At 70.1% G+C, this 57,671-nt stretch carries 40 protein-coding genes and 1 riboswitch (2 of these 41 only partly in view); of the genes, 21 read left to right on the top strand and 19 right to left on the bottom strand.

Annotation, left to right across the window (positions count from 1 at the left end):
* The 8 genes from Q0Z83_RS51500 to Q0Z83_RS51465 all read right to left on the bottom strand — a co-directional run.
* On the bottom strand, positions 1-2,287 hold the start of the coding sequence (locus Q0Z83_RS51500; protein ID WP_317790881.1) for a Calx-beta domain-containing protein. It extends 7,235 nt beyond the left edge of the window; the window shows 2,287 of its 9,522 coding nt (coding positions 1-2,287); its start codon is at positions 2,285-2,287; its stop codon lies beyond the left edge, outside the window.
* A gap of 145 nt (positions 2,288-2,432) precedes the next feature.
* Complete coding sequence (locus Q0Z83_RS51495) at positions 2,433-10,310, bottom strand: Calx-beta domain-containing protein (protein WP_317790880.1); 7,878 nt, start codon at positions 10,308-10,310, stop codon at positions 2,433-2,435.
* 203 nt (positions 10,311-10,513) lie between these two features.
* Positions 10,514-11,131, bottom strand: a complete 618-nt coding sequence (locus Q0Z83_RS51490) for a response regulator transcription factor (protein ID WP_317790879.1) — start codon at positions 11,129-11,131, stop codon at positions 10,514-10,516.
* Positions 11,132-11,174: 43 nt separating this feature from the next.
* Positions 11,175-12,308, bottom strand: a complete 1,134-nt coding sequence (locus Q0Z83_RS51485; protein ID WP_317790878.1) for a sensor histidine kinase — start codon at positions 12,306-12,308, stop codon at positions 11,175-11,177.
* Complete coding sequence (locus Q0Z83_RS51480) at positions 12,305-13,090, bottom strand: ABC transporter permease (RefSeq protein ID WP_317790877.1); 786 nt, start codon at positions 13,088-13,090, stop codon at positions 12,305-12,307. The genes Q0Z83_RS51485 and Q0Z83_RS51480 overlap by 4 nt, the downstream gene beginning before the upstream one ends.
* The gene (locus Q0Z83_RS51475; RefSeq protein ID WP_317790876.1) at positions 13,087-13,923 is read right to left on the bottom strand and encodes an ABC transporter ATP-binding protein; all 837 of its coding nucleotides are present in this window, start codon (positions 13,921-13,923) and stop codon (positions 13,087-13,089) included. Before Q0Z83_RS51475 ends, Q0Z83_RS51480 begins: the two co-directional genes overlap by 4 nt.
* An 85-nt stretch (positions 13,924-14,008) precedes the next feature.
* Positions 14,009-14,764: an ABC transporter permease gene (locus Q0Z83_RS51470; RefSeq protein ID WP_317790875.1), complete on the bottom strand. Its 756-nt coding sequence runs from the start codon at positions 14,762-14,764 to the stop codon at positions 14,009-14,011.
* The gene (locus Q0Z83_RS51465; RefSeq protein WP_317790874.1) at positions 14,761-15,723 is read right to left on the bottom strand and encodes an ABC transporter ATP-binding protein; all 963 of its coding nucleotides are present in this window, start codon (positions 15,721-15,723) and stop codon (positions 14,761-14,763) included. Before Q0Z83_RS51465 ends, Q0Z83_RS51470 begins: the two co-directional genes overlap by 4 nt.
* Before the next feature lie 125 nt (positions 15,724-15,848).
* Here Q0Z83_RS51465 and rnhA point away from each other — a divergent pair, with 125 nt between their 5' ends.
* A complete protein-coding gene (gene rnhA / locus Q0Z83_RS51460; RefSeq protein ID WP_317790873.1) occupies positions 15,849-16,310 on the top strand; it encodes a ribonuclease HI in 462 nt (153 codons plus the stop codon).
* Positions 16,311-16,349: 39 nt separating this feature from the next.
* On the opposite strand, the gene Q0Z83_RS51455 is transcribed toward rnhA, so the two are convergent.
* Positions 16,350-16,748 (bottom strand): hypothetical protein, encoded by a 399-nt coding sequence (locus Q0Z83_RS51455; protein ID WP_317790872.1) that lies wholly within the window; start codon positions 16,746-16,748, stop codon positions 16,350-16,352.
* 344 nt (positions 16,749-17,092) lie between these two features.
* On the opposite strand from Q0Z83_RS51455, the gene Q0Z83_RS51450 reads away from it, so the two are divergent.
* The 12 genes from Q0Z83_RS51450 (at position 17,093) to Q0Z83_RS51395 (ending at position 32,676) form a co-directional block, all read left to right on the top strand.
* Positions 17,093-18,370: an ABC transporter substrate-binding protein gene (locus tag Q0Z83_RS51450; protein ID WP_317790871.1), complete on the top strand. Its 1,278-nt coding sequence runs from the start codon at positions 17,093-17,095 to the stop codon at positions 18,368-18,370.
* A 43-nt stretch (positions 18,371-18,413) separates the two neighbouring features.
* On the top strand, positions 18,414-19,370 hold the full coding sequence (locus tag Q0Z83_RS51445) for a DNA polymerase domain-containing protein (RefSeq protein ID WP_317790870.1): 957 nt from the start codon (positions 18,414-18,416) through the stop codon (positions 19,368-19,370).
* Positions 19,371-19,472: 102 nt separating this feature from the next.
* Positions 19,473-20,546: a sensor histidine kinase gene (locus tag Q0Z83_RS51440; RefSeq protein ID WP_317790869.1), complete on the top strand. Its 1,074-nt coding sequence runs from the start codon at positions 19,473-19,475 to the stop codon at positions 20,544-20,546.
* A gap of 4 nt (positions 20,547-20,550) precedes the next feature.
* Positions 20,551-21,207, top strand: coding sequence for a response regulator transcription factor (locus tag Q0Z83_RS51435; RefSeq protein WP_317790868.1), 657 nt, complete (start codon positions 20,551-20,553; stop codon positions 21,205-21,207).
* 92 nt (positions 21,208-21,299) lie between these two features.
* Complete coding sequence (locus tag Q0Z83_RS51430; RefSeq protein WP_317790867.1) at positions 21,300-24,047, top strand: EAL domain-containing protein; 2,748 nt, start codon at positions 21,300-21,302, stop codon at positions 24,045-24,047.
* 322 nt (positions 24,048-24,369) lie between these two features.
* Positions 24,370-25,275: a TIGR03619 family F420-dependent LLM class oxidoreductase gene (locus tag Q0Z83_RS51425; RefSeq protein ID WP_317790866.1), complete on the top strand. Its 906-nt coding sequence runs from the start codon at positions 24,370-24,372 to the stop codon at positions 25,273-25,275.
* 626 nt (positions 25,276-25,901) lie between these two features.
* Complete coding sequence (locus tag Q0Z83_RS51420) at positions 25,902-26,924, top strand: ABC transporter permease (RefSeq protein ID WP_317790865.1); 1,023 nt, start codon at positions 25,902-25,904, stop codon at positions 26,922-26,924.
* Positions 26,925-27,023: 99 nt separating this feature from the next.
* Positions 27,024-28,766, top strand: coding sequence for an ABC transporter substrate-binding protein (locus tag Q0Z83_RS51415; RefSeq protein ID WP_317790864.1), 1,743 nt, complete (start codon positions 27,024-27,026; stop codon positions 28,764-28,766).
* A gap of 86 nt (positions 28,767-28,852) precedes the next feature.
* Positions 28,853-29,842: an ABC transporter permease gene (locus tag Q0Z83_RS51410; RefSeq protein WP_317790863.1), complete on the top strand. Its 990-nt coding sequence runs from the start codon at positions 28,853-28,855 to the stop codon at positions 29,840-29,842.
* A gap of 31 nt (positions 29,843-29,873) precedes the next feature.
* On the top strand, positions 29,874-30,947 hold the full coding sequence (locus Q0Z83_RS51405; RefSeq protein ID WP_317790862.1) for an ABC transporter ATP-binding protein: 1,074 nt from the start codon (positions 29,874-29,876) through the stop codon (positions 30,945-30,947).
* The gene (locus tag Q0Z83_RS51400) at positions 30,944-31,975 is read left to right on the top strand and encodes an ABC transporter ATP-binding protein (protein WP_317790861.1); all 1,032 of its coding nucleotides are present in this window, start codon (positions 30,944-30,946) and stop codon (positions 31,973-31,975) included. The genes Q0Z83_RS51405 and Q0Z83_RS51400 overlap by 4 nt, the downstream gene beginning before the upstream one ends.
* A gap of 71 nt (positions 31,976-32,046) precedes the next feature.
* Complete coding sequence (locus Q0Z83_RS51395; protein WP_317790860.1) at positions 32,047-32,676, top strand: carbohydrate-binding protein; 630 nt, start codon at positions 32,047-32,049, stop codon at positions 32,674-32,676.
* Here Q0Z83_RS51395 and Q0Z83_RS51390 read toward each other — a convergent pair.
* Entirely contained in the window at positions 32,590-33,003 is a 414-nt protein-coding gene (locus Q0Z83_RS51390; protein WP_317790859.1) for an Hsp20/alpha crystallin family protein, read from the bottom strand. The genes Q0Z83_RS51395 and Q0Z83_RS51390 overlap by 87 nt on opposite strands.
* Positions 33,004-33,143: 140 nt before the next feature.
* Here Q0Z83_RS51390 and dinB point away from each other — a divergent pair, with 140 nt between their 5' ends.
* On the top strand, positions 33,144-34,322 hold the full coding sequence (gene dinB, locus Q0Z83_RS51385) for a DNA polymerase IV (RefSeq protein ID WP_317790858.1): 1,179 nt from the start codon (positions 33,144-33,146) through the stop codon (positions 34,320-34,322).
* 333 nt (positions 34,323-34,655) lie between these two features.
* Here the strand turns inward: dinB and Q0Z83_RS51380 are convergent, their stop codons facing one another.
* On the bottom strand, positions 34,656-35,081 hold the full coding sequence (locus tag Q0Z83_RS51380) for a hypothetical protein (protein WP_317790857.1): 426 nt from the start codon (positions 35,079-35,081) through the stop codon (positions 34,656-34,658).
* A gap of 110 nt (positions 35,082-35,191) precedes the next feature.
* On the opposite strand from Q0Z83_RS51380, the gene Q0Z83_RS51375 reads away from it, so the two are divergent.
* The 3 genes from Q0Z83_RS51375 to cobF are packed head-to-tail and all read left to right on the top strand — an operon-like array spanning position 35,192 to position 37,838.
* The gene (locus Q0Z83_RS51375; RefSeq protein ID WP_317790856.1) at positions 35,192-36,262 is read left to right on the top strand and encodes a sensor histidine kinase; all 1,071 of its coding nucleotides are present in this window, start codon (positions 35,192-35,194) and stop codon (positions 36,260-36,262) included.
* Positions 36,259-37,062, top strand: coding sequence for a response regulator (locus tag Q0Z83_RS51370; RefSeq protein ID WP_317790855.1), 804 nt, complete (start codon positions 36,259-36,261; stop codon positions 37,060-37,062). Before Q0Z83_RS51375 ends, Q0Z83_RS51370 begins: the two co-directional genes overlap by 4 nt.
* Positions 37,063-37,076: 14 nt before the next feature.
* On the top strand, positions 37,077-37,838 hold the full coding sequence (gene cobF / locus Q0Z83_RS51365; protein WP_317790854.1) for a precorrin-6A synthase (deacetylating): 762 nt from the start codon (positions 37,077-37,079) through the stop codon (positions 37,836-37,838).
* Here the strand turns inward: cobF and Q0Z83_RS51360 are convergent.
* The 3 genes from Q0Z83_RS51360 to cobN form a co-directional block, all read right to left on the bottom strand.
* A complete protein-coding gene (locus tag Q0Z83_RS51360; RefSeq protein ID WP_317790853.1) occupies positions 37,792-39,075 on the bottom strand; it encodes a hypothetical protein in 1,284 nt (427 codons plus the stop codon). The genes cobF and Q0Z83_RS51360 overlap by 47 nt on opposite strands.
* 3 nt (positions 39,076-39,078) lie before the next feature.
* A complete protein-coding gene (locus Q0Z83_RS51355) occupies positions 39,079-39,996 on the bottom strand; it encodes a hypothetical protein (RefSeq protein ID WP_317790852.1) in 918 nt (305 codons plus the stop codon).
* A gap of 299 nt (positions 39,997-40,295) precedes the next feature.
* The gene (cobN, locus tag Q0Z83_RS51350) at positions 40,296-43,826 is read right to left on the bottom strand and encodes a cobaltochelatase subunit CobN (RefSeq protein WP_317790851.1); all 3,531 of its coding nucleotides are present in this window, start codon (positions 43,824-43,826) and stop codon (positions 40,296-40,298) included.
* Between the two features lie 34 nt (positions 43,827-43,860).
* A riboswitch (cobalamin riboswitch) is annotated at positions 43,861-43,986 on the bottom strand.
* A 104-nt stretch (positions 43,987-44,090) separates the two neighbouring features.
* Here cobN and Q0Z83_RS51345 point away from each other — a divergent pair.
* From Q0Z83_RS51345 to Q0Z83_RS51330, 4 genes are all read left to right on the top strand, one after another.
* Positions 44,091-45,776 (top strand): precorrin-3B synthase, encoded by a 1,686-nt coding sequence (locus tag Q0Z83_RS51345; protein ID WP_317790850.1) that lies wholly within the window; start codon positions 44,091-44,093, stop codon positions 45,774-45,776.
* 3 nt (positions 45,777-45,779) lie between these two features.
* Positions 45,780-46,397, top strand: a complete 618-nt coding sequence (locus tag Q0Z83_RS51340; RefSeq protein WP_317790849.1) for a precorrin-8X methylmutase — start codon at positions 45,780-45,782, stop codon at positions 46,395-46,397.
* A 318-nt stretch (positions 46,398-46,715) separates the two neighbouring features.
* Complete coding sequence (locus Q0Z83_RS51335) at positions 46,716-48,683, top strand: precorrin-2 C(20)-methyltransferase (RefSeq protein ID WP_317790848.1); 1,968 nt, start codon at positions 46,716-46,718, stop codon at positions 48,681-48,683.
* Between the two features lie 179 nt (positions 48,684-48,862).
* Entirely contained in the window at positions 48,863-50,623 is a 1,761-nt protein-coding gene (locus Q0Z83_RS51330) for a cellulase family glycosylhydrolase (RefSeq protein WP_317790847.1), read from the top strand.
* On the opposite strand, the gene Q0Z83_RS51325 is transcribed toward Q0Z83_RS51330, so the two are convergent.
* The 5 genes in view from Q0Z83_RS51325 to Q0Z83_RS51305 are tightly spaced (each overlapping or abutting the next) and all read right to left on the bottom strand, a layout consistent with a single transcriptional unit that may run on beyond the window.
* Positions 50,551-51,804, bottom strand: coding sequence for a glycosyltransferase (locus Q0Z83_RS51325; RefSeq protein ID WP_317790846.1), 1,254 nt, complete (start codon positions 51,802-51,804; stop codon positions 50,551-50,553). The two genes, Q0Z83_RS51330 and Q0Z83_RS51325, sit on opposite strands and share 73 nt — an antisense overlap.
* Complete coding sequence (locus Q0Z83_RS51320; protein ID WP_317790845.1) at positions 51,788-53,014, bottom strand: glycosyltransferase family 4 protein; 1,227 nt, start codon at positions 53,012-53,014, stop codon at positions 51,788-51,790. The genes Q0Z83_RS51325 and Q0Z83_RS51320 overlap by 17 nt, the downstream gene beginning before the upstream one ends.
* Positions 53,011-54,369: a lipopolysaccharide biosynthesis protein gene (locus Q0Z83_RS51315; protein ID WP_317790844.1), complete on the bottom strand. Its 1,359-nt coding sequence runs from the start codon at positions 54,367-54,369 to the stop codon at positions 53,011-53,013. Before Q0Z83_RS51315 ends, Q0Z83_RS51320 begins: the two co-directional genes overlap by 4 nt.
* Positions 54,363-55,805, bottom strand: a complete 1,443-nt coding sequence (locus Q0Z83_RS51310; RefSeq protein ID WP_317790843.1) for a hypothetical protein — start codon at positions 55,803-55,805, stop codon at positions 54,363-54,365. The genes Q0Z83_RS51315 and Q0Z83_RS51310 overlap by 7 nt, the downstream gene beginning before the upstream one ends.
* A protein-coding gene (locus Q0Z83_RS51305) for a hypothetical protein (protein ID WP_317790842.1) crosses the window boundary here: on the bottom strand, positions 55,802-57,671 show its 3' portion. It continues 41 nt past the right edge of the window; only the last 1,870 of its 1,911 coding nucleotides appear in the window; its start codon lies beyond the right edge, outside the window; the stop codon is at positions 55,802-55,804. Before Q0Z83_RS51305 ends, Q0Z83_RS51310 begins: the two co-directional genes overlap by 4 nt.

The raw sequence follows: 57,671 nt of genomic DNA, 5'->3' as shown, positions 1-57,671 counted from the left end.
CGAAGACCAGGTTGACCGGTACGAGCGCCGGGCCGGCGTTCTCCCCGATCGGGCCGACCGCGGCCGTCCCCACCACCTTCGGCTCGGTGTCGGCCGCATCGTCGGTGATCGTCACGGTGGCGGTCTTCGGTACCAGGCCGGTCGGGCTGATCGTGACGTCGACCGCGTCGACCTGGTCGTCGACGGTGTCGTCGCCCAGGGCGATCGTGCCGAGGTTCACACTGGTCGCGCCGGGTGCGATGTTGCCGGACGGCACGACGCTGCCGGCGTTGTAGTCGCCCGGTTCGGCGGTCCCGTCGGCCACGGTCACCGTGAACGGGATCGCGGCCTGTGCGGTGCCGCTGACCGTCGCCGACAGCGCCTGTGCCGGGGTGTTCTCCGGCGCGGTGACGTTGCCGAAGGTCACGACCGGGACCGCGTCGTCGTTGGTGAGGGTGAGGACCCCGGAGGCGGTGCTGCCCTGCACCGCTCCCGACTCGCTGCCATTCACCGTGGCCGTGAGGTTGGCGGTCTCGGTGCCCTCGTAGATCGCGTCGCCGTTGACCCGTACCCCGAAGCCCACGGTGGTGGCGCCGGCCGGGACGTCCACGCTGCTGTCGATGATGTCGAAGTCGTCGCTGCCCAGGCCGGTGAGCGCCTCGGCCGCGGTCACATCACCGGAGGTGATGTCGAGGGTGACGGGTTCGTTGCTCGGGTTGGAGATGGTCGCGGTGAAGGTGGCCGTGTCGGTCGTGTCCCCTTCCGCCCGGGAGACGCTGCTGACCCCGGTGACGGTGGGTTTGAGGTCGTCGTTGGGGATGGTGAACGTGTACGGGCCGAGACCACCGGTCACCTCGCCACCGCTGGTGAGGGTGATGGTGAACGTCTCGCCGGCTTCGTACGTGGTGTCGCCCCGGACCGGCACCGTGATCTTCTTGGTCAGGTCGCCCGGGGCGAAGTTCAGGGTGCCGGTCGAGGCGTCGAAGTCGGTGCCGTCCGTGGCGCTGCCCGCGGCGACGGTGTAGCCGAGCGCGATCGGCACGGCCGACGCGGTCGGGAGCGTGACGCTGAAGACCTGGTCGTGGGTGGCGCTGCCCTCGGCGATCGCGGTGTCCGGGGTGACCGTGACGATGTTGTCGACGATGGAACCGGTGTTCGTGGCGGTCCCGAGGGTGGCGCCGGCCGGATTGGTGAGGGTGACCTCCACCGTCTCCGCCACGACCTCGTCGACGCCGTCGGTTTTCGTGACCACCGGCAGGTTCGCGGTGGTCTGCCCGGCGGGCACGGTGACGGTGGCGCCGGTCACCGCGGTGAAGTCGTCGGTCGCGGTCGCCGAACCGCCGCCCGTCGTGTCGGCCGTGACCGTGACCGGCAGCCGCGACTCGGCGCTGATGGTGACCGGGAAGTTCAGCGTGTCACCTTCGCGGGCCGATCCGGCGGTGCCGATGCTCACCGTCGGCGCGGCGTCGTCGTCGGTGATGTCGATGGTCCTCGACGCGGGACCGACGGTGACGCCGGTCGGCACCCCTGTGCTCTCGACGGTGAAGCTCTCGGTGGTGTTCTCGTGTTTGGTGTCGCCGAGGATCGGCACCACGATGTCCTCGGTCGCGTCTCCGGCTGCGAACGAGAGTGTGCCCGAGGTGGCGGTGTAGTCCTCGCCGTCCTTGGCGGTCCCGTCGGTGGTCTTGTAGGGGATGGTGACCGGGAAGTCCGACCATGCCGACAGCGTCGCCGTGGTGGTGACCGAGCCGGCGCTCTCACCGACCGTTCCGGCGCTGCCGAAGGAGTAGGTCGGCGGGTCGTCGTCGTCGATGAGCCGGCCGATCGCCAGGTTGTTGGCGGTGTCCTGGACGTTCGTCAGGGCGAGTCCGAAAACCTCGTTGTTCTCGTCGTTGGTGTCGGCCTTGCCGTAGACGGTGATCCGTTTGACCGAGTCCCGGCTGCTGGGTTCGAAGGTCTGTACGCCGCCGACGATCGCGGTGAAGTCGACACCCGGGGTCGCCTGGTGCAGCGGACCGGTGAACGGCGTCTCCGGAACCGTGACCGTCTCGTAGGTGAGATCCAGCCGGGTGCTGGTCGGCCCGACCCGGCGGATCTCGAAGATGAACGCGCCGGCCTCGGCGTCGTCGATGTCGGCCTCGATGATGATGTCGCCCGGCGACGCTCCGTAGGCGGGCGAGGCCGGGAGCAGGACCGCGGCGGCCGGGGTCAGCCCGGCGGCCGCCGCGGCGACGATCGAGACCAGGGCACGAAATCGGGCGGGCGCCCACAACCGGAACGGGGGCTGCCGGTGCTTACGTTCGCGCATGACGTCCTGTCTCCTTCAGCGACTGACCGGATGACTCGAGAGGCGCGCTGAGCTGTGGAAACAGGCAACGCCGTCGGTAATCTATCCGCCCGGATAGTGGCTTATGACAGGAATTCGTGTTTCAAACGCGGCAACCGGATCGGTCCTACTTCACCTTGATCGTCTTCGACGCCGTCCGGCCCGCGAGGATGCCGGCGGCCGGGACCGCTGCGACCGTCGCGCGGTAGACGTAGTTACGCCCGGAGCGCAGTGATCCCTCGGTGGTCACGAACGTGCCGTCCTCGTCCAGCCGACCGGTGGCGACCGTCTCCCAGCCGCCGCCGTCCTGCTGCTGCACGGTGACGGCCTGCCCCTCACGGGCCGGGTCACCGGTGACCGTGATCCGCGCGGTGCGGCGGGACGGTGAGGAGACCTTGATGTCCGGGTCCTGCTTCACCTGGATGATCCGGATCGGCGAGGTCAGCTTCCCCGACCGCACCTGGACCCGGTAGCCCTGTTTGAAGGTCGGACTGAAGGAATAGGCGCCGTCGCTGTTGGTCTCCGTGGAGAGCAGGACGCGGAACGTCCCGCCGCTGGAGCCGGGTGCGCCGAGAAGTTCGACCTTCTCTCCGGCGGCCGCGGTCCCGCTGATGAAGACCTTGCCACCGCCGGTGAGGTCGGCCGGATCGGGCAGCGTCGGCGCGTTCGGCTCGTCGTCGTCCTCCAGGGTCACCTTGCCGTCGGCCTTCGCCGTGGTGATCCCGCCCGGTGCCGCCGCACCGAGCCGAACCAGGAAGAGCTGGTCGTCCTCGTCCCGGACGTCGCCGAGAAGCGGCACCGACACGGTGGCCGAGGTCTCGGACGGTCCGAACGTGATCGTGCCGTCGGCGCGCTGATAGTCCTGGCCGGACTTCGCGCTACCGTCCACCGTCGTCCACGGGACGGACACCGTCTGCTCGGTGGCCGTGGTCTCGCCGCTGAAGACCAGCGACACGGTGAGGTCGGCGGTCCCGTCGCTCTCACCGACCCGGACGTCGCCGATCGAGACGGCCGGCATCGCGTCGGCCGGGTCGTCGGAGAATCGGAAGTCCAGTGTCGCGCCACCGATGCCGAGGGTGAATCCCTCGTCGGCCTCGTCCACGGTGTCGGCCGCGATCCGGACCGAGCCGAGCCGGACATCACCGCTCACGGTTCCGGCGGGCAGCGTGGTGTTCAGGTCGGTCGTGTAGTCGCCCGCCTCGGCGGGATCACCGCTGCCACCGTCGCCGGACACCGACAGGGCACCGAGATCGAACGCACGCTGGGTGCTGCCCGCGACGGCAACGGTGACGTCCACCGCGGCGCCCTCCACCGCGGTCACCGGCTTCAGCGTGACGACCGGCTGGGCGTCGTCGTCGCCGATCGACAGCGTGATGTCCCGCGGCCCACCCGACGCGTCCTTCTCGCCCTCGGCCAGGGCCACCGTGATCTGCGCCTTCTCGTCGCCCTCGTAGACGTCGTCCGCCTTGATCGGCACCGTCACCGTCGCGGCGGTACCGCCCTGGGGGATCCTGACGACGCCGGTCGTTAGGTCGTAGTCGTCGCCGCCGATGCCGGCACCGCTGTCGGTCGCGCTGTCGTCGCGCGCCCCGACGGTGAAATCGACGGCGTCCGGAGCCGGGGAGTCGAGTTCGACCGTCAGCCGGGCGAAACCCGCATCCTCACGGACCGACAGGTCACCCGTGACGGTGAACGCCGGTGCGGGATCGTCGTCCTCGATGCCGATCAGGGCCGACTGCGCCTGAGGCGCGGCCTCCTCCGGGATGACGCCTGTGGTCTGGAGCAGGAACGACTCCTGCTGCTCGTGCCGGGTGTCGTTGACGACCGGCACCCAGACCGTGGCACTGGCCGCCCCGGCCGGAATCATCACCGGGTTCGGGCCGGGTGCTCCGAAGTCGGTCGCGTCCGCCGTCATGGGATCCGCCCGGAAGGTGACCGAGATCGGGCGTTCGGTGGCGGTGGCGCCATTGCCGGCCGCGTATGTCAGGGTCACCGGCACGCCCACACCGCCGGCCGACTCGGCCACGGTGACCGGGGAGAGGGAGACCACGGGTGGCATGTCAGCCGGGTCGTCGGTGATGGTGTACGTACTGGTGACAGGCGCTTCGGCGGGGGCTGTCAGGTTCTCCAGAACGGCCTTGATCTTCTCGCTGGCCTCGTCGATCGCGTCGCTGGTGAGCTTGATGGTGCGGAGTGTGACCGGACCGGAGCCACCACCGGGCAGGACCACCGGGTCGCCGCTGTCCGAGAAGTCGGACGGCTCCGCCGGGTCCAGCCCGGCGCCCGCGTCACCGCTCAGCTTCAACAGGTAACCGATCGGGTCCTCGGCCACCCCACTCGGGGTGGCGATGACGTCGATGTCGCCGCCCTCGGTGGCACTCGCGATGTTCAGGCTGATCGTCGGCACCGGATCGTCGTCGTGGATGAGCATGTTGCTCACCTGGGCGGTGCCACTGATCCCGGTCTCCCCCGGCGCCACCTCCACGGTGATCGTCGCGGTCTCGTCCTCCTCGAAGACGTCGTCCTCGAGGATCGGCACGGTGATCTCAGCGGACCGTTGGTCCTTGAGGATCCGCAGCACAGACGACGGCGTGGAGAAGTCGTCACCGCCCGGTACGGCGACCGCGCGCCGGGCGGTCCCGTCCGTCGCGCTGACGGCGAAGTCGAGGTCCTCGGCCGCCGGGGCGGCGAGGCTGACGGTGATCTCGGCGGTGCCCTCCCGGCCCTCGGTCACGGCCACCGTGGGTGTCACGGTGAAGCCGCGTGCGACGTCGACGGCCGGATCGTTGATCGTCACGGTGGTGACCGAGGCCTGCCCGACCGTGGCGTTCGCGGCGCCGGTCAGCCCGACCGTGAAGTCCTCGCCGCTGGACTCGACGATGTCGTCGCGGCGGGTGGGGACGGTGATGTTCCGGATCGTCGTGCCGGTGGGGAAGGACAGTGGGGCGGGCGAGTCGGTGTAGTCGGAACCGGCTGTCGCCGAACCCGGAGTGAGGGCGTAGTCGACCGTGACCGTCTTCTCGGTGGAGGTGGCGGCGTTACCCGCGACGCCCGCGAAATCGAGGGTGACCGGTACGGTCGCGGCGCCGGACTCGGTGACCGAGACGGCCGCCGGCACGGTCACGGCGGGTGGGAGGTGATTCTCGGCGTCCCGGATCGTCAGGTACCCGTCCGCTGCCGGCAGTCCTTCGGGCGCGAGAGTCACCCGTACCGTCTCGTCGAGTTCGTCGGCGGAGCCGAGCGGAAGGCTCAGGGTGCCCAGGTCGAGCCGGGTGGCGCCCGGTGCGAGTGTGCCGGTCGCCACCAGACCAGCGGCGTCGTAGTCGTCGGGCTCGGCCGGATCGGAACCGTCGTGCCCGGCGCCGTCGACCGTGGCCCGCCAGCGGATCGGCGCCTGGGCCGCACCCGTGACGGTCGCCTGGACGGCGACATCGGTGCTGCCTTCGGCTCGGATCGACTCGTCGACGGTGAATGTCGGCGGCGTGTCGTCGTCGTAGACGTAGAGCGTGGCCGATTGCCGACCGACCACCGCGGTGTCGCCCGGCCGGGCCGAGACCACCACGGTGGCCGTCTCGGTGCCCTCGTAGACGTCGTCGCCGTTGAGGGTGACCGGGATCCGCGCGAAGGCCTCGCCCCGGTTGACGGTCACCGTCTCCGGAAGGCTGAAATCGGCGCTGCCCAGCCCGCTCGCCGCCTGAACCGCGGTCCCGTCGATCGCCCGCACGTCCAGCACGGTCGACTCGGCGACGGGTCCGGTCAGCTGTACATAGAGCTCCTCGTAGCTCGTGGTGTCCTGCTCGCCCTGTTCGCCGTCCTGCATCCCCAGGTAGGCGATGGCCGGTGCGCCGTCGTCGTCGACGATGGTGAAGGTCTGCTCGTCGGGACCCGCGAATCGTGCACCCGTCACCGCGAAGAACCTGACCTTGAAGGTCTCGCCCGCGCCCTCGTCGTCGAGATCACCATGGACCGGCACGGTGATCTCCTGGTACATCTGTCCCGGCTCGAACACCAGAGACCGGCGGGAGACCGCGTCGAAGTCCTCGCCGTCGACCGCCGTGTCGCCCACGACCTCGTAGTCGAGCCGGACCTCGGCCTGGGCGGCCACATTGAGCCGCACGCCGATCCGGGCGTCGACGACACCGTCGTCACCCTCCTTGATCATCCCCTCCGGGATGACCGAGAGGATCGGGTCGGCGATCTCCCCGCCGGCCGTCATCGTCCCGGCACCGACTCCACCGGTGTCGGTGACGCGCAGGAACACGGTCTCCGGGACGTCCTCGGGGTCGTCGTCGGTGAGCGTCGCGACCTCGACGTCCTTCGTCTTCTCACCGGGGGCGAACACGACCTCCCGATCCGTGACGGACGTGTAGTCGGCGCCCGCCACGGCCGTGCCCGCCGACGTGGACACCTTCACCGTGATCGGCGCCCCGCTCGCCGCGGTCAGGGAGACCGGGAACTTGAGCACCCCACCCTCGGCGACCGTACCGGCGTCACCGACGCCGACCTTCCGTTCGACGTCCTTGATCGTCACCGTCGGCGACGGTCCCGTGTATCGGTTCTCGCCCGTATCGGTCACTTCGATAGTCAACGTCTCGTCCGGCTCGGGCACCCCGTCGGCGTTTGTGGTGATGGCGGCGTATCCGCCCTGGTCGCCATCCTCAAAGAACAACTGGCCGGATTCGCTCTGGTAGTCGGAGCCTTCGGACGCCGTTCCGGCGACGGTCCGGAAGGTGGCCTGGAGACGCTTCTCCGTCTTGGTGGCGGTGTTGCCGTCGATGCCCGACCAGTCGGCGTGGACACCGACATAGGCCACCTCTCCCTCACCGACCGTGACGTCCCCGTCCGGCACGAGGAGTGGCGGCTTATGCGACGGCAGGTCCCGGATCGTGCCCGTACCGCTGACCGGCCCCAGAGTCTCGACCTGCGCCTGGACGGTGACCGTGTCGTCGTATTCGTCGGCGCTGCCGGTCACCAGGTCGATGACGCCCAGCGAGACCCTCGTCGCCCCGGGCTCGAGGTCGCCCTCGAGCGTGAGCTCCTCCCTGGTGAAGTCGCGCTCCACGCCGTACTCGCCGGTGCCCTCGTCAGAGCTCTCGACGGTCGCCGTCCAGTGGTACCGAGCCTGGGACGATCCGGTGACGGTGAATCCGATCGGAACGTTCTGTGCCCCCTCGGTCTCGTCGAATCCGACGAAGGCCAGCGCCGGCAGGGGGTCGTCGTTGGTGATGGTGAGATTCGCCAGATCGGTTCCACGCACACTCGTGTCGCCGTCCCGGGGTTTCACGACGACCGACGTGAACTCGTCCTCTTCGAAGACCGTGTCACCGTTGATCGTCACGGTGACCGTCCCCGAACTCTGTCCCGCATCGATGGTCATCGTCTCCGGGAAGCTGTAGTCCTTCCCGCCCACCCCGTCGTCGGTCGGCACGGCGGAACCGTAGGGGCTGCCCTCCACCGCCAGGACGACCGGGACAGGCGTGGGCTGGTCCAGTTCGACCGTGTAGGTGAGCTCGGTGGGGCCATCCCCCTCGACCAGCGAGTCCGGGCCGGTCACCGACATGATCGCCGGCATCTGCTCGTCGTTGATGATGGTGAATTCGTAGCCGGTCACCCCGGCGACGGCGGCTGTCGTCCCGGTGACCCCGGTCAGCCGGATGGTGAAGGTCTCGTCGCCCTCGGGCACCTCGTCTCCGGCGACCATCACGGTGATCCGTTTCTCGGTGTCACCCGCCGAGAACAGCAACTCGCCCGGCGACACCGCACTGAAGTCCTCGTCCGCGGTGGCGGTCCTACCGACGATCTCGTAGCCGACCTTCACATCGGTGTCGAAGGCGACATTGGACTTGACGGTGAAGGTGTACGGGTGATCCCAGGAGTTCCCCTCCCAGGTGTCATCGTCGGCGGAGACCGTGAGAGCGGCATCGATGATGTCGCCGGTGGCGGTGTCGGTGCCGAGCGTGACGCCCTCCGGTGCGATGATCTTGACGCTGACCGTCTCCGGATCCGACTCGGCCTCGCCGTCGGGGATCGTCGGCACCTCGACGACCGCGGTCTGGGCCAAGGCCGGTATCTCGATCTCGGTGTCGACCGCCGGGTAGTCGCTCCCCGATTCGGCGGTTCCGCCCTGCGTGACCACCCGCACCTTGAGCGGCTCAGCAACCGGCTCGCTCAGCGTCACCGGGAACTTCAACACGTTGCCCTCGGCGACCGCGGGGGCGTCGGCGACGGCGATCGTCGGCGATTTCTCGGTGATCGTCACCGCCGTGGACGACACCGAGCCCAGGGTCGCATTCTCCGGGTCGGCGAGGCTGACGGTGAAACTCTCATCGTCCTCGGGTTCCTCGTCCCGCTTCAGGGTCAGGGGTAGCTCTGTGAACGGCGGTTCGTCCGACAACGTCACCGTGGCGCCGGTCACGGCCGTGTAGTCGTCGGCGGCGAGCGCCGAGCCGTCCGCGGTCGAATATCCGACCTTGATCGGCTTCTCACTGGTAGTGGCCAGGTTGCCGGCGGACGGATCGAACTCGACCCGGACCGGCAGACCCGCTTCCCGGTCCTCCTTGAAGACGGCCTGGTCCACCATTTCGAGCCGGGGTTCGGTGTGGTCGGGCGAGTCGCGGATGATGCCGATGCCGCTGACCGAACCCACACCGTCGACGTCGACGGTGAACTCGATCGCCTCGTCGAACTCGTCGGCGCTACCGAGCAGGACATCCATCGTGCCCAGGCTGATCTGGCTGTCACCGGAGGTGAGGTCGCCCTCCAGGTCCAGGTCGCCCGCGTCGTAGTCATCGCTCTCGGCGCTGTCGAAGGCGTCCGTCGAGACGCCGCGAACAGACGCCGTCCAGTGCAGGGGCCCTTCGAAGGCGCCCGCCACGTCGAGCGTCACCGGGACATCGGAGCTGCCCTCGGACTGGTCGAACCCACCGAAGGTCAGGACCATCGGGTGGTCGTCGTTCTCGATGACGAGAGCGGCGGATTTCGCCGCCGGGCCGATGGCCGGGTCCCCGTCTCTGGGCGTGACGGTGATGGTGGCCGTCTCCCGTTCCTCGAGGACCTCGTCGCCGTTGACGGTCACGGAGAAGGTCTTGCTCGTCTCGCCGGGTTCGAAGACCACCTCGCCGGGGACCGCGTAATCGTAGGACCCCGGACCGTCGCCGGCCTGCTCCGCGCTTCCGTCGGTGCCGGTGACGTCGAGCGTGATCTGCTCGGTACTGGCCTCGGTCAGTTCCACCGTGTAGGTCACCGTGGTGGGACCGGAGTCGCCCTCGGTCGTCGACGGCTCGCCGGTCACCGAGGTGACCGCCGGCAGGCTCTCATCGTCCTCGATGGTGATCGTCTGCGGCCCCGGCCACACCACGTTCGGTTTACTGAAACCGGACAGGTCGAGGCTGAAGGCCCGGTTCGCGCCGCCGTGTCGCTGATCGCCGTGGATGGTCACGTCGAACTCTGCGCTGGTGCTGTCGGCGGCGAAACTCAGCGGTCCGCTCGCAGCCTCGAAATGAAGGTCGTCGATCGCGCTGTCCGCGGTGGCCGCGTAGCCGAGATCGAGGCCGTCCCGGAAACCCACGTTGAGCGAGACGTCGAAGGTCTGCTCATGATCGTCGTCGCCCTCCGGGATCGTCGCGGACGGCGTCACCGAGAGGACCGGGTCGAGGATCCGGCCGGCTCCGGCGTCGCCCGGGGTGACCTCCTCGGTGTCGACGACGCGGATCGAGAAGGTCTCCGCGGCCGCCTCGGAGGTGACGTCTGCGGTCGTCCGCACCTCGATCTGCGAGGTCGGGGTGGTCACCGGATCGAGAACCACCGAGCCGGTCACGGGTTCGTAGTCGTCGGCGGTGGTCGAGCCGTCGATGATCTCGAACTGCACGTCGACCGGGTCGCTTCCGCCCACGAGTGTCACCGGGAAGACGATCTGATCGCCCTCGGCGACCGTCTCACGGTCCGGCGCACCGATGTTCACCACCGGCCCGGACAGGATCTTCGTCTCCGGTGCCGCGTGCGCCATCCCCGGTACCAGTCCGACCGCGGTGGCGGCCGCGATCGATATGAACGCATGGAGTCGACCCGGACCCCATAGCCGGAACGGGACCTCTTCTACTGCCCGGTGGGCTGGGCGTTCACGCATGGTGTCGTCTCCTCCGGCGTTTGCCGAGGTGGGAGGGGTACCGACACGAATCTAGTCACCCGAATCGCTGGTTATGAGAGGTTTTACAGAAGGCCGTGCCGCATCGCGGTGGTGACCGCGGCGGTACGGTCGGCCACGTCCAGTTTGTTGAAGACGCGTAGCAGATGCGTCTTCACGGTTGCCTCGCTGATGAACAGGCGCTTGCCGATGTCGGCGTTGGTCAGGCCGCTCGCGACCAGTTTGAGGACCTCGGTCTCGCGCGCCGACAGGGCCGGCGGGGCCGGGCTGCGCACCTGCCGGACCAGGGTCGACGCCACACTCGGGGCCAGCACCGTCTCGCCGCGGGCGGCGGCCCGGACAGCGTCGGCCAGCTCTTTCGGTGAGGCGTCCTTGAGCAGGTATCCGGCCGCGCCGGCCTCGATCGCGCGCAGGATGTCCCGGTCCGACTCGTAGGTGGTCAGCACCATCACCCGGACGCCCGGGGCGGCCGACAGGATCCGCCCGGTGGCCTCGACCCCGTCGCCGCCGGGCATGCGCAGATCCATCAGCACGATGTCCGGGGTGAGCGCCACGGCCTGCTCGAACCCCTCGGCACCGGAGGACGCCTCGCCGACGACGGACAGGTCGGGTTCGGCGTCGAGCATCCCCCGCAGCCCCATCCGCACCACGGGGTGATCATCGACCAGAAGGATGCGGATCACGCCGGCCCCACCGGGGCGGCGCGGAGAACGAGCAGGATCCGGATCACGCGGGAATCTCCAGTTCGACGGTGGTGCCGGTGTCGGCGTCACTGCGAATGGTCAGGGTGCCGGCGACCTGTGCAGCCCTCGTTCGCATGCCGGAGAGTCCGAAACCTTCGGAGACATCGGACTTGAGACCGCAGCCGTCGTCGCGAACGACCAATCGCACCGTAGTGGGTGAGTAGGCGAGCAACAGCGCCACCTCCCGCGCGCCCGCGTGTCGCCGCACATTGGTCAAAGCCTCCTGCGCGGCGCGGAGCAGCACCACTTCCACACGGGTGGGCAATTCGACGACGGAGCCGGTGACCCGGACCGAGCACGGCACGCCGGCCTCCTCGGTGAAACGGGCGGCGCTACGGCGTACCGCCTCGGGTAGGGAAGCGGAGGCCAACGCGGTCGGTGAGAGGGCCGCGACCAGGGCCCGGGATTCCGCGAGATTCTCCCGTGCGGTACGCACGGCGAGCGCCAGCCGCTCGTCGCGCAGCCCCGGATCGGCCGCCTGGACCAGCGTGATGATGCTGGTGAAGCCCTGGGCGAGGGTGTCGTGGATCTCGCCCGCCAAGCGGGTCCGCTCGGCCGCGACGCCTGCCTCGTGGGAGAGTCGGGCCACCTCGGCGCGGCTCGCCTCCAACTCGGTGATCAGCGTCGCCCGCTGCTCGCTCTCGTGCAGCGTCTTGAGGATCCAGAGGCCGATGCAGATGCCGGCGCCGGTGGAGATCGCGGCGATCACGATGTCCATGCCGATGCCACCGGGCTCATACCAGGCCTCCACCCCGACCGGGATCAGGTTGGCCACCACCACCAGGACGATCGCGAGTCGCACCGCCACCATCTGGAAGATCACCGGGATGACCGCGAACATCAGCCAGGTGGCGAGCGGCACGGCCCAGACCGCGACACCGAAGAGGACCAGCTGGGTGAGCAGGGTCAGCAGCGCCGCCGTGTTCTCCGCGTCCCGGGCGATCAGCGGGCGGCCGACCACCAGGTGCAGCAGCAGCATCGCGCCGATGGCGGCGAGCGCGACCGCCCGCCGCCAGGGCTCGAATCCGTCCACGATGATCATCGCGGCGCCGACCGCCACCACGGTGACCCCGAAGAACAGCTCCCACAGCCAATAGGAGGACTGCGACTCGCTCACTTGTCGCGACCGCTCCACCGGAACGTCACCAGGCACAGGATCAATCCGACCACACACCACACACCGAGCACCACGGCCACCGTGCCGAGGTGCCATTCGCCACCGATCTCCTGCGCCTTCGCCCCGTCGGGCAGGAAGACGTAGCGGAAGCCCTGCGCCATCCAGCGGACCGGGAAGATCGACGCGACGTTCTGCAGCCACTCCGGCAGCTGGGTCATCGGGTGGATGAACACCCCGGAGATGAACTGCAGCGCCACCACCGGCACGTTCAGGATGGCGCCGGCGTTGCGGGCGTTCTTGACCAGGCCGCTGACCGCGATGCCGAGCAGCGAACAGGCCACCGTCGACAGCACGAAGATCCACAGGAAGGTCACCCAGTGGTCGGCCGGCGGCAGCGGCATGTCGAAGACCACGACGCCCATCAGGATCAGGAAGGCGACCTCGGCCACGCTCAGGGCGAAAACCAGAAGACCCTTGCCGATGAGGTACGCCGTAGCCGGCATCGGTGTGCCGCGGAGCCGCTTGAGCGTCCCGTCCTCACGATCCATCGCGAGCCCGGAGCCCATCGTCACGAACGCCGTGTTGAGGATGCCGTAGGCGATCATGCTGGCCGTGAAGATCCGGCTGACCGCCACCCCGGACTCGGTCGACTCGCTGCCGAAGATGGTGCCGAACAGCAGCAGGAGCAGCGCCGGGAAGAAGAAGGTGAAGATCACCGCGGTCCGGTCCCGCAGGAACTGGAGCAGTTCCACGTGGCCGCGGCTCAGACTCATCGCGATCATCGGGTGGCTCCGATCAGGCTCAGGTAGGTGTCCTCGAGGGTCGGGCGGGTGATCGTCAGGCTGCTCAGATCGGCGCCCGACGCCACCAGGTGACGGACCAGGTCGCCGGGGTCGCTGACCTGCTCGACCCGGGTGACGCCGTTCTCGGTCCAGCTGACCCGGGCCTCGGCGGCGCCCCGCCCGCCCAGAGTGGCCGGGGTGCCCTCGGCGACGATCCGGCCGGCCGACACGACGGCCAGCCGGTCGGCCAGCGCCTCCGCCTCGTCCAGGTAGTGGGTGGTCAGCACGATGGTGGTGCCGTCACCGGCGAGCCTGCGGATCAGGTCCCAGAACTGACGTCGCGCCTCCGGGTCGAACCCGGTGGTCGGCTCGTCGAGGAAGAGCAGCTCGGGACGGCCGACGATGCCGAGGGCCACGTCGACGCGGCGCCGCTGTCCACCGGAGAGGGTCCGGATCTTGCTGTTGCGTTTCGCGCTCAACCCGACCAGCTCGATCGCCTCGTCCGCCGGGCGCGGGTCCGGGTAGAACCCGCCGATGTGCCGGACCATCTCGCGCACGGTCAGGTCGGCGGCGTCGTCGGCGTCCTGCAGCACGATGCCGATCCGGGTCCGCCACGCGGAACCCGCGGTACCCGGGTCCTCGCCGAGGACCCGCACGTCACCGGCGGTCCGGCGGCGGTGTCCCTCGAGAATCTCGACGGTGGTGGTCTTGCCCGCGCCGTTCGGCCCGAGCAGGGAGAAGATCTCGCCACGGGCGACGACGAGGTCGATCCCCGCGACCGCGTCCTGCCCGCCGTATGTCTTACGAAGTCCGGTTACCTCGATGGCTTCCATGGATCTGATCGTGCTCTGTCGCGCGGCCCCGACGGGACGACCACGCGACGGAGACCGGCTGTCAACCGATCGATGGACAGACCCGTCACTCCCACTTGAAGTTGCGGGCGGCCGCGGTCAGCCAGACCACCGCCCAGCTGCCCAGCGCCAGCCAGATGCCGAGCGGCACCGAGCCGCCGTGCATCAGCGTCTCCCGCAGCGCCTCGGCGTGCGCCGCGAGCGGCAACAGGAACCAGCCGGCCGTGCCCAGGTCGGGTGCGCTGAACATGATGCCGCCGACGGACAGCATCACCACGTAGATCAGGGTGGCCGCGCCGGTCGTGGTCTCCGGTTTCAGCACACTGGCCAGCAACAGGGCGAGCCCGCTGTAGCCGGCCGCGGCGAGCACCGTCACCCCGATCGCCGGGAGCAGGGCACCGGCCTCCGGCCGCCAGCCCACCGCGAGCCCGACCAGTGCCAGGACCAGCACCTGCACGGCGATCTGGACCAGCACCGCGGCGGTCTTGGCGAGCAGCAGGCCGGGCCGGGTCAGCGGGGAGGCGCCGAGCCTTTTCAATACGCCGTAACTGCGCTCGTAGCCGGTGGTGATGGCCTGCCCGGTGAACGCCGTCGACATGACCGTGAGCGCGAGCACGCCGGGGACCACCCAGCCGAGCCGGTCGTCGGTCGGCAGGTTGGTGACCTCGAAGAGGCCCGCACCGAGCAGCACCAGCAGCGGCACACCCATGGCCAGCACGACGGCCTCGCCCCGCCGGGCGGTCAGCAGCAGCTCCATCCGGATCTGCTTGCCGAGGATGACGCGCATCGGGGCCCGGCCGGGTGCGGGGGCGAAGGTGCTCACTTGGCGGCTCCGACCGGGGTCTGGGTGGTGGTCAGGGAGAGGTAGACGTCCTCGAGGGTGCGGCGGCGGGTGTTGATCGCGGTCACGTCGGCGCCGGCCGCGGCGAACCAGGCCAGCACCTCGGCGAGACCGGCGGTGTGCAGGTCGCCGGAGATCGTGTACTGCCCGGGGGCGGGCTCGGCGACGGTCCGCCCGGCACGCAGCCCGGTCAGATCGAGACCCGGATCGGCCCGCACCTCCAGCACGTCGACGGCGGCGGCCGAGGTCAGCTCGGCGGGTGTGCCGGTCGCCGCGACGGTCCCCGACCGCATGATCACCACGTCGTCGGCGAGCCGCTCCGCCTCGTCCAGCAGATGGGTGGTCAGCAGCACCGACACACCGTCGGCGCGCAACTCCTCGATCAGTTGCCAGGTGGTGTGCCGGGCCTCGGTGTCCATCCCGGCCGTCGGCTCGTCGAGGAAGACCAGCTCGGGTCGGCCGACCAGGGCGACCGCGAGGCTGAGCCGCTGCTGCTCGCCACCGGACAGCCGACGGAACCGGGTGCGCTCGAATCTCCGCAGCCCGAGCCGGTCCAGCAGCATGTCGGTGTCGAGCGGGTGCGCCGCGAACGACGCGAACAGCCGCAGGATCTCGCCCGCCGTCGCCCACGGGTAGACACCACCCGACTGCAGCATGATCCCGAGCCGGGGCATCAGCTCGTCGTGGTCGCCGACCGGGTCGAGCCCGAGCACCCGCGCGACGCCGTCATCCGGCCGGCGGAAGCCCTCACAGACCTGGAGCAGGCTGGTCTTGCCGGCGCCGTTGTGCCCGAGCAGGGCGAGCACCCGCCCGCGGGGCAGGGTCAGGGACACCCCGTCGACGGCTGTCGTGTCGCCGTAACGCACCACGACGTCCCGTACCTCGACCGCGGCCGCGTCGCCACCAACCATGAGTCCCGCCCATCCGGATTCGTCCGCCACCGCCACCATACGGTGACCCGCTGACCGCTCCCGCCCGGCGGTCGTCCGCCGATGGCTTGTCCCACACTCCCGTACCGCGCCCGGGGAAACCTCATACCGGAGGCCGGGCCTTATCGTCTCCAGGTATGAGCGTGGTGCAGATCTACACCGACGGGGCGTGCGCCCCGAATCCCGGTCCGGGCGGCTGGGGCGCGGTGCTGCGCTGGGGTACGGCGGAGAAGGATCTCTGCGGTGGCGAGGCGACGTCGACCACGAACAACCGGATGGAGCTGATGGCCCCGATCCGGGCGCTGGAGGCGCTGAACCGGGCACCGCTCACGGTGGAGATCTACACCGACAGCGTCTACGTGCGCAACGGCATCACGCAGTACATGCACAACTGGAAGCGGAACGGCTGGATGACCTCGGCCCGGCAACCGGTGAAGAACGTGGACCTGTGGAAACGGCTGGACGAGGCGGTCCGGCGGCACGACGTCAGCTGGCACTGGGTGAAGGGGCACGCCGGGCACCCGGAGAACGAGCGGGCCGACCGGCTGGCCGCCCGTGGGCTGCGTGAGGCGGTCGAGGCGGCGAAGCCCGAAGGCTGAAGCCGGGATCCAGGGGTACGGGAGGGGCCGCCGTCCCCGTCACGAGACTGTGCGCTGATCAAGGTCAGGTTGAGCAGGATCGTCAACGATCTCCTTCTGCTTCGGCACCTTGGCCCGCGCCACCCGGTCGAACGGCAGCCGGTAGGTCTTGGCCCGGACCAGTTCCTCGGGTACGGCGTGCCGGCCCTCGCGCCGGCCCGCACCGTCGGGCGCCTCCGCCCCGTCCGCCCCGTCCGGCTCGTCCGGTTTCTTGCCGGCGGCCCGGGCCGCCATGCTGAACACGCTGCGGGTCGCGGCGTCGTACCCGGTCTTGTAGGCGTCCCGGAGGTCGGGTCCGCTCTGCCGGCGCTGATGGAAGCGTCCGGCGGCGTAACCGGCGCAGGCCATGAGGGCGGCGGCCAGAACGATCAGCAGTGCGATGTCGCCCGGTGTGGTCATGCTCCGATTGTGACGAATCGGATAGACCGCGAGCTATGGCCCGTTTGACGTACCCCGGAGGAATTAGGTCGAAGGCTCAACTCACGTTCAGTAACAGTTCGGTGGCCGTTGATATCGTCGTCACGCACCTGAACTGGGGCCACGCGACATCGACCCACTAACCGTGAGTTACATTCAGCACAGCTGTGGTGCCGGCCGAAGACATCCGCCCAGCTCAAGATCCAGATCGCCGTATCGCATGGTCAAGCGCCGATAGGTCACGAGTTGACACCTTTGAGCGTGAAGCGGCACGGTACTTCCGATTGTCCGCGCGACAACGACGAGTTGGATGATGGGGGAACACCATGCGCTCCACACGACGCGCCCTGGCGGCCGTCGTCGGCGCCGCCGCACTCCTGGTGGCGTCCGCCTGCGGGACCGGGGAGGACGACGACTCCACGGCCTCGCAGGTCGAGGTCTTCACATGGTGGGCCGAGGGCGGCGAGAAGGCCGGCCTGGACGCCCTGGTCAGCCGCTTCACCACCGCCTGCCCGGGTCGGGAGTTCACCAGCGGCGCGGTGCCCGGCGGCGCGGGTGTCAACGCCAAGCAGGTCCTCAACGCGCGGCTGCAGCAGAACGACCCGCCCGACGTCTTCCAGGTGCACGCCGGCGCCGAACTGCTCGACCACATCGACGCGGGCCAGATCAAGGACCTGACCACCGACTTCTCGTCGTGGGGCCTGACCGGCGCGCTGCCCGAGGGTCTGGTCGAGACGATCACGGTGAACGGCAGGCTGTGGTCGGTTCCGGTCGGCGTGCACCGGGCCAACGTGGTGTGGACCAACGACCAGGTGCTCGCCGAGTCGGGCATCCTGACCGCGCCGAAGACGCTCGACGACTTCATCGCCAATCTCGGCCGACTGCGGCGTGACGGTGTCGAGTCGCCGCTCGCGCTGGGCCGCGACTGGACCCAGCTCATGCTCCTCGAGTCGGTGCTGATCAGCGACCTGGGACCGAAGAGGTTCACCGGCCTGTTCACCGGCGCCACCAAGTGGGAGGGCAAAGCGGTCCGCGCGGCGATCGACGACTACGCCACGATCCTCGACTTCAGCAACGCCGACCGCGACTCGCTGGACTGGCCGGAGGCCGAGCGGCTGCTGATCGACGGCAAGGCCGGATATCAGCTGATGGGCGACTGGCTCGCGGCGGACCTGGCGGCCAACAACTTCAGCGGGTACGACTCGTTCACCTTCCCCGGCAACGGCAAGGCCTTCCAGTGGCTCGCCGACTCGTTCGCGCTCACCACCGGGGCGCCCAACCCGGAGGGTGGCGCCTGCTGGCTGCAGACCGTCGCCTCGCCGGAGGGGCAGCAGGCGTTCAGCGTGGAGAAGGGCTCGATCCCGGCCCGGACCGACGCGCCGACCACCGGTTTCTCCGACTACCAACGGAAAGCAGCCGACGACTGGAAGTCCGGGGTGGCGGTCCCGTCCTGCGCACACGGCTCGGCCTGCTCGCAGCCGTGGCAGAACGCGGCGAACGCGGCCCTCGGCGCCTTCTCCGCGGCCGGCGGCGCCGCGATCGACAAGGCGTCCCTGCAGAGCGCGCTGGCCGCGGCGGCCAAGCAGTTCATCAGGCAGGCCTGAGTACGGGCGGGCGCGGCGGCCCCGGATCGGGCACGATGGGCGGATGGGTGAGGAACGCGACGGCGTACCGCTGACCAATCTGGATCAGGAGCTGTTCCCGGGCGCCGGTGTCACCAAGCGGGACCTGGTGGACTACCTGGACGCGATGGCCGACCGGTTCCTCCCCGTCCTGCGCGACCGGCCGCTCTCGGTCGTCCGGGTGCTCCGTGGCCAGGAGCGGTTCATGCAGAAGAACCTGCCGAAATACACACCGGACTGGGTGCCGCGCACCACGGTGTGGGCCGAGGCGTCGCATCGTGAGGTGACCTACGCGCTGGCCAACGATCGGCGCACGCTGTTCTGGCTGGGCAATCAGCGGGCGGTGGAGTATCACCCGGCCCTGATGCGGGCCGGGGTGCCGTACCCCACGCATCTGATCATGGATCTGGACCCTCCGGAGGAGGGCGGTTTCGGCGCCGCGGTGGCCGCGGCCCGGCTGGTCCGGGAGGCGCTGGCCGACGCCGGGATGTCCGGGGCGATCAAGACCAGCGGGTCCAAGGGGGTGCACGTCTTCGTGCCGCTGGCCGGTGAGCCGGCGATCGAGGACGTGGCCGCGGCTCAGCGCGCGGTGGCCGCCCGCACCGAACGGATCGACCCCGCACTGGCCACCACCGCGTTCATCCGCGAGGACCGGCACGGCAAGGTGTTCCTGGACGCCACCCGGGCCGGCGGGGCGACCGTGGCCGCGGCCTACAGTCCACGGATCCGGCCCGGCGCACCCGTGTCGTTCCCGGTCGCGTGGTCCGATCTGGATCAGGTCACGCCGGCCGATTTCACCATCCGGACCGCGCCGGCGCTGCTCGGTGACGGCGACCCGTGGGCCGAGGCGATGCCCGCGCCGCAGGAGCTGGACGCCGGACTGATCGCCGAGGGCCACGCCATCCCGGTCGCCCGGGTCCAGGCCATGCACGAGGGCAAACGACGGGCCAAGGCACGCCGCGAGGCGGCCGGGGAGGCCTGAAAAACTACACCGGACGATGTACGGCGTACTCGGGAGGTGTCGATGCGGGTGACGACTCCGGTACGACGCGCCGGTCCGGCCGCCGGACATAGCGTCCCCGGCATGGATAGGAATCTCGCCCGTTCCGCCGCCCTCCTGACCCTTCTGGGTGTGCCGGCCGGGTTCGCCCTCACCGGCGGGCTGGGCCCGGTCGTCCTGATCTCCGCACTCGCGATCGCCCTGGCCGCGATGACCCTGGCGGTTCCGCGGTGGCCGCTCACCATGCTGATCCTGATCCTCGGCACGGTGAGCGGCTGGCGGGCCGCCCATCTGGTCGAGGCCGGCTGGGTGTGGCCCGCCACCGGCGCCCTGGTGGCGCTCGTGCTGGCCGGCCGGCTCCGGATCGCGGTGGCCGCCTCGACACTGATGCTCGCCTACGGCGCGAACTGGGACACCGTCGTCGATCCGCACCCCGAGGGCTGGGTGCTGTCCCATCTCGGCGGGGAGGCCCTGTGGGTGGCCGCCGTCCTGGCCGGCGCCACCGCGTACCGGAACACGCTGCGCTGGCGGGCCGAGATCGCCCACCGGTTCGACGTCGAGTCGCGGACCCGCCGGGCCGAGGAGCGGGTGGCGATCGCCCGCGACCTGCACGACGTGGTCTCGCACACGCTCGCCGTCGTCGGCGTGCATCTGAACGTGGCGTTGGACGCCTTCGACTCCGAGCCGGAGGAGGCCAGGGCATCGCTGCGACTGGCCCAGGAGGTCCGCGGCCGCGCCATGACCGATCTGAAAGCGCTGGTCGGTGTGCTGCGTGAGGGTGAGCTTCCGGCCCTCGACGGTCTCGACCGGCTGTTCGCCCAGGTCCGGGCGGCCGGCCTGGAGGTGTCGTTCAACGAGTTCGGCGATCCGGTGCCGGTGCCCGCCCCGGTCGCCGCCGCGGTCTATCGAGTGGTGCAGGAGTCGCTGACCAACACGGTCCGGCACGCCGGAGCCGGCCGGGTCACCGTGACGATCAGGTATGCGCCGGACAGTGTCCTGGTCGACGTCCGCGACGACGGGACGGGCGGTGCCGGGACCACCGACGGCCACGGCATCGCCGGAATGCGGGAACGGGTGGCGGCGCTCGGCGGCGCTCTCACCGCGGGCCCGGACAAGACCGGTTTCACGGTACGGGCCAGTCTCCCGATCACGGAGTGACCAGATGACCATCACCGTTCTCCTCGCCGACGACCAGCACCTGGTCCGGGCCGGTTTCCGGAGCCTGCTACGGCGCGGCCGGGACCTCTCGGTGGTGGGTGAGGCGGCCACCGGCGACGAGGCGGTGCGCGCGGCCCGGGAGCTGCGCCCGGACGTGATCCTGATGGACATCCGGATGCCCGGCATGGACGGCATCACCGCGACCCGGAAGATTCTGGCCGCCCAGCCGGCCCGGATCATCATCCTGACCACCTTCGAGACCGACGAGTACGTCTTCGCCGCCCTGGCCGCCGGTGCCAGCGGCTTCCTGACCAAGGAGATCGACCCGGACGGGCTACGGGCCGCGGTCCGGGTGGTGGCCGGCGGTGACGCCCTGCTCTCCCCCAGCGTCACCCGCCGTGTCGTCGGCCAGTTCGCGCACCGCCCGGTCCCGGCGGCCGGCCGTCCGTCCGGGGAACGCCTGTCGGTGCTCACCGATCGTGAACGGGAGGTGGTCCGGCTGGTCGCCACCGGCCTGTCCAACGATGAGATCGCCGCCACTCTGGTGATCAGCCCGCTGACCGCGAAGACCCACGTCACGCGGGCGATCACCAAGTTGGGCGTCCGGGACCGGGTGCAGCTGGTGATCGTCGCCTACGAGGACGGGCTGGTCGGTAACTGATCGTCAGGATCTTCTCAGGACCGCCCGTGCCGGCCCGATGACCCGGATACTCACACCTCGGCCGAGGTGACGTACCGGAAAGGGGCGAGCGGATGGCAGTCGATACGACAGTCCCCGGCTCGCGCGCGACGCGCCGCTGGGCACGTCTCAGCGTCGCCGCCGGCGCTGTCCTCGCTGTCCTGATCGCGCTGGTCACCGCGGGCGTGGGCGGACCGGACGCGACCCGTGGGGTGGCCGCCTGGGGCCTGCTCGGGATGTCCTCGGCCGCCGCGGCCGGCTGCCTGTGGCGGTCCCGTGGCTTCACCGGACGGGCCCGCTGGGGCTGGGCGCTGCTCGCCGCCGGCGTGTTCGCCTGGGGCCTGGGCCAGTTCGGCTGGTTCACCCAGTGGCCGGTCCCCGGTGTCACCGCGAGCCTGTTCCCGCTGCTCAGCAGCATCGGCCTGGTCGGGTTGGTGGTGCTGATCCCGGCCGGTGTGCTGACCCTGCCGAGCGCCTCCCAGCCCTTGGTGAACCGGCTCCGCAGTGTGCTCGACGGCCTGTTGATCGCGTCGTCGCTGGTCATCGTGGCGTGGGTCTTCGTGGTGGACGCGCGGATGGAGAGCGGCGCCCGAGGGCTGGACTTCTACTTCACGCTCGTCTTCCCGCTGACCGACATCGTGATCGCCACGATCCTGGCCTACATGCTGCCGCCGCAGCGCCGCCGCCACGGATGCGGATCCGATCTGGCCTTCTTCGGCACCGGGATGGTCGCCTTCGCGATCACCGACATCGGGCACGTCTTCTTCGAACTGGTCGGCGACTTCAGCTCGGCCCCGCTCGTGCATCTGCCGTCGCTGGCCGGGTACGCGCTGATCCTGATGGGCGCGGTCCGCCCCCGCGACGGCGACGCCAAGCCGCTCGACCTGCCGCCGGGCGTCTGGAGCACCGCGATCCTGGTGCCCTACCTCGCCGTTCTCGCCGCGCTCGCGTCCAGCGTCATGTTCCACCTCCAGACCGGCACCAGCCACCCGTTCGTCGCCTGGACCCGGTCGTTCCTGATCCTGCTGATCGTGGGCCGGCAGCTCCTCACCCAACTGGAGAACCGGGCTCTCACCCGCACCCTGGAGAGCCGGGTCGCCGAGCGCACCGCCGCGTTGCACGCCCGGGAGCAGTGGTTCGAGGCGCTGATCCGGCACAGCTCGGACGTGGTCACCGTGATCGACACGGACGGCCTGATCCGCTATCAGAGCGAGTCGATGCGCCGGGTCTTCGGCTACCCGGCGGAGGCGTTCGTCGGCCGCCGGTACACCGACCTGGTCGACGACGAGGTGGCGTTGCGGCTGGCCCAGGCGATGCGACAGGTCGCCGCGCGCCCGTTCGCCGATGTGACGCTCGAGGTCGTGCACACCCATCGGGACGGCGGCAAGCGCCCGTCCGAGGTGATCATCACGAACCTGGTGGACGACCCGCACGTGGCCGGCTTCGTGCTCAACACCCGGGACATCAGTGAGCGTATGGAGCTGCAGGAACAGCTCATGCACGAGGCGTACCACGACTCGCTCACCCAGCTGGCCAACCGCGCGCTGTTCCGGGAACGGGCCGCGACCGCGATGCGTGGCGGCGGCGCGGTGACCGTGCTGCACCTCGACCTGGACGGCTTCAAGCGCATCAACGACAGCCTCGGCCACCTGGCCGGCGATCAGCTGCTGGTGCAGGTCGCCGACCGGTTGCGCGGCTGTGTCCGGGACGGTGACCTGGTAGCCCGCTTCGGCGCCGACGAGTTCGGCGTACTGCTGCTGGGCGAGGACGAGGCCGGCGCCGAGCCGGTGGCCCGCCGGATCCTCGACGACCTAGACGCCCCGGTGATGTTCGGCGAGCGCCAGATCCACGTCCGCGCGAGCATCGGCCTGGCCGGCACCTCCGCCGCCGCGTCGTCGGCCGCCGTCACCGGTCCGGAGGACAATCCGGGCGATCGGGCCGAGCAGCTGATGCGCAACGCCGACCTGGCCATGCACCACGCCAAGGCGACCGGCGGCGGCGTCTTCTCCAGCTACCACCCACGGATGCGCGAGGGCCTGGCCGACCGCCTGGAACTCGAATCCGACCTCCGGGCCGCCCTGGAGAACGGCGACCTGCGCCTGCACTACCAGCCCACCGTGGACCTGGCCACCAGCCAGGTGATCGGCTTCGAGGCTCTGGTCCGCTGGCCGCACCCGACCCGCGGCATGATCAACCCGCTCGACTTCATCCCGATCGCCGAGGCCACCGGCATGATCGTGCCGCTCGGCCGCTGGGTCCTGCACGAGGCCTGCCGCCAGGCCGTCGCATGGGCGGCGGCCGGCGACGGCCCGCCCCCGAAGATGTCGGTGAACGTCTCGGTCCGGCAGTTCGACCGGGCCGACCTGTCCGAAATGGTCACCCAGGTGCTCACCGACACCGGCATGCCCGCCGACCGCCTGTGCCTGGAGATGACTGAGAGCGTCCTGATGACCGACACCGAGGCCAACCTGGAACAGCTCCTGCGCCTCAAGGCACTGGGCCTGACCCTGGCCATCGATGACTTCGGCACCGGCTATTCGTCGCTCGCCTACCTGCGCCGCTTCCCGGTCGACACACTCAAGATCGACCGTTCGTTCGTCGAACGCCTCGGCGTCATCGCCGACGACACCGCGCTCACCGACACCATCGTCCGGCTCGGCAAGAGCCTCGGCATGGCGACGGTGGCCGAGGGGATCGAGGAGTTCGGCCAGCTCGCAGCCTTGCGCGAGATGGGTTGTGGCTTCGCACAGGGTTACTACTTCTCCCGCCCGGTCCCGGCCGACGAGGCCGGCCGCCTCTTCCTCGAGGGCGCAAACGTCTGAAAACACATATTCGGTACGGCTACCGAGAGCACCGCCGAGCCACGCGAGCCAGGCGGCCCGTCCGGGCCGACACGCGGCCACCGGGCTGAAGCGGTCCGTCACGCAAAGTAGTGGAACCGTCGCCGGCACTCAATCCGGCCGCTGTTGCGGAAGATCTGCACCTCCGCCCGAGAGTCGCCTTGGCGGCCGTGCCCCGCGCCCTCGTCGCGTGGCAGGGCAGCGCCTCCTTGTGGCTAGTACCGCCTCGGGGCCGGGAGCGCGACGGGTCGAATATGTGGTGGGCGGCGGACGGGTCGGCGGCGCGGCGGTTAGGTTGCTTTTCATGCTGATCAGTTTCGGATGTCCGGTGTCCGGCGCCTGGGCGGAACCGGAGACCTTGAGCACGATCGCCCGGCAGGCCGAGGAGTCGGGCTATCACGGGCTCTGGGCGTTTCAGCGACTGCTCGTCGGGCGGGATCAGGATCTCGCGCCGGTCTATCACAGCGTGCTGGATCCGATCGTGGCCCTGACCTGGGCCGCGGCCGCCACGTCGCGGATCCGGCTCGGGGTTTCGGTGATCAATCTGCCGTATGTGTCACCCGCGTATCTGGCCAAGCAGGCCGGTTCACTGGACCGGCTGTCCGGTGGCCGGTTCGATCTGGGGCTGGGCACCGGCTGGTCGGAGATCGAGTTCGAGGCGACCGGGTCCGATCCGAAGCCGCGCGGGCCGCGCACCGAGGAGTACCTGGAAGTTCTGAAGGCCCTGTTCAGCGCGGAGGAGACGGAGTTCGCCGGCCGTTTCTACCGGGTGCCGCCGAGCCGGATGCGGCCCGCGCCGGGGCGTGCGGGCGGCCCTCCGGTGCTGCTCGGCGGCACCGCGGACGTGGCGTTGCGGCGGGCCGGGCGGATCGCGGCGGGCTGGGTGAGCAGCAGCCGCACCACCCTGCCGGAGATCGCCCGTGGTGTCCGGATCGTCCGCGAGTCGGCCGAGGCTGCCGGGCGCGATCCGGACTCGCTGCGTATCGTGGTCCGGGGTGTCGTTCAGGCCGGGCGGCGGGATGAGGCGATCCCGCTCTCCGGGGACTGGGCGCAGATCCGCGCGGGCGCCGAGAGGTACGCTGAGGCGGGCGCGACCGAACTGTTCTACGAACCCAACTGGGATCCGCGTATCGGCGGGATCGACGCCGACCCTAGGGCGGCCGCGGAACTCGGTGCGGAAGTTCTCGCGGGTCTGGCTCCGAACCACTGATCGTCCCCAATGCGCCGACCGTAATCGGGCACCGATAAATGCGCGATCTTGTTGCTCGCCACGACTACGGAACGTTCATCGGCTCGCGCCGATGGACGTTCGAAATCGGAAACCGCAGGGAAACAGTGAGGCAGCACGCGACCCTCACCAGGGACGGTAACTCTCCGCAACTGCAAGAACGCATAAGCGCGGTAAACCCGACATTCTCTGCCCTCCGGTCGTTTCGCCGCATGGAAGATGGCGTTTTTACCCCCAAAATGGGTTCTTATGACCCAAGCACTCGGCACACGATATGACCCAGGCCTTATGACAACGAACCCGTTCCGTTACCGGATCGATGCGTCAACACATTTCTCGGCCTGCGGATCTCGGATAAATTTCTGAACCGCGGCAGACGAATACCGCTCACATAGCGCCAGTGGGGCGCGTTCACGGGGGAGGGATTGGTGCGTGGTACAACCAACTATCGACCCCGGCCGCATGCTGACGATCCTGAAGCGCATCGAGCGCCCGCCGTCACGACGACGGGCCGAGTCGACCCGCCCGGGACCGGGCAGGACCCGCCTCGCCACCGCGAGTGACAGGTTCGTTTCGCGATCAAGTCCGCTACGAGGAGACACCGCATCATGAGCAACACCCCGGCCACCGCCGACTCACGCTCACCAGGCACCGAGGACACGGCGGTAGCGGTTCTCCAGCCCGACACGGCTGCGAAGGCATTCGTCGGCCGTTCACCGGGCCAGCTCGCGTGGATCCGTCTCAAGCGTGACCGGACCGCGTTCGCCAGCTTCATCACCGTCCTGTTCTTCATCCTGGTCGCCCTGCTGGCGCCGGTGATCTCCCGGATGTACGGGATCACCGCGACCGAGGGCTTCAGCGAGAAGCTGAACTACCAGGGCCTGCCGACCGGCTACCTGGGCGGCATCAGCGGCGAGCACTGGCTGGGCCTGGAAGCGGGCATCGGCCGTGACCTGTTCATGCAGCTGATCTTCGGCATGCGGACGTCATTGATCATCGCCTTCCTGTCCGCGGTCATCTCGATCGTGCTGGGCGTGGTGCTCGGCATCGTCTCCGGCTACTTCGGTGGCTGGGTCGACCAGAGCCTCACCTGGTTCACCGACTTCATGCTGGCGTTCCCGTTCCTGGTCTTCGCCCTGGCGATCATCCCGATCATCAACACCGCCGCCTACGACGTGGGCGAGGAGGTCCCGGGCTCGTTCCGGATCGCCGTGATCATCGGGGTGTTCGCGCTCTTCGGCTGGATGACGACGGCCCGTCTGGTCCGCGGCCAGATCCTCTCGCTGCGCGAGCGGGAGTACGTGGAGGCCGCCCGCGCTGCCGGCGCCGGCAGCGCGCACATCCTGTTCAAGCAGCTCCTGCCGAACATCTGGGCGCCGATCCTGGTCTCCTTCTCTCTGGCGCTGCCGGGCTTCATCGCCGCCGAGGCCGCGCTGTCGTTCCTGAACATCGGTGTCGTGGAGCCCACTCCTGACCTCGGCCGCCTGGTCTACTACGGCCGGCAGTGGCTGGGCACCCCGGACTGGGCCTACTTCCTGATCCCCGCGACCACCGTGTTCATCGCGGTCCTCGCGTTCAACCTGCTGGGCGACTCGCTTCGCGACGCACTCGATCCCAAGTCGTCGAAGTGACCGGCCGGAACTGAAACACAACTGAAAACGGTACTTCCGCTCGTGCCGCGGCGGGTCGCGTGGCCCAGGCACGTATCGGTTGAGAGAAGGAGAACCTAAGTGCGACGCAAGTTCGGAGCGCTGCCCGTCGGCGTTCTGGCGGTTGCCCTTGTTGCCAGCGGTTGTTCGGAGACCACGAACGAAACCCCCGGCACCGGCAACACTCAGAACGTGGTGCAGACCGGCACTATCGCAACCGACCCCGCGGAATCGCAGGGCCCGGCCAAGGCTGTCGAGGGCGCCACGAAGGGTGGCGTCGTCAAGCTCCTCCACGCGGCGGAGTTCGAGCACCTCGACCCCCAGAAGATCTACGTCTCTGACGCGCTGTCCATGGCGACCCAGTTCGCCCGTACCCTCACCGGGTACAAGGAGGACGGCAAGGGCAACCTGAAGCTGGTCGGCGACCTCGCCACCAACGCGGGTGAGGACGTCAACGGCGACTGCAAGGTGTGGAAGTACACCCTGAAGGACGGCCTGAAGTTCGAGGACGGCACGCCGATCACCGGCGCCGACATCGTCTACGGCATCTCGCGGTCGTTCGACCCCGACTGGGGTGTGGGCCCGACCTACATCCAGCAGTGGCTGACCGACAAGGTGGAGTACAACACCACCTACAAGGGTCCGTTCCTGAGCGCGGGCGTTGAGGTTCCCGGCCTCAAGGCCGAGGGCAACGTGATCACCTTCACGTTCCCGAAGGCCCAGTGTGAGACCCCGTTCGCGGTGGCCATGCCCACCTCGGCGCCGGTCCCGAAGGCGAAGGACACCAAGGGCGACTACGACCGCAAGCCGGTCTCCTCGGGTCCGTACATGATCAAGGAACACGCGTACGACCAGTACATCGACTTCGTTCGCAACCCCAACTGGGACCCGGCGACCGACCCGATCCGTAACGCGTACCCGGACGGCATCCGTGTCGAGTTCGGTATCGACGCCGAGACCGGCGCCAACCGGATCGTCGCCGACGCCGCCGAGGACCAGACCGCGTTCATCTGGGCGAACGTGCCCGCCGCGGTGCTGTCCAAGACCACCAGCGACCCGAAGGTCAAGGAGCGGGTCAAGGCCGGCGCCTCGCAGTACGTCGAGTACACCTGGATCAACACCGACCGGGTCAAGGACCTGAAGGTTCGCCAGGCGCTCAACTACGCCGTCGACCGTGACGCGATCATCAAGATCCGTGGCGGCGTCGACCAGTTCGGCTCGACCATCATCTCGCCGACCATCGCGGGCTACCAGAACTTCAACGCCTACGACGGTGGCCAGACCGGTAACCCGGAGAAGGCGAAGGAACTGCTCGGTGGCCAGCCCATCAAGCTGACCTACGCGTTCCCGAACGTCCCGGTGCGTCAGCAGATGGCGGCGAAGACCAAGGAGGTCTACGCCAAGGCCGGTATCGAGCTGGTTCTGACCCCGCTCGACCCCGCGACCTACTACGACAGCGTCGGCACCAAGGGCAACCAGTACGACCTGATCCGTGGTGGCTGGGGCGCCGACTGGCCGTCCGCCTCGACCGTCATCCCGGCTCTGCTCGACGGCCGCAGCATCCGTGACAAGGGCAACCAGAACCTCGCCTACTTCAACGAGGACGAGGTCAACAAGGAGATCGACCGGATCAAGGGTCTGAAGGTCGCCGAGGCTGCTCCCGCTTGGGCCGCTCTGGACAAGCTCATCATGGAGAAGTACGCGCCGCTCATCCCGCAGTACTACATCGGGAACTACGAGATCACCGGTTCCAAGATCGGTGGAACGTACCTGAGCGACTCGTACGGCCACATGACCCTCAACTCGATGTTCGTCAAGCAGTAACAAAGGTTCCGTCACACCGGTGGGATGGCCGCGCAACCCGCGGTCATCCCACCGGCCGTGGCCAGTCAAGAGGAATGTAGAGAACCGTGCTCCGCTTCCTGATCAAGCGCCTGCTACTGGCGTCGACCACGCTGGTGGCCATCTCGATCGTCACCTTCCTGCTGTTCTTCGCGGTGCCGTCCAGTCCCGCGTGGACGATGTGCGGGCGCAACTGCTCCCCCGAGCGGATCGCTCAGGTCGAGAAGAGCCTCGGTCTCGATCAACCGCTGACCAAGCAGTACACAGACTTCGTCAAGGGCGTCTTCGTCGGCCGCACCATCGACGACGCCGGCACCATCCGTGAGTGCTCCGCCCCCTGCCTCGGATACTCGTTCCGCAGCAAGGAGCCGGTGACCGACACCATCGAACGGTCGCTCCCGGTCACCGTGAGCATCGTCGTCGGCGCGATGGTCGTCTTCCTCACCGTCGGCATCGGGCTCGGCATGCTGGCCGCCCTGAAGAAGGGCACGGTCTTCGACCGGGTCGCGATCGGTGCCTCCGTGGGCTTCGCCTCCACCCAGACCTACACCCTCGGCGGTGTCCTGCTCCTGCTGCTGGTCTACTCGACCGGCATCCTGCCGAACCCGCACTACACGCCGTTCACCGAGAACCCCCTCGACTGGGCCGGCGGCATGCTCCTCCCCTGGATCACGCTCGGCCTGATCAACTCGGCGCTGTACGCCCGGCTCTCCCGGGCCCAGATGATCGAGACGCTTCAGGAGGACTTCGTGCGGACGGCGCGGGCCAAGGGCCTGTCCCCGCGGGTGGTCAACCGGCGCCACGCACTCCGGGCCGCGATCACCCCGATCATCACGATCGCCGGTGTCGACCTGGGCGCCTACCTCGGCGGCGTCGTCATCACCGAGAGTGTGTTCAGCCTCAACGGCATCGGCCGCGAGGCCGCGCAGGCGGTCTCCGACCTGAACCTCCCGGTGGTCATGGCCACCGTCCTGCTGGCGGCGTTCTTCATCGTCGCCATGAACATCATCGTCGACATGCTCTACGCGGTGATCGACCCCCGCGTGCGACTCGGCTGAGCCGTTCAGAGATGACGTGGAAAGAAGCGAAATGACGACTTCGACCAGCCCTGCCGCGGCCGCCGTGGACCCGGAGGCCTACCTGCAGGTACGCGATCTCAAGGTGCAGTTCCCGACCGAGGACGGCCTGGTTCGCGCGGTGGACGGCGTGTCCTTCTCGGTACGCCGCGGACAGACCCTCGGCATCGTGGGCGAGTCCGGCTCCGGCAAGAGTGTGACCAGCATGTCGATCCTGGGCCTGCACAACCCGGCCCGGACGAAGATCACCGGTGAGATCTCGATCGGTGGCCAGAACATCGTCGGGATGAAAGAGGAGAAGATCCAGAAGCTTCGCGGCAAGGACGTCGCGATGATCTTCCAGGATCCGCTCTCCGCGCTGCACCCGTACTACAAGGTCGGCGTGCAGATCGCCGAGGCGTACAAGGTGCACCACCCGTCGGCGAGCAAGAAGGAGGCCAACACCCGGGCCGTCGACATGCTCAACCGGGTCGGCATCCCGCAGCCTCAGCGGCGCGCCAACCAGTACCCGCACGAGTTCTCCGGCGGTATGCGCCAGCGCGCCATGATCGCGATGGCACTGGTCAACGACCCGGCCCTGGTGATCGCCGACGAGCCGACCACCGCCCTGGACGTCACCGTGCAGGCGCAGATCCTGGAGCTTCTCGAGGACCTGCAGCGGGAGTTCCAGTCCGCGATCATCATGATCACGCACGACCTCGGTGTGGTGTCGCAGGTCGCCGACGACGTCCTGGTGATGTACGCGGGCCGGCCGGTCGAGACCGGCTCGGTGGAGCAGATCATGAAGCGGCCGCAGCACCCGTACACCTGGGGTCTGCTGGCCAGCGTGCCGTCGCTGCACGGTGACGCCAACGTCGACCTGGTGCCGATCAAGGGCAACCCGCCCAGCCTGATCAACCTGCCCACGGGCTGTTCGTTCAACCCGCGCTGTCGTTACGCTGGGCAGAACGGCAACCTCTCCTTCTCCGAGGTTCCGGAGCTCCGCCCGGCCGGTGAGGACGGGCACAACGTCGCCTGCCACATGTCCTTCGAGACCCGGCAGCGGCTGTATGCAGAAGACATCGCGCACGCAGGAGTGGCCCAATGACTGATCTCGCAGACTCCGCGGCGAGCCCGGCCACCACGACCGTTCCGGCCCGCGAGCCGCTGCTCAAGGTCGAGGGCCTGACCAAGCACTTCCCGGTCCGGTCCGGCCTATGGGGCAAGGGCTCCGTGGTCCGCGCGGTGGAAAACGTGAACTTCGAGGTCCGCCCGGGCGAGACGCTCGGTCTGGTCGGCGAGTCCGGCTGTGGCAAGACCACGACCGGCCGCATGCTGGTCCGGCTGCTCGAACCGACCGCCGGCAAGATCACCTTCGAGGGTGCGGACATCACCCACGCCAAGGGCAACCGGCTGCGCAAGCTCCGCCAGGACATCCAGATCATCTTCCAGGACCCGTACGCCTCGCTGAACCCGCGGCACACGGTGGGCCGGATCGTCGCGATGCCGCTCGAGGTCAACGGCATCGAGCCGCCCGGTGGTGTGAAGAGGCGGGTGCAGGAGCTGCTGGAGACGGTCGGTCTCAACCCGGAGCACTACAACCGGTACCCGCACGAGTTCTCCGGTGGCCAGCGGCAGCGCATCGGCATCGCCCGGGCCCTGGCTCTGAAGCCGAAGCTGATCGTCGCCGACGAGCCGGTGTCCGCGCTCGACGTGTCGATCCAGGCGCAGGTGGTCAACCTGCTCCGTCAGCTGCAGCGCGACCTGGGGCTGTCGTTCGTCTTCATCGCACACGACCTGGCCGTGGTCCGGCACTTCTGTGAGCGGATCGCCGTCATGTACCTGGGCCGGATGGTCGAGGTCGGCACGCGTCAGCAGATCTACGAGAACCCGGCTCACCCGTACACCCGTGCTCTGCTCTCCGCCGTGCCGGACGTGACGAAGCTGGGCGCCGCGGGCCGGATCAAGCTGGAGGGTGACGTCCCGTCGCCGATCGACCCGCCGTCCGGCTGTGTCTTCCACACCCGCTGCTGGAAGGCGCAGGAGAAGTGCTCGGCCGAGGCGCCGGTGCTCCTGCCGAATCCGAACGGCTCGAACGCGGCCTGCCACTTCCCGGAGACCGGGGCCGTGGTCTGATCCACCGCATCTGATCGACGACCGCCTCCCGCGCCGATGGTGTGGGAGGCGGTTCGTTTTACCCTGTCCGGGTGGATCAGCGATCTCCAACCGTCTATCGCACCAAGTCCTGGCAGAACCGGCGCAAGGTGGTGACCGTGCTCGGCGGCGCCGGCCTCTTACTGGTCGGCTATCTGCTCGGGCGCTGGCAGGACACCCCGGCCGACCCGGCGGTCACGCCACAGGCGGTGGTCACCGGTTCGGCCGCGGCACCGACCGCCACGTCGGCGGAGCCCGACCCGTCGCCGTCGGCGAGCGCGCTCCCCTACCCGGTGATCCAGGCCGAGTCGGCGACCGAGCTGGCCGGGGCGGAGACCGAGGACGTCGAGGACGAGGGCGGCGGGCAGTACGTCGGCTGGATCAACCGGGACGACCACCTGCGGTTCGACAACTTCGACTTCGGCGACGTGCCGGCGGCCCAGGTGAAGATCCGGATGGCGTCGGGCACCGGCATCACCGGCCGGTTGCAGGTCCGTCTGGACAGCCGGGACGCCGCGCCGGTCGGTGAGCTCTCGGTGAGCGACACCGGCGGATGGCAATCCTGGCGTACGAACATCGCCGCTCTCCAGCCGGTCTCAGGCGTGCACACCGTCTTTCTCACGTTCACCGCTGACGACGGGGGCGACTTCGTCAACCTGAACTGGCTCCAGTTCGCGCACTGAGCCCTCCCCGCCGCCGCCCGCACCGCTCAGGACCGGAATGCTCAGGTTCAGCACCCCGTCGGCGTAGCGGGCCTCCAACCGGTCGGTGTCGAACCGCTCGGAGAGGGCGAACTGCCGGGCGCTCGCCGGACCCTCCCGCTCGGGGCTGCAGCGCTCGGCGCGGACCGTCAGCGCGACACCGTCGACCGTGATGTCGATCGAGGCGGTGTCGGCGCCCGGCAGGTCGATGTCGATGTGGAACGTGCCGTCCACCCGGTAGGCGTCGAACCGGGCGCCTGAGCTGCGGGTGGAGCCGTCCAGGACGCGGGCGGTGAGGGTGGTGAGCATGGGTGGCTCCTCGAATCTTCGAGCATGGGTGACTCAAGTCTGAGAACCGGGAATTCCGGAGTGGGATTCCCCCACATCTTTGTGACGGCCACCGCTCCGTTCGACTCCCGAGAGTCGAACATGTGTACTAAAGTGGCGGCGTGATCCTGCATGCCGACCTGGACTCGTTCTACGCGTCGGTCGAGCAGCGCGACGATCCCGCGCTGCGCGGCCGGCCGGTTCTCGTCGGTGGCGGGGTGGTGCTGGCCGCCTCCTACGAGGCCAAGGCGTTCGGGGTGCGTACTCCGATGGCCCTCGCCCGGGCGAGGGCCCTCTGCCCGCAGGCGATCGTCGTGCCGCCCCGGATGTCCGCCTATTCGACGGCCAGCAAGGCCGTCTTCGAGGTCTTCCGCGACACCACACCGCTGGTCGAGCCGATCTCCATCGACGAGGCGTTCCTCGACGTGGAGGGTCTACGCCGGATCAGGGGTACACCCGAGGAGATCGCCATCGGGCTGCGGGCCGAGGTCCGCGCCCGCACCGGGTTGCCGATCACGGTCGGGGTGGCGCCGACCAAATTCCTGGCTAAGGTGGCCAGCGGCGTCGGCAAGCCGGATGGGCTGCTGGTCGTGCCACCCGGGCGGGAGCTGGCGTTCCTGCATCCACTTCCGGTGGAGAAACTGTGGGGGGTCGGGCCGGTCACCGCGGCCAAGCTGCGCGAGCGGCAGATCCACACGGTCGGGCACGTCGCCCGGATCGGCGAGGCGGCGCTCGTCGCGATGCTCGGCGGCGGCGCCGGGCGGCACCTGCACGCACTCGCGCACAACCGTGACCCACGCCGTGTGGAGATCGGGCGGCGGCGTGGGTCGATCGGGGCGCAGTGTGCGCTCGGGCGTTCCGGGTCGCGGGGCTTTCCCGAGGTCGAGGCGGTGCTCGGAGCCCTCGTCGACCGGGTCACCCAGCGGATGCGGCGGGCCCACCGGGCCGGGCGGACGATCACGTTGCGGCTGCGGTTCGGCGACTTCAGCCGGGCCACCCGGTCACGGAGCCTCCTCAAGGCGACCATGCAGACCGGGGCGGTGCTGCGGACCTCGGTCGATCTACTGCGCGAGGCGTGGCCGCTGATCGGAGAGCGGGGGCTCACCCTGGTCGGAGTCGCGGTCAGCAACCTCGACGGGGACGGGGCGGTGCAGATGGAGTTGCCGTTCGAGCCGCCCCGCGCCGACGGTCTGGATGCGGCGGTCGACCGGGTCCGCGATCGGTTCGGGTCCGGTGCGCTGCGGCGGGCCGCGATGATCGGCCGGGAGATGTCCCCGTCGGTCCCGATCCTTCCCGACTGAACCTGTGGATGACCTCGGGTGTTCGTCGCTTTCGATTTCCGCCCTCCCGGCGCCCTCTTCCGCCACCTTCCCCACCTTTCGCCGCCGCGCACCTCTCACCGCCGCGTCCCCCTCTTCCCGCCGCCGTGCCCCTCTTTGCTGCCGCACTCCCCCGCCGCTGCCGCGCACCTGGCGTTTCTCAGGAGGCGGCCGGACCGCCGTCATGGCGCGATCCGCCGGTCCCGCGCGGCTCGGCCCGGGCCGTGCTCCTCTCGCCGCCGCCGCACTCCCCCGCCGCCGTGCTCCCCTCGCCGCCGCCGCACGCCCCCGCCGCTGCCGCGCACCTGGCGTTTCTCAGGAGGCGGCCGGGCCGCCGTCATGGCGCGATCCGCCGGTCCCGCGCGGCTCGGCCCGGGCGGAGCGGCGGCGGGTGATCAGCCAGGCGATGCCGCCGCAGATGGCGCCCACCGCCGCACCGGTGACCAGGCTGGACAGGGTCATCGCGACACGGGCCAACGGCTCGGCGACCGTCGATTCGCCGTTCCACAGTGCGTTGTGGATGACGGCGAGGCTGATGCCGTAGACGACGCCCGCGCCGAGCAGGAGCCGGATCGGGTTCGGCGAGCGGGTCACCGCGACCAGCACCCAGATCAGCAGCGGGACGAAGACCAGCAGCGCGTTGACGCCGGTCCGTTCGTGGATCAGGCCGAGGTCGTGCAGGACCGCCCGGGGCGCCGCCAGCAGGCCCAGGACGATCATCAGGGGGATGTCCTTCCGCATGGCATCCGACGCTAGGGACCGGGCCGGTGCGGCGAATCCCGCGCCCGGCGTCGGCAGGTGTCGCTTTCCGGCGTACCCGGACCCGGAGAACTCTGCCTAGCATCGGAGACGTGCGGAAGGTGCTGGTGGACGTCGCGCTCGCGGCCGGGGTCGCCGGGGTGCTGGCGCTGATCGCCTCGGCTGGACTGGGTGGCGAACCCGGTAGCGTCGGAGCCTACCTGGGGGCGGCCGCCCTCGGTGCGCTGATGCTCGGGCGGCGCCGGCACTCCCGTACCGTGCTGATCCTGACCGTTCTTGGCCTTTTCGCCTATTATGCGGCCGGTTTTCCGGCGATCGGGGTCGCGGTCCCGGTGGCCGCCGCGCTGTATTCGGCGGCCGAGGCCGGACATCGCCGGGTCGCCATCGCCGCCGGTCTGGTCGCGCTCGTCGTCTCGGTGGTGTTCCGGCTGCGCGAGGGGCAGGATTTCGGGTTCGTGGTGCTCTACGACGGGACCGGGCACCTCGCCCTGATGGCCGCCGCGATCGCCATCGGTGAGCTGGTCCGGGCCCGCCGCCGGATCGCCACGCTGACCGGCCGCCAGATCGAACTGGAGGCCGAGCGCCGGATCCACGAGCACAACCAGGAACTCTCCCGCGAACTGCACGACTCGATCGGGCATGCGCTGACCGTCGCCGCGATCCAGGCCAACGTGGCCCGGCAGGAGGCACCCCGCCGGCCGGATGCCGCGGTCGCCGCCCTCGATCATGTAGCGCGGGCGCTGTCGGAGGCGCTCACCGAGCTGCGGGGCACGGTTCGCAAGTTGCGGCCGGAACCGTCGCTCGGCGACCTGGACGCGCTGATGGACACCGCCCGGGACGCGGGATTCCGGGTGCGCACGACGATCGAACCGGTCGGGGATCCGGCGACCGCGGCCACCGCGTACCGGCTGGTCCGGGAGGCGGTGACGAACGTGCTCCGACACTCGGCGGGGCGCAGCATCGCGGTCGAGATCCGCGCGGACGACGGGATTCTGCTGGTCAGCGTCGAGGATGACGGGGTGTCCGGCGAGCCGGGAGCGAGCGGGGCCGGGCTGACCGGGCTCCGCGAGCGCGTCGCCGCGGCCGGGGGCCGGCTCGACGCCGGGCCGAGCGAACACGGTTGGCGGGTCAGTGCGGCGTTGCCTCTGGAGACGATCACATGATTTCGGTACGGGTGGTGCTCGTCGACGATCAATCACTGGTTCGGGCGGGGATAACGGCGCTACTCATCGGCGACGATCCGCCTTCCGAAGCGCCCACATCCAGCGGCACCGCGGCGATCGAGGCGGTCGGACTCGGCGACACAGCGGCGACCGAGGCGGTCGCACTCGGTGGCACCGCACCGGCCGAGGCGGTCGGATTCGGCGGCACCGCGGCGATCGAGGTGGTCGGGGAGGCGTCTGATGGGGTGGCCGGAGTCGCTCTCGTCCGGCGGCTGCGGCCGGATGTCGTCCTGATGGACATCCGGATGCCCGGTGGCGACGGGATCTCCGCCGTCCGGGAGCTTCGCGGCGAGCCCGCCGGCCGGGATGTGGCGATCCTCATGCTGACCACATTCGACACCGATGACGAGGTGTTGGGGGCGATGCGGGCCGGTGCCGACGGCTACCTGCTCAAGGACACCGCACCCGGACCGCTGCGGGAGGCGGTCCGAGCCGCCGCTCGCGGGGAGCCGGTCCTCTCCCCCGGTGTGACCAGGCAGGTGATGGCTCACGCGGCGGCGGCACCGCGCCCGGTCGCCGACGTGCGGCTGGACCGGCTGACCGCCCGTGAGTTGGAGGTCCTCGCGGCTCTGGCCGACGGCGACGACAACGCGTCGGTCGCGCGGGCGTTGTCGTTGAGTCCGGAGACCGTCCGCACGTACGTCCACCGGATCTTGACCAAACTGGAGGCCGCGAGTCGCGCGCAACTCGTCGCCATCGCTCATCGCAGCGGCCTGGCGGCGGCCCGCCGCCGGGGGTGAGGCAGACTCAGGGCGTGCGGAAGATCTGTGTAGTCGGGATCGGCGCGGGCGACCCGGACCATCTGACCCTGCAAGCGGCGAAGGCGATCGGCCGGACCGACGTGTTCTTCCTGCTCGACAAGGGTGAGACCAAGGCGAGCCTGATCGAGCTGCGGGAACGCCTGATCCGGGGCTACTCGCAGCCGCGGAAGCGGATCATCGAGGGCCGCGACCCGGATCGTGATCGCACCCCGGCCGACTACACCGGCACCGTCGCCGACTGGCGGCACCGGCGGTCCCTGGTCCTGGAGGAGCTGATCGTCGAGCATCTGAAGGACGACGAGACCGGCTCGATCCTGGTATGGGGCGACCCGGGGCTCTACGACTCCACGATCGCCATCCTCGAGGAGATTCTGGAGCGTGGGGCGGTCGAGTTCGAGTTCGAGGTGATCCCCGGCATCAGCAGTGTGTCGGCGCTGGCCGCCAAGCACCGGGTCGGGCTCAACCGGGTGGGGCAGCCGTTCCAGATCACCACCGGTCGTCGGCTGGCCGAGGGCTGGCCGGAAGGCGCCGACGACGTGGTCGTGATGCTCGACGCCCAGCACGCGTTCACGAAATACCCGGACGCCGACATCTACTGGGGCGCCTACGTGAGCACGCCCGACGAGCTGCTGGCGGCCGGACCGGTCGCCGAGGTGGGCGATGAGATCGTGAAGACACGGACCGAGGCCCGCGAGCGGCACGGCTGGATCATGGACACCTATCTGCTGCGCCGGCCTGGGCGGGAATCTCGATGACCAGTGCCGACGGCGGGGGGCGGGGTGGGACCAAGGGCGAGGCGTCGCCGACCGGCCCAGCGGGCGTCTCGACTTCGAATTCAATACGAACGATGTGACAGCCCGAAGCCTTGCACCCGTACGCGACCGCCAGTACCGCTCCAGCATGATACTTAAGCAGATACTTCTCGATGCCCGCGAATTTCTTTGGGGCACCGCGGGCGGTCACCGTGAACGGGTTGTTGTGTGAACAGAGGCGGCCCGACTCCCGCATGACATCGAAGTGTGGCGCGCTGTCGACTTTAGTCAGCACCATCTTGTGCCGTACCCGGGTAGGGGCACTCGTGGGGGTGGGACGCGTCGACGCGAGCGCACCCGTGACCGGAAGAGCCGCGAGGATTCCGTCGACCAGCGCAGGCGGATTCGATTCCGGCAGGACGACGGTCACCGGCCGTCGGCCGTCACGAATCGACTCGATAAGCTTCCTGGCACCCTTCTCGTCTTCAGCGGCGACAGCCACCACCCGGTGAGCGGACTCCCGGACCTGACGACGGGCGGTCTGCCACGGTCTGCTCGAGGCATCCTCGGGCACGGCGACAGTGACGAGGCGCACGCCAGCCACGGCACTCATCGCGTTCAGCTCCTGACGCGCGTCGCCGTTCATAACCCGCGTGGCGACCGGGCCGAGCAGGAGGAACACCTCATCGCCGGATGACGGCGGCGGGACCCAGCCGACCTCCATCGCGATCAACTCGAGTGCCATCCGCAGGATATCGGCGTCGCTGGATACGGCGCACTCCTGGTATTCCTCGAGTTCCGGCGCCACCCACCCGCCTTCGGTGTCCCGCAGACGACACCGTGCCCATACCGCTATCTCTACCGGCTCCGGCCCGTCGTCCTTGACGATCACAGCCAGAAACCAAAGCCCGTTGCCGAGATCGACTGAGCGGTGCGCCTCCGTGAGAAGTGACAGCACGAGACCCGCTGCACGAGGGCCGCGCGTCCGCGCGACCTCGTCCACCAACGCCTGCATCTGCTTGATGCCCTCAGCGCCACGGCTCAGCGACTGCCGGACAGCAGAGGGCGTCCGATTCCGGTCGCGGCGCGAGCGGTCGAGAACGCCGCTGATCCGTGAACTGCCAGCCTCCGATGGCGACATCACCCGCGGCTCGGCGTCGAGCAGGCCGCGAAGCGTAAGATCATTGCGGGCACCCTGCTTATCGGGTCGACCAGGCCGCCCGGAGCTTGGCGAGGACACCGATCACCGCCGGTAGAACTGACCAAGAGTGATGGGCAGCGCCAGCAGCTCCTCGATCGACATCCGGTCGATCAGCTGGTGCCATGTCTGTCGTACCGCATCGATGTCGACGGTTCCCGACCCGTGCGGATGCAACGATGTGGTGCTCGCCGGTCGTATCGTCGGCGTGGGCGGTTCCAGAGGCGCATACGGATCGAGCGTCACATTGTTGTTCTCGGCCCACTTCTTGACCTCATCGGCGACCTTGCCGTTGCGGAAGGAAGCCCATGCGGGGCCGATCGGCATCGTCCTGACGAGCCGAGTGAACTCCTGCAGCGGCCGATCGGTGCCGAGCGCGTCGGCCAGCTGCTCTCGGTCACTCGCGCTGTTCTGCACCGCCAGGAACTTTCTGGCCCAGTTCAACTGGAGGTCGAGGGACACCGGCTCGATCTTGGGGAACCGTCCATCGCTCGTCTCGATCCGACGGCGCAACTCACGCATCTCGTCGTCATCAGTCGGAAGCACCCGCCGCGCTACACCGTTGTCCAAATCGAAGACACGGCTGATGCCCGGCGTCCAGTCCATGAAGGTGCCCCAGAGATCGGCTCGGATCCGACTCTGCACCGGGCGTATAGACGGCACAGGCGCCGTCTCCCGCTCGGGCAGGACGACATCGAGGTCCGGACCAGACACGGCACCACGCAGTTCCACTCGGCCGGCCTTCTGCGCGGCGTTGAGAAAGTCACGGAACTTGTCGAAGCCATAGTCGGCCTCGTTGAAGCCGCCGAGCATCGTTACCAAGCGCGGCTTGATGCCGGCTGACCGCATCGAACGGCCGGTAGACTGCATCTCACCGACCACGCTGACCAGCGCGTCGAAGGCACGCTCGATGCTCGGCGCAGACGGACTGCGGGGCGGCAGGGAGGGGGGAAGGAATTCCACAACTTGCCTCTCAGTGTGAGGTGCATATACAGAAAGCCGAAAGATCGGCTTCCTGTAGTGCACACAATTCACACTGCCGATGGCATAAGCAGAGTGGTGTGCCAGGGCGGACGAACCGAATCCTGGACGGAGCCCCACGAGTGCCCACCCGCGTAGCTCCCTGCACCTGCTCTGCGACCCGAAGGGGTCGGCCCTTCAAGCGAAGAGCCTGGGCAATGTACTTAGACTTCACCTCAGTCAGACCGAGGCATTAGAAACCTACCTCGGCATATAACCTTCGTCAAGCCGGGCCAGCACCGTTACGCCGGCCCGTCCTCCAGGTCGCCCTCCGTCTCCAGGTAGAGCTGCTGGAGGGCGGCCAGCGTCTCCGGCTCCGGCGAGTCCCACAGTTTGCGGTCGGCCGCCTCCAGCAGGCGCTCGGTGATGCCGTGCAGCGCCCACGGGTTGGACTGGCGCATGAACTCCTGGTTCTCCGCGTCCAGCACGTAGCTCGCCGCGAGCTGCTCATACATCCAGTCGGTGACCACACCCGCGGTCGCGTCGTAGCCGAACAGGTAGTCGACCGTCGCGGCCAGCTCGAACGCGCCCTTGTAGCCGTGCCGGCGCATCGCGGCGATCCAGCGTGGGTTCACCACCCGGGCCCGGAAGATCCGGGCGGTCTCCTCGGTCAGGCTGCGGGTCCGTGCCTGGTCCGGGTTGGTGGAGTCACCGATGTACGCGGCGGGCGCCTTACCGGTCAGCGCGCGCACCGTGGCGATCATGCCGCCGTGGTACTGGAAGTAGTCGTCCGAGTCGATGATGTCGTGCTCGCGGGTGTCGATGTTCTTCGCGGCCACGTCGATCCGCCGGTAGGCGTTCTCCATGTCCCCGCGGGCCGGAACCCCGTCCAGGTCACGGCCGTAGGCGAACCCGCCCCACACCGCATACACCTCGGCCAGGTCGGCGTCGTCCCGCCAGTTCCGGCTGTCCATCAGAGGCAGGATGCCGGCACCGTACGCCCCGGGGCGGGACCCGAAGATCCGCGTCCGCGCCCGTCGCCAGTCGCCGTGCTCACTCTGGTCGCGCAGCGCGTGCTCGCGGACGTAGTTGTCCGGCTCGTCGAGCTCGGCGATCAGCTTGAAGGCGTCGTCGAGCAGCGCCACCACGTGCGGGAACGCGTCCCGGAAGAAGCCCGAGATGCGGACCGTCACGTCGATGCGAGGACGGCCCAGTTCCTCGGCTGTGATCGGCTCCAGCCCGGTGACGCGCCGGGACGCCGGGTCCCAGATCGGGCGGACCCCGATCAGGGCCAGAATCTCGGCGATGTCGTCGCCCGCGGTCCGCATGGCGCTGGTCCCCCAGGCGGAGAGGCCGACCGAGCGGGGCCACTCGCCGTGGTCGGCGCGGTAGCGGTCGAGCAGCGACTCGGCCATCGCCTGGCCGGTCTCCCAGGCGAGCTGGCTGGGGATCGCCTTCGGGTCGACCGAGTAGAAGTTACGGCCGGTGGGCAGCACATTGATCAGGCCGCGCAGCGGGGAGCCGCTGGGACCGGCCGGGACGTAACCGCCGTCGAGCGCGTGCAGGACGTGGGTGAGCTCGTCGGTGGTCTTGGCGAGCCGGGGCACCACCTCGGTGGCGGCGAACTCCAGGACACGCACCACGTCTTGATTGTCGGAGATATCGGGAATGGCCGTCGGCCAGCCGGCCTCTTCCATCTTCGTGATCAACTCGCGGGCTTCCGCCTCCACCCGATCGGTCTCCGCGGTGGACGCGTCCTCGGTCAGGCCCAGCGCCTCCCGCAGACCCGGCAGGGCCGCCACCTTGCCCGCCCACATCTGCCTGGCCCGCAGCATGGCCAGCACCAGATTGATCCGCGCCTCGCCGGTCGGGGCCGCACCGAGCACGTGTAGCCCGTCGCGGATCTGGACGTCCTTGACCTCACACAGCCATCCGTCGATGTGCATGATGAAGTCGTCGAACTCCTCGTCGTCAGGCCGATTGGCCTGGCCGAGGTCGTGGTCCATCTTGGCGGCCTGGATCAGGGTCCAGATCTGCGCGCGGATCGCCGGTAGCTTCGCCGGGTCGAGAGCCGCGATGTTGGCGTGCTCGTCGAGAAGCTGCTCCAGCCGGGCGATGTCACCGTAGGACTCGGCGCGGGCCATCGGCGGGATCAGGTGGTCGACCAGGGTGGCGTGCGCCCGGCGCTTGGCCTGGGTGCCCTCGCCCGGGTCGTTGACCAGGAACGGGTAGATCAGCGGCAGGTCGCCGAGCGCCGCGTCGGTGCCGTCCGAAGCGGACATGCCGACGTTCTTGCCGGGCAGCCACTCCAGGTTGCCGTGCTTGCCGACGTGCACGACGGCGTGCGCGCCGAACTCGTCGGCCAGCCACCGATACGCTGCCAGGTAGTGATGCGACGGCGGCAGGTCGGGGTCGTGGTAGATCGCGACCGGGTTGGCACCGAAACCGCGCGGCGGCTGCACCATCACCACGATGTTCTCGTCGCGAAGCGCGGCCAGCACGATGTCGCCGCCGTCGGTGTACAGCTCGCCGGGGGGCGGCCCCCAGTGCTGCACGACGCTCTCCCGGAAGTCCTCCGGCAGCGTCACGAACCAGGACTCGTAGGCCGAACCCGAGATCCGGACCTTGTTCTCCGAGAGCTGCTCCTCGGTCAGCCAGTCGGGATCCTGGCCACCGGCGGCGATCAGCGTGTGGATCAGGCCGTCGCCGTCGTAGTCGGCGAAGGAACCGACCTGGTATCCGCGCTCCTTGAAGGCCTTGATCAACGCGACCGTCGACGCCGGAGTGTCCAGACCGACCGCATTGCCGATCCGGGAGTGCTTGGTCGGGTAGGCCGACAGCATCAATGCGATGCGCCGCTCGGCCGGTGGCACGTGCCGCAGCCGGGCGTGCGCGACCGCGATCCCGGCCACCCGCAGCGCCCGCTCCGGGTCGGCGACGTAGACCGAAAGACCGTCCTCGTCGATCTCCTTGAACGAGAACGGCACCGTGATGATCCGCCCGTCGAACTCGGGAATCGCCACCTGCGTCGCCGCGTCCAGCGGGGAGAGACCGTCGTCGCTGGCCTCCCACGCGGCCCGCGAGCTGGTCAGGCACAGGCCCTGGAGGATCGGCACGTCCAGGTCGGCGAGCACGCCCACATCCCACGCCTCGTCGTCACCGCCCGCGCTCGCCGTGGCCGGACGGGTGCCGCCGGCGGCCAGAACCGTCACCACCAGCGCGTCCGCCTTGCGTAGCTCGGCCAGCAGATCCGGCGGAGCGGTCCGTAGTGAGGCCGTGAAGATCGGCAGCGCGCGGCCACCCTTGGCCTCGATCGCCCGGCACAGCGCCTCGACGAACGCGGTGTTGCCGGCCATGTGGTGGGCGCGGTAGTAGAGCACCGCGACCGTCTCCCGGCCGGTGCTCTCCGGCCTGGGCAGGACACCCCACTGTGGGGTCTCGACCGCCGGGGCGAAGCCGTTGCCGGTCAGCAGCACCGTGTCGGAGAGGAAGTCGTGCAGCGCCGCGAGGTTTTCCGCACCGCCCTGCGCCAGGTAGGTGTGCGCGTCCGCGGCGACACCGGCCGGCACCGTGGACAGTTTCATCAGGTCTGCGTCGGGCGCCTGCTCACCACCGAGGACGACCACCGGCCGGCCGCTCGCGAGCAGCGCGTCGATGCCCTCCTCCCAGGCCCGGCGGCCACCGAGGATGCGCACCACCACGAGATCGACCCCGTCGAGGAGGGCGGGCAGGTCGTCGACAGCGGTGCGAGCCGGGTTGGCCGGGCGCCACGCCGAGCCGCTGGCACGGGCGCTGAGCAGGTCGGTGTCGGACGTCGACAGCAGCAGGAACACAGCGCACTCCCCCTCGGGGTCCGCGCCCCGGGTAGACGGACATCACGGCGACCGGAGTTTCTGGCTCCCAGAGAATCCCCTGGTGACAGTGGCGGGACCGCGCCGGACTCACACCGGCTTCCTCCGCGGCGTCGCCGCTCGTTGGCCCCTAACCTTTCCGAACCCCGGTGTCCCGCGTCAAGGTGGAACGGCCGCTGTGACGCTCCCGACCCACCGCACGACGGAGGTGAATTCCTGTCGGGGGCCCGCCGTAGTATCCGGGCCATGACTCCCCGTTGGTCGGACACCGACGCCTGTCCCGGCGCGCTGCGGCTGCACGCCGCGGCCGACGGCATGCTGGCCCGGGTGCGGCTGCCCGGGGGGATGCTGTCCGGGGCTCAGCTGCGCTCGCTGCGCGAGCTGGCCGAGGAGTTCGGCGACGGCGGTCTGGAGCTGACCTCCCGGGCCAACCTGCAGCTCAGAGCATTGCGACAGAGCGATGCGCCGGCCTTGGCGGTCCGGTTGCGGTCGGCGGGCCTGCTGCCTTCTCAGACCCATGACAACGTACGGAACATCGCGGCGCCCCCGCTATCGGGATCCACGGTCCGCGCTCTCGTAGGTCGGCTCGACCTCGCGCTCCAGGCTGACGCCGCGCTTGCCGCCCTGCCCGGCAAGTTCCTCTTCGCCATCGGTCAGGTCCCGCTGGCCGCCGACGTGGCCGCGGTCCCGACCGGCCCCGCCCCACGCCCGACCGTGGCCGGTGCGGTCGTTCCGCGACCCCGGCCGGCGTCCGGCGACGACCTGTTCGTGATTCGGCTCGGTGGGCATGACACCGGGCTGCGAGCCGATCCTGACGACGTCGTGCCCGTGCTCCTCGCCGCCGCCCACGCGTTCCTGGCCGAGCGGGAGGCACAGCGGTCCAGCGGGGCGGCGGCATGGCGGCTGCGTGAGCTGGCCGACGGCCCGGCCCGGGTCTCGGCGCGGCTGGTGGCGGCGCTCGGCCTGCCGCCCGTTCCGGTCGAGGTAGCGACGCCTGTCGACGCCTCGGAGCCCGGAGACCTGATCGGCGTGGTGCCCCAGGCGGACGGGCTCTCGGCGGTGGCCGCGCTGGTGCCGTTGGGTCGGCTCAATGACGTACCGCTGAGGGTTTTGGAAGACGCCGACCTGCTGGTCGTGACGCCGTGGCGCGGGGTCGTGGTGGCCGATCTGACGCCGTCGGCGGCCGAGACCTGGGCGGACCGCCTGGCCACCGCCGGTCTGGCCGTGGCGTCGGGCTCACCGTGGTCCGGGGTGACCGCCTGCGCCGGCCGGCCGGGCTGCGCGAAATCTCTGGCCGACGTGCGTTCCGACGCCACCGCGGCGGCCCGTTTCGTCAACGGCCTCCCGGTGCATTGGGTGGGGTGCGACCGCGCGTGCGGCAGCCCGGCGGGCCCACACGTGCGCGCCGAAGCGACCGCCGACGGCTACCTGATCACTCACCGTCCGGCCGGTGGCGGAGAGCCGGGCGTCCAGATCCCGGTCACCGTCCGTCAGCCGACGGTGCCCGGTGGCCGGTTCCCGGTCGAGGATTCCGGCCCGGTCGGACCATCGACCTCGAGCCCGCGACCACCGAGGATCGGCATTCCCACACTGCTCACGGTCACGGCGGAAGGCCGGCCGGACGCAACCGATCCGAACGGCTCGGCCGGAACCGAAAGGCCGAACAAGACGGCCGGAGCGAAACGGCCACGCAAGGCGGCCGGAGCGGCTCGGCCAGCCGAGACGGCCGGAGCGAAACGGCCAGGCGAGACGGCCGAAGCGGCTCGGCCAGCCGAGACGACCGAAGCGGCTCGGCCGGGTGCGGGGGCTGCGGTGCTCGGGCTGGAGACGGCGGGGGCGCGCGGTCCGGGCGCGGCGGGAATGCGGCGGCCGGAGGGCGCGGCAAGGGCGATTGAGCTGGCAGATGCGATAGCGGTGGCGAGGGGATCCTGAGCGATGGAGTACGTGCGTGACGGCGCGGAGATCTACCGGCGGTCGTTCGCCACGATCCGGGCCGAGGCAGACCTGTCAGGGCTTCCGGAGGACGTGTCGCGGGTGGTGGTCCGGATGATCCACGCCTGCGGAATGGTGGACCTGGTGGAGGATGTCCGGTTCAGCCCAGGGGTGGTGACCGCGGCACGGAAGGCGCTGCTCGATGGCGCGCCGATCCTGTGCGACGCCGAGATGGTCGCCTCAGGTGTCACCCGGACCCGACTGCCGGCCGCCAACGACGTGGTGTGCACGCTACGTGACCCATCCGTTCCCGGGTTGGCGGCGGAGATCGGCAACACCCGCAGTGCGGCCGCCATGGACCTGTGGGGTGACCGACTGGGCGGCGCCGTGGTGGCGATCGGTAACGCACCGACCGCCTTGTTCCGGCTGCTGGAGATGGTCACGGCGGGTGCGCCCCGACCGGCGGCGGTGATCGGGATTCCGGTCGGGTTCATCGGCGCGGCCGAGTCCAAGGAGGCGCTGGCCGAGTCGGGCCTGGAGTTTCTGATCGTGCGCGGACGCCGGGGTGGCAGCGCCATCACCGCGGCCGCGGTGAACGCCCTCGCCTCAGAAGCCGAGTAAGACCGAACAGGCCGACCAAGACCGAACTGGCCCAGCAAGACCGAACAGGCTCAGCAAGATCGACAGGTCGAGTAAGGCCGAACCTGCCCAGCAAGACCGAAGAGGCCCAGCTAGACCGAACAGGCCGACCAAAACCGAACAGGCCCAGCAAGATCGACAGGTCGAGTAAGGCCGAACCTGCCCAGCTAGACCGAACAGGCCGACCAAGACCGAACAGGCCCAGCGAGACCGACGGGTCGAGTAAGGCCGAACAGGGCCGAGTAACCGGATCGACATCCCTTCTGGTTGAACGGCCGGAGAACCCACGCAAGGACTTCGATGACTGACGACGCAGGCCGCGGCGACACCTCAGCGGCGATTCCCTCGCAGGCGACGGCTCGGACCGGGCGGCTCTTCGGGGTGGGCCTGGGCCCCGGCGACCCGGAGCTGGTGACGGTCAAGGCGGCGCGGCTGATCGGTGCGGCCGACGTGGTGGCGTACCACGCGGCACGGCACGGGCGCAGCAACGCTCGGGCGATCGCGGCCGGCTACCTGCGGGAGGGCCAGATCGAGGAGGCCCTGATCTACCCGGTGACCACCGAGACGACCGATCATCCGGGCGGTTACCAGGGCGCGATCGACGAGTTCTACGCCGCGTCGGCGGCCCGACTGGCCGCGCATCTGGACGCCGGGCGGGACGTGGTGGTGCTGGCCGAGGGTGACCCGTTCTTCTACGGCTCCTACATGCACATGCACAAGCGGCTCTCCGGACGCTACGAGACCGCGGTCGTGCCGGGGGTGACCTCGGTGAGCGCCGCCTCGGCGGTGCTGGGCCGGCCACTGATGGAGCGGGACGAGGTGCTGACCGTCCTGCCCGGCACCCTGGAGCCGAAAGAGCTGGCCGCCCGGCTGGCCACCACCGACTCGGCCGCCGTGATGAAGCTGGGCCGTACCTTCGAGGGGGTCCGGGAGGCGTTGGAGCAGGCCGGCCGCTTGGACGACGCCTGGTACGTGGAGCGTGCCACCACCGACCGGGAGCGTTCGGCCCCGCTGCGCGACGTCGATCCGGCGACCGTGCCGTATTTCTCGCTGGCCCTGCTGCCGAGCCCGGCAGCCACCGCGTTCACCGCCGACGTCGAGACGGCGGGCCGGCCGGCCAGTCTGGACGTGCTGCTCTCCCCCTCAGCGCGAGACGCGGACAGCGAAACCACGCGAGACGCAGACAGCGAAACCACGCGAAGCGCGGACAGCGAAACCACGCGAAGCGCGGAGACCGAAACAACACGTGGCGCTGAGACCGAAACCACGCGAGACGCGGAGACCGAAACCACGCCAGGCGAAGGACCAGAAACCGCCCAAGGCGAAGGACCGCGAACCGTCCAAGGCAAAAAGCCGCAGGCAGCGCGAGGCGAAGAACCGGAAGCCGCGCAAGGCGAAGGACCGAAAGCCGCGCGCCGGGACGGGTCGGGGACCGCGCGGAGGGTAGCGGCGAACGCCGACATGGTCAGCCTGGAGGCGGCGAACGCCGCGGCGTTGAGCCGGATCGAGACCGCCGGCCGGGCCGGCCAGGTGACGGTCGTGGGTCTGGGGCCGGGTGCCCGCCACTGGCTGACCCCGGAGGCGCAGGAGGCGCTGGCCGACGCCGACGACCTGATCGGCTACGGGCCGTATGTGGACCGGGTTCCGCCGAACCCGCGTCAGCGCCGCCACCCGTCGGACAACCGGGTCGAGGCGGAACGTGCCGCGTTCGCGCTGGACCTGGCGAAACGTGGCCGTCGGGTGGCGGTCGTGTCGTCAGGTGACCCGGGGGTGTTCGCGATGGCCGCCGCCGTCCTGGAAGTGGCCGAAGACCCTCAGTGGCTGGACGTGCCGGTGCGGATCCTCCCCGGTCTGACCGCGGCGCAGGCGGTGGCGAGCCGGGCCGGCGCCCCGCTCGGGCACGACTTCTGCATCCTGTCGCTCTCCGACCGGCTCAAGCCGTGGTCGGTGATCGAGTCCCGGCTCCAGGCCGCGGCGGTCGCGGATCTGGTGATCGCGGTCTACAACCCGGCTTCGAAGACCCGCCGGGAGCAGCTGGTCCGGGCGCTGGAGCTGTTGCGCGGCCACCGCCGTCCGAGCACTCCGGTGGTGGTCGGGCGGGATGTCGGTGGGCCGGAGGAGTCGGTGCGGATCACCACGCTGGCCGCGCTCGACCCGGCGAGCGTCGACATGCGCTGCCTGCTGATCATCGGGTCGTCGCAGACCAGGGCGGTCACCCGTGGCGACGGCACCACGGCGGTCTACACGCCACGGCACTACCCGGATTGACCGGGCGTCCCCGAGAGGCCGAAGGGGAACCATCGGCCGCCGGCGGCGGAATGAAGACGGGTTCGAGGCACGCTCCGGAATGGCAACCGCACTGCATCAGCCGGGGGCCTGACGGCCAAGGGTCGGACAACCGAAAGGAGGGGCCACCACCTGAACGAACCGAAGGGCTCCGAACCACCGTGACGACGACAGCTCGTACCCGTGCCGTGGCGATCCTTGCTTCCTCCCTTCTGCTCGCTGTCACACTTCCGGCTTCCAGCTCGTCGGCGGCCGAACCGACGTCGCAGGCGACAACGCTGCCGACCGGCGACCCGCAGCCGACGTCGGGCGAGCCCACGCCGCAGGCGACGACCGGCGACCCACAGCCGGTGACGGCCGAACCCGCGCCGCCGGCGACGACCCCGCCGACCGGCGACCCGCAGCCGACGTCGACCGAACCCACGCCGCAGGCGACGGCCCAGCCGGCGGGCGACCCGCAGCCGGTGACGGCCGCGCCCATGCCGCAGGCGACGGCGCTGCCGGTCGGTGACCCGCGGCCGGTGACAGCCGAGGGTGCGACGACGGCGACGCTCAGGTCCCGGCTCGCGGCGGTCACCACCGCCCGGACCATCAACTACTACCCGTCGAACGCGGGCTGGTCGGCGATGTGGACCGGTTTCGACGCCGCCCGCATCGAGGCGGACATGGCCAAGGCGGCCTCGATCGGCGCGGACAACGTACGGATCATCGTCTTCCCGCAGTCGTTCGGTTTCCCGAAGCCCCGGGCCGAGTACGCCGAGCGGTTGCGCAAGTTCATCAGCATCGCCGGTTCGCAGGGCTTGAGCGTGAAGCTGACCCTGTTCGACTGGTGGTCCGGCTACTCCGACGCGGCCGGTAGCGCCGCCTGGGCGAAGGCGGTCCTCGCGCCGTACGCCGACGACCGCCGGGTGCTGTCGGTGGAGCTGAAGAACGAGTTCGTGTCGACCGACCCGGCCGCGATGGCCTGGGTGCGGCAGCTGATTCCGGCGGTGCGCGAGGCCGTACCGCAGATGCCGTTGACCCTGTCGGTGGACGGCCAGAGTGGCGCGGCCGGGCTGGCCCGGATCAAGGCGGCCCTCACCGACACGCCGTTGGACTACTACGACTTCCACTTCTACGGGAACTCGGAGCGGGCGCTGGCCGAGATCCAGCGGGCCCAGGCCGCGGTCAGCCCGGACCCGATCGTGATCGGCGAGACCGGTTTGAGCACCGCCACCAGCAGCGAGGGTGAGCAGATGGCGTTCCTGGCCCGGACGTTCACGGCGGCCGCCGAGGCCGGGGTGCGGTCGGTGGCGCCGTGGACGCTCTACGACTTCTCGGACGGCGCGATCCCGTCGAACTCGCAGGTGTCGAAGGTGCCGGCACAGTACCGGTTCGGTCTGTTCCGGGCCGACGGGACGGCCAAGCCGGCCGTCAACGTGGTGCGTAACGCGTGGGCCGGCAACCGGCTGACGAACGGCCTGCTGGACCTCGATTTCGAGGCGAGCCCGGGTAGTTCGCCGTGGCGGCCGTACCTGGCCGACGAGGGCACCGCGGTCCGCGCCCGGGACGCGGCCCGCACCGGTGAGTTCTCGGCCCGGTTCACCGGGACCGTCCGCAACGGCTCCAGCCTGCCGTCGGTGCGCACGTCACCGGTCGATCCGGTACGGGCCGGGCAGACCTGGCACGCCGAGGCGTGGGCCCGCGGCGCCGGGGTGACCGGCTCCAACGAGATCGCGCTGAGCTGGTTCGACATCAACGACCGCTGGCTCGGCCAGAACTCGTCGAAGCAGGTCGCGAAGGGCGACAGTGACTGGACGAGGCTGACCGTGGACGCGGTCGCCCCGCCCGGGGCCACGAGCGTCCAGCTTCACCTCAAGTCGGGTGACAACAGGGGGAGTGTCTGGTTCGACGACGTGGCGCTGTCGACCGGCGGCTCCTGATCGACCCCGATCCGGGTCAGCAGGCGGGCGTACGCGTCGACCGTACGCCCCCAGGAGGAGGGGTCGGCGTGCCGCCGGCCGGCCAGGCTCGCGGCCCGGACGATCGCCTCGCGCAGTTCGCCCGGCGACGCCGCCGGGACGAAGACCGTCCCGCTGTAGTGTTCGGCGGCCTCGACGAGGCCGCCGACCGCGGTGACCACCACCGGCAGGCCGTGGCTCATCGCGATGTGCAGCGGGCCGCTCGCCGAGCTGCGCCGATAGGGCAGCACCACCACGTCGGCGTGCGCGAAGAACTCGTTGACCTCGGCGTCGGCGACGTAGCGGTTGACGAACTCGATCCGGTCCCGGACCGGCGACTCGTCGATCATCTCGCCCGGCCCGGTCCAGCCCTCCCAGGTCTCCCCGACCACCGTCAGGTGATAGTTCGGGCCCAGGTCGGCAAAGGCTTCGACCAGATCTTCCAGGCCTTTGTACGGCCGGATCGTCCCGAAGAACAGCAGCCGGCACACCTCGTCCCCGGGTGCGCGTACCGGCCGGTCCGGCAGGTGGTGGTCGAACGGCCCGTGCAGCGCCACCTCGGCCGGCACCGCCTCCAGGTCGTACGCCTCGGCCAGTGCCGCCTGATCGAACCGGGAGTGCACCACCACCCCGTCGGTCCGGCTGAGCAGTGGCCGGATGCAGCGGCGCACGTATCGGGCCGCCCACCGGTGCCGGGCCTCCCCGGTGTCCTGCACCTCGTGGAACTCGACGACGACCCGAATGCCGAGTCGCCGTGCGGCCAGCGCCAACACCAGGTACGAGTGCAGCACCGCCCCGGTCCACCACTGGAGTACCAGCACGTCCGGCCGGAACCGGCGCAGGAACCCGACCGCCCGGAACAGGCTCGGCACCGCCCACCAGTCGATCCCGTCGAAGACCCGGACGTCCTGGTCGTACCGGAGATCGGTGAGTGAGTGACCGACCCGGTGCCGGCCCGGGTAGAGCCGGGCCGGCAGCAGCCGGCGCATCAGGATCGCGCCCACCTCGTACCGATCGTGCAGGGCGTTGCTGAGTCGGCAGGTGTAGTAGCTGATCCCGGACAGGAACCGCCACCCCGACCCGACCACCAGGATCCTCGGGCGGCCGGGGTCGTTCAGCAGGCGGGCCTCGGCATGTCCGAACGGGTCAGGCGATGCAGGCACGGTAGACCTCCTCGATCTGGGGGACGACGCGGGCCGCGGTGAAGTCGAGGCCACGCTGAAGACCGCCGGCGCGCAGTCGGGCGGCCAGCTCCGGGTCGGTGAGCAGGCGCAACAGCGCCGCGTGCAGGGCCTCCGCGTCACCCGGCGGCACCAGCAGGCCGTGTACACCGTCGTCGCGGACCACGTCGAGTAGCCCGCCGGACGCGGACGCGATCAGCGGGGTGCCGGCCAGCATCGCCTCCACCGCGACCTGGCCCATGCCCTCCAGCAGTGACGGCACCACCCCGGCGGACGCGTGCCGCCAGGCCGACATCACCTGCGGATGCGGCACGTCGGTACGCACCAGCACCCCGTCCGGGATCGGCGGGGTGTCGTCGCGTGTGGTGCCGAGGCAGACCAGCCGGGGCGGCTCGTCCAGGCCCGCCCGCAGTTTCTCGTAGGCGTCGAACAGCACGTCGATGCCCTTGTGCGGGCCGAGCTGGCCGACGAACAGCAGGTACGGCTCGGCCGGCAGCCAGTCCGGCCGGGGGGTGGTCCGGGCCAGCTCGTCGAGGCCGTCCGGGACCAGGCTGGAGATCACCCGCACCGGCAGCTCGCCGGGCAGCCGGGCCAGGTTGAGGGCGGACGCGACCGAGTTCGAGATCGCCGTCAGGCAGTCGATGCCCCGGTGCCGGTGGGCCCGCAGACCGACGGTGAGCAGCGTCGACTTCGGCCGGCCGTACTGGCCGGAGGCACACGGGACACATTTGCCCAGGCTCGGGCCGTCACAGCGGCGGCCGTCCCGGGCGAACGTCTTGCGTACGCAGGTCAGCCCGAAATCGTGCGCGGTGTGCACGTGCGGCAGGCCCAGCGGGGTGTCGTGCAGCGGTAGGTAGCTGTACATCAGCCAGTCGTGACTGTGCACCAGGTCGAAGTCGTGGGTGCGGAGCACGCGGGCGATCCCGGCCGTCGCCAGCGGGTCGGCCATCGTCGGATGGAACGGCTTGCGCGGGTCCCGGTTCAGGCCCGGCGCGAGGGTGTTGGTGATGCTGCGGATGCGGATCACCCGTACCCCGTTGATCGTCTCGTCGTGCGGCGCCTCCGGCGTCGCCAGCGTCAGCACGGTGATCTCATGCCCGCGCCGCACCATCTCCTCGCCACTGGTGGCGATGCTGCGTTCCAGCCCGCCGATCACCGGCGCGTAGAGATTCGACAGATGCAGAATCCTCATCGTTTTCTCCAGGTGGGTGCCTCGCTGCCGGCTTGCGGCCGATTTCCAACCCTCGGTGGTACGCCCACCGCGCCCCCGTTTCGGTGCCGGCGGGCCAGCACCACCGCTGCCACCAGCAGGGCGGACGCGGTCTGGCCGGTCAGCCAGGCGAGGCCGGCTCCGGACACGCCGGCGCCGGGGAGCAGCAGCCAGGCCAGCGACAGGCAGGTGACGGCGCGGACCGCGTTCAGGCGGCGACACAGCCGGAACTCGTCACGGGACCGCCAGTGCGCCACCGCCAGGTTGGCCACCGCGTCGGGGAACGCGGCCAGTACCAGGATCTGGAGCAGGAGTCCGCCCTCGACCGCGTAGCCGGCACTGAACAGGGCGAGGATCCGGTCACCGGCGATCAGCAGCACCGCCGCCGGGGCGCCGACCATGGCCAGGACCACCGTCGCGGCCCTGGTCACCGGGACCGGAGCCGCGTTGGTGCGTTCCGCGTAGAGGGCCGAGGCGACCGCCGGGGACACCATGAACAGCATCGACGCGGTCATCCAGGCCAGGTAGAAGTGGGCGTTCGCGTCGGCGCCGAGACGGGCCGTGACCAGCACCGGCAGCAGAGCGGCCGGACCGGCCTGGGTCAGGTTGATCAGGTGGTGCCCGGTGACCGCGGTCCGCAGGTGCGGGAGTTCGGCCCGGAACGCCGCCGTCGCGGACTGGATCGGAGCCGGGGCCGCCGGGGCCGGCGGGCGCAGGCGGCGGGCGCCGATCGGGATCGTGATCAGGCTGATCAGCAGGGTGGGCAGGACATAGGAGAGCAGCACCGCGACCGAGTCCTGGTAGCCCGCGGCCAGAACCGCGAACAGGGTGAGGATCTTGCCCGCGGCCACCGCCAGGTTGCGGATCAGCATGCCGTGGCCGGCCCGGTGGGCCACGTAGAGGTTGTCCAGCAGCGTGGTCAGGGTCACCGCCAGGGCGGCGGTGACCAGGGAGACCGCTCCGATCGGACCGGACAGGAACCCGAAGTTCCCGGAGCACATCGGGACGATCAGTGCGGCCGCGGTGGCCGTGGCCGCGGTCGCGGCGGAACCGGCGAACAGACCGGCTCGGACGATCCGGGACCAGGTGGCGGCGTCGCTGCCGGGCAGGCGCTGGATGAACATGTGGCCGGCGCCCAGGTTGGCGAGCATGCCGACCGCGGTCGCGGCGGAGATCAGGGCGGTCGCGGTGCCGATCCGGTCCGGTGCGACCGAACGGGCCGCCAGCATCCAGTAGACGTAGCCCAGACCTCCGTTGCTCACCGTGGTCGCCATGATCAGCAGGCTGTTGCGGGCCAGCGAGTCCCCGGACAGCCGGCGTACCGCGGTGGTCAGCACGGGGTTCCCTCCCCGGCCAGCACGGCACGCCGTTTGCCCGAGCAGGCCACCCGACTCGGATCCGGATCGACCTCGTCGGGAGAGAGCCAGACCGAGCCGTCGGGTCCGAGCGCGGGAGTCGGCGCCGGGCCGGTCTTGGCCCGCCCGCCCTTGGTGCCGCCCGAGCGGGTGTGGTCGTCGGTGCCGGCCGGGGCGCCACCGGTGGGCAGGGCCGGGTCGGGCAGGCCGGCCCACGGGTCGATGCCGCCGGTCGGTGCGGGCACCGCACCGCCGGACGCCGCCGACGGGGTCCGCACCCCACCCGTCCGGACCGGAACCGGACGGGCGCCGGCGGCACGAACGGGTCGGGGCCGGGCACGTACCCCCGGGGCCCGGTCGCCACCCGAATGGGCGCGGACAGCACCGGTGCGGTCGCCGGCCGAAGGGGCGCGCACGCCCCGGGACTGGTCGCCGTGGGACCGGACACCCGGATTCGAGGCGCGGTCGCCGCCGGGCCGGGCCGGGGGGACGTTCGCCGAACCGGTGGCGTCTCCGGCGCCGGTGGGGGCGTGCGGGCCGACTCCGGGGCCGGTCACCGCGGCGCCCACGGTGGTCTGCGGAGCGAGGACGGTGTCGGCATGGCCTCGGGCGTAGAAGCCGACGCTGGTGGCGCCCACACTGATCGCCACGTTGCGGAGACGGCCGTCCGGGGGAAGCGCGGGGACGTACACGGTCAGGGAGCGGACCGAGTCGGCGGCCACCGTCATCGAGCGGCTCGCCACCACCCGGCCACCCACCCGCAGTTGCAGCAGAGGGGTGGTCTCGGCGATGCCGGCACTGGTCACCCGGACCGGGACCACCAGGCCCCGGGCCGGAACGGTGACCGGGCCGTCGACCGCGGCGGCCCAGCCGTTCAGGGCGACGCTCAGATAGCCGGGCTCGGCCGGATGCGGCGCGGTCAGATACGCGCGCACCGCCCACCCGCCGACGCCGACCGCCACGACCAGCGGAATCGTCACCGCCACCGCCGTCCGCACCGGTCCGGACGGTGTGCGGCGCGGAGCCGGAAGGCCGGGCGGGGGCGCGGACCGTCGGGCGGCGCGGTGATCGCGGAGGACGGCGGCCACACCGAGCACGGTGACCAGTGCGGCGCAGGCGACGGCGAGGGGCGCCGGGCGTACCGGGTGGCCCACGGCGTGCAGCGCGAGCGCCAGGAGCGGCATCGTGATCAGGCCGGCTGCGGCGGCGAGTCCGGGCCGGGCGGCGGGTACGCCGGTTTCGGCGGGCAGGCCCGGCAGGGCGCGGATCCAGAGGGCGCCGGTGGCCGCGAGGGCGATGAGGCAGAGCGGGACGGTGAGCCAGGGGCGGCCGGCGGCGGGGAGGATTCCGGCGAGGGCGGGGTACGCGACCAGCAGTGACCGGACGGCGGGGGTTCGTAACGGTGGGGGGAAGGTCATGGGGCTCCCATGTGGAGGTTCTGACCCTGACTGCCGAAGTCGAAGCGGTAGATGGCGATGTGCGGCCCGTCGTAGACCTTGATCAGCCAGGGCATGGTGTCGAACTTGGTCAGCTGGGATCTGGTGAAGCCGGGTCTCCCGTCGTGCGGGATCGGCTCGTTGTTCTCGAAGTAGATCTTGATGTCGGGTACCTGTTCGGCCATCCGGCGGTCCACCACCAGGTACTCGAAGCGCCAGGTCCGCAGCTGTTCCATCAGGGCCGGCGGCATCGGCCCGCCGGGTCGCGCCAGATACAACTGGTAGGCCGGGAAGCTCTCCGAACCGGTGGTCGGCTCCTGCTCGCCATAGGAGCCGAAGATCAGGCCGGAGTAGCGGTCGGCGACCAGGCGGGCGCCGCGGCCTGCGGTCTCGCGCAGCCACTCCGACGCGGCCAGCAGCTCGGGGGTGGCGGCGCGGGTGTCCGAGCCGAAGACCGGCGGGCCGGGGAACCGGTAGGACGGGTTCATGCCGGCGGCCGTGTTGCCGACCATCATCAACGTGCAGGTGGCCAGGAGAAAAATCGCGGAAACGCTGATCCGGCGGCGTGCGCGGTCCAGCAGTGCGATGATCAACGGGGCGGTCACCACGGCGATGCCGAGGTAGCTGAAGGCCCAGGACCGGCGTGCGCCCTCCGCGCCGGACGGGGTGAGGATCAGCAGTGTGGCCGGAAAGTACAGGGCGGCGAGCAGCAGCATCGCGCCCGACGCGGCCCGGGTCAGCCGGTCGGTGACCCGGCGGCGACGCCACCAGAGCACACCGGCACCGATCACGGCGAGCAGGGCCACCCCGGGGGCGAGGAAGGCGGCCTGCTGCTCCCACCAGGGCGCGACCGACTGGTTGAACAGGGTGCGGCCGCCGGAGTCGCCGCCGGCCATGCCGCCGAACTGATCGAGGGCCCGGCCCAGGTAGGGCTCCAGATAGGTGCCGGTCCGGGGCGACACCGCGGCCATCCACATCGAGACCGAGGCGCCGGCGGTGACGGTCAGAGCCCAGGCGGTACGGGCCGGCGCGCGGAAGATCGTGCAGGCCAGCGCGATCAGCCCGAGAATGCCGGTGAGCCAGATGGCGGTCAGGTGGTGGGTGGCCGTGATCGCCACGGTGAACGGCACGAACAGGGCGGCCCAGCCGAGCCGGGCGCGGGTGCTGACCGCCCGGATCGCGAGCATCCCGCAGGCCAGCGCCCACACCAGCACGCCGATGGCCAGTGACTCGTAGCCGAACTGGGTGTCGAAGTAGAGGAACGAGCTGTTCAGGCTGTAGACGATCGCGGCCGCGGCGGCGACCCGCGGGTCCGGCCACAGTTGACCGGCCAGCACCGCGACCCCGAGGGTGAGCAGCACGTGGGCCAGGATCAGCACGAACAGGGCGGCCTGCCAGACGGTGACGCCGGTCAGCGTGGCCAGCGAGGCGACCGTGGCGTGCAGGCCGGGGTAGTCACCGATCACCCGGACGATCGAGTTCTGCTGGAACAGCAGTCCGTCGATGACGATGTCGCGGCTCTGTCCCCAGTGGGCGTACTCGTCGTGGTAAAGCGGCCCGGCCGGGTTGCGCAGCAGTTTCGGGAGGTAGGTGAAGCAGGCGTAGCCGACCAGGACGGCCAGGCGCAGCCGGGCGCTGGAGTCGCGGCGGATCGCCCAGTACGCCGCGGGCAGGCTGAACACCAGCATGCCGGCCCAGAACCAGGAGAACTGGCCGTCCTGTCCCCATTCGGCCCGCCGGTACGCGGTCACCAGGGCGGCGGCCCCGGCCGCCCCGGTGAGCGTGAGGGTGAGCCCGGCGGCGACCGGCCCGGCCCAGGCGCGCCGCGCCGGCCCCGGGTCCCGGCCG

This window comes from Actinoplanes sichuanensis (assembly GCF_033097365.1).
Classification (GTDB): domain Bacteria; phylum Actinomycetota; class Actinomycetes; order Mycobacteriales; family Micromonosporaceae; genus Actinoplanes; species Actinoplanes sichuanensis.
The sequence above is the reverse complement of the archived record's forward strand: the minus strand, read 5'-3'. Positions and strand labels throughout refer to the sequence as shown.

Coding starts and splice junctions, on each gene's coding strand:
- Q0Z83_RS51495 (WP_317790880.1), bottom strand. CDS start 10,310: ATGGCGCACGCGGCACCGGAGACGAAGATCCTGTCCGGGCCGGTGGTG.
- Q0Z83_RS51480 (WP_317790877.1), bottom strand. CDS start 13,090: ATGATCGCGATGAGTCTGAGCCGCGGCCACGTGGAACTGCTCCAGTTC.
- Q0Z83_RS51475 (WP_317790876.1), bottom strand. CDS start 13,923: ATGGAAGCCATCGAGGTAACCGGACTTCGTAAGACATACGGCGGGCAG.
- rnhA (WP_317790873.1), top strand. CDS start 15,849: ATGAGCGTGGTGCAGATCTACACCGACGGGGCGTGCGCCCCGAATCCC.
- Q0Z83_RS51455 (WP_317790872.1), bottom strand. CDS start 16,748: ATGACCACACCGGGCGACATCGCACTGCTGATCGTTCTGGCCGCCGCC.
- Q0Z83_RS51450 (WP_317790871.1), top strand. CDS start 17,093: ATGCGCTCCACACGACGCGCCCTGGCGGCCGTCGTCGGCGCCGCCGCA.
- Q0Z83_RS51445 (WP_317790870.1), top strand. CDS start 18,414: ATGGGTGAGGAACGCGACGGCGTACCGCTGACCAATCTGGATCAGGAG.
- Q0Z83_RS51440 (WP_317790869.1), top strand. CDS start 19,473: ATGGATAGGAATCTCGCCCGTTCCGCCGCCCTCCTGACCCTTCTGGGT.
- Q0Z83_RS51435 (WP_317790868.1), top strand. CDS start 20,551: ATGACCATCACCGTTCTCCTCGCCGACGACCAGCACCTGGTCCGGGCC.
- Q0Z83_RS51430 (WP_317790867.1), top strand. CDS start 21,300: ATGGCAGTCGATACGACAGTCCCCGGCTCGCGCGCGACGCGCCGCTGG.
- Q0Z83_RS51425 (WP_317790866.1), top strand. CDS start 24,370: ATGCTGATCAGTTTCGGATGTCCGGTGTCCGGCGCCTGGGCGGAACCG.
- Q0Z83_RS51420 (WP_317790865.1), top strand. CDS start 25,902: ATGAGCAACACCCCGGCCACCGCCGACTCACGCTCACCAGGCACCGAG.
- Q0Z83_RS51405 (WP_317790862.1), top strand. CDS start 29,874: ATGACGACTTCGACCAGCCCTGCCGCGGCCGCCGTGGACCCGGAGGCC.
- Q0Z83_RS51400 (WP_317790861.1), top strand. CDS start 30,944: ATGACTGATCTCGCAGACTCCGCGGCGAGCCCGGCCACCACGACCGTT.
- Q0Z83_RS51390 (WP_317790859.1), bottom strand. CDS start 33,003: ATGCTCACCACCCTCACCGCCCGCGTCCTGGACGGCTCCACCCGCAGC.
- Q0Z83_RS51380 (WP_317790857.1), bottom strand. CDS start 35,081: ATGCGGAAGGACATCCCCCTGATGATCGTCCTGGGCCTGCTGGCGGCG.
- Q0Z83_RS51370 (WP_317790855.1), top strand. CDS start 36,259: ATGATTTCGGTACGGGTGGTGCTCGTCGACGATCAATCACTGGTTCGG.
- Q0Z83_RS51345 (WP_317790850.1), top strand. CDS start 44,091: ATGACTCCCCGTTGGTCGGACACCGACGCCTGTCCCGGCGCGCTGCGG.
- Q0Z83_RS51340 (WP_317790849.1), top strand. CDS start 45,780: ATGGAGTACGTGCGTGACGGCGCGGAGATCTACCGGCGGTCGTTCGCC.
- Q0Z83_RS51335 (WP_317790848.1), top strand. CDS start 46,716: ATGACTGACGACGCAGGCCGCGGCGACACCTCAGCGGCGATTCCCTCG.
- Q0Z83_RS51320 (WP_317790845.1), bottom strand. CDS start 53,014: ATGAGGATTCTGCATCTGTCGAATCTCTACGCGCCGGTGATCGGCGGG.
- Q0Z83_RS51310 (WP_317790843.1), bottom strand. CDS start 55,805: ATGACCTTCCCCCCACCGTTACGAACCCCCGCCGTCCGGTCACTGCTG.